This is a genomic window from Vibrio sp. Isolate34 (assembly GCF_022397915.1).
Taxonomy (GTDB): domain Bacteria; phylum Pseudomonadota; class Gammaproteobacteria; order Enterobacterales; family Vibrionaceae; genus Vibrio.
Map to the genome: position 1 here is coordinate 115,343 of NZ_JAKEUO010000009.1, position 57,671 is coordinate 173,013.

The 57,671-nt window shown below is 44.2% G+C and carries 47 protein-coding genes, 5 pseudogenes and 1 riboswitch (2 of these 53 running past the window's edge); of the genes and pseudogenes, 30 read left to right on the forward strand and 22 right to left on the reverse strand.

Annotated elements, in window-relative coordinates:
* The 7 genes from atpA to L1D22_RS11870 all read right to left on the reverse strand — a co-directional run.
* Positions 1–637, reverse strand: partial view of a F0F1 ATP synthase subunit alpha gene (gene atpA, locus L1D22_RS11840; RefSeq protein ID WP_017632739.1) — the 5' portion only. 905 nt of this gene lie to the left of the window's left edge; 637 of the gene's 1,542 nt are visible here — the first part of the coding sequence; its start codon is at positions 635–637; its stop codon lies off the left edge, out of view.
* Positions 638–646: 9 nt separating this feature from the next.
* Positions 647–1,195 (reverse strand): F0F1 ATP synthase subunit delta, encoded by a 549-nt coding sequence (locus L1D22_RS11845; RefSeq protein WP_017632740.1) that lies wholly within the window; start codon positions 1,193–1,195, stop codon positions 647–649.
* A gap of 11 nt (positions 1,196–1,206) precedes the next feature.
* Entirely contained in the window at positions 1,207–1,677 is a 471-nt protein-coding gene (locus L1D22_RS11850) for a F0F1 ATP synthase subunit B (RefSeq protein WP_017632741.1), read from the reverse strand.
* 55 nt (positions 1,678–1,732) lie between these two features.
* Positions 1,733–1,969, reverse strand: a complete 237-nt coding sequence (atpE, locus tag L1D22_RS11855) for a F0F1 ATP synthase subunit C (protein WP_004730405.1) — start codon at positions 1,967–1,969, stop codon at positions 1,733–1,735.
* Between the two features lie 46 nt (positions 1,970–2,015).
* Positions 2,016–2,786, reverse strand: coding sequence for a F0F1 ATP synthase subunit A (gene atpB, locus L1D22_RS11860; RefSeq protein ID WP_017632742.1), 771 nt, complete (start codon positions 2,784–2,786; stop codon positions 2,016–2,018).
* Position 2,787: 1 nt separating this feature from the next.
* A complete protein-coding gene (locus L1D22_RS11865) occupies positions 2,788–3,189 on the reverse strand; it encodes an ATP synthase subunit I (RefSeq protein ID WP_239829928.1) in 402 nt (133 codons plus the stop codon).
* A gap of 813 nt (positions 3,190–4,002) precedes the next feature.
* On the reverse strand, positions 4,003–4,890 hold the full coding sequence (locus L1D22_RS11870) for a LysR family transcriptional regulator (protein ID WP_239829930.1): 888 nt from the start codon (positions 4,888–4,890) through the stop codon (positions 4,003–4,005).
* Between the two features lie 157 nt (positions 4,891–5,047).
* Here L1D22_RS11870 and L1D22_RS11875 point away from each other — a divergent pair, with 157 nt between their 5' ends.
* The 7 genes and pseudogenes from L1D22_RS11875 to L1D22_RS11905 all read left to right on the forward strand — a co-directional run bounded on the left by L1D22_RS11875 (position 5,048) and on the right by L1D22_RS11905 (position 14,650).
* The gene (locus L1D22_RS11875) at positions 5,048–5,446 is read left to right on the forward strand and encodes a RidA family protein (protein WP_004741170.1); all 399 of its coding nucleotides are present in this window, start codon (positions 5,048–5,050) and stop codon (positions 5,444–5,446) included.
* A gap of 199 nt (positions 5,447–5,645) precedes the next feature.
* Positions 5,646–7,106 (forward strand): aldehyde dehydrogenase family protein, encoded by a 1,461-nt coding sequence (locus tag L1D22_RS11880; protein ID WP_239829999.1) that lies wholly within the window; start codon positions 5,646–5,648, stop codon positions 7,104–7,106.
* Between the two features lie 218 nt (positions 7,107–7,324).
* Positions 7,325–8,320, forward strand: coding sequence for a membrane dipeptidase (locus tag L1D22_RS11885; protein ID WP_239829931.1), 996 nt, complete (start codon positions 7,325–7,327; stop codon positions 8,318–8,320).
* A gap of 230 nt (positions 8,321–8,550) precedes the next feature.
* Positions 8,551–10,158 (forward strand): BCCT family transporter, encoded by a 1,608-nt coding sequence (locus L1D22_RS11890; protein WP_239829932.1) that lies wholly within the window; start codon positions 8,551–8,553, stop codon positions 10,156–10,158.
* 262 nt (positions 10,159–10,420) lie between these two features.
* Positions 10,421–12,225, forward strand: a pseudogene (locus L1D22_RS11895) (hypothetical protein).
* Positions 12,222–12,959: a DUF3726 domain-containing protein gene (locus tag L1D22_RS11900; RefSeq protein WP_239829933.1), complete on the forward strand. Its 738-nt coding sequence runs from the start codon at positions 12,222–12,224 to the stop codon at positions 12,957–12,959. The pseudogene L1D22_RS11895 and the gene L1D22_RS11900 overlap by 4 nt, the downstream one beginning before the upstream one ends.
* 398 nt (positions 12,960–13,357) lie before the next feature.
* The gene (locus L1D22_RS11905; protein ID WP_239829934.1) at positions 13,358–14,650 is read left to right on the forward strand and encodes an alpha/beta fold hydrolase; all 1,293 of its coding nucleotides are present in this window, start codon (positions 13,358–13,360) and stop codon (positions 14,648–14,650) included.
* A 171-nt stretch (positions 14,651–14,821) separates the two neighbouring features.
* Here the strand turns inward: L1D22_RS11905 and L1D22_RS11910 are convergent, their stop codons facing one another.
* From L1D22_RS11910 to L1D22_RS11935, 6 genes are all read right to left on the reverse strand, one after another.
* The gene (locus tag L1D22_RS11910; RefSeq protein ID WP_239829935.1) at positions 14,822–15,004 is read right to left on the reverse strand and encodes a hypothetical protein; all 183 of its coding nucleotides are present in this window, start codon (positions 15,002–15,004) and stop codon (positions 14,822–14,824) included.
* Positions 15,005–15,268: 264 nt separating this feature from the next.
* Positions 15,269–15,496: a PAS factor family protein gene (locus tag L1D22_RS11915; protein WP_004730426.1), complete on the reverse strand. Its 228-nt coding sequence runs from the start codon at positions 15,494–15,496 to the stop codon at positions 15,269–15,271.
* A gap of 267 nt (positions 15,497–15,763) precedes the next feature.
* On the reverse strand, positions 15,764–17,920 hold the full coding sequence (locus tag L1D22_RS11920) for a cytochrome c (protein WP_239829936.1): 2,157 nt from the start codon (positions 17,918–17,920) through the stop codon (positions 15,764–15,766).
* The gene (locus L1D22_RS11925; protein ID WP_239829937.1) at positions 17,917–18,531 is read right to left on the reverse strand and encodes a cbb3-type cytochrome c oxidase subunit II; all 615 of its coding nucleotides are present in this window, start codon (positions 18,529–18,531) and stop codon (positions 17,917–17,919) included. Before L1D22_RS11925 ends, L1D22_RS11920 begins: the two co-directional genes overlap by 4 nt.
* Positions 18,532–19,956: a cytochrome-c oxidase, cbb3-type subunit I gene (ccoN, locus tag L1D22_RS11930; protein ID WP_239829938.1), complete on the reverse strand. Its 1,425-nt coding sequence runs from the start codon at positions 19,954–19,956 to the stop codon at positions 18,532–18,534. It abuts the gene before it with no gap.
* A gap of 43 nt (positions 19,957–19,999) precedes the next feature.
* On the reverse strand, positions 20,000–20,386 hold the full coding sequence (locus tag L1D22_RS11935) for a cytochrome c (protein ID WP_239829939.1): 387 nt from the start codon (positions 20,384–20,386) through the stop codon (positions 20,000–20,002).
* Here L1D22_RS11935 and L1D22_RS11940 point away from each other — a divergent pair.
* From L1D22_RS11940 to L1D22_RS11950, 3 genes are all read left to right on the forward strand, one after another.
* On the forward strand, positions 20,319–20,654 hold the full coding sequence (locus L1D22_RS11940) for a hypothetical protein (RefSeq protein WP_239830000.1): 336 nt from the start codon (positions 20,319–20,321) through the stop codon (positions 20,652–20,654). The two genes, L1D22_RS11935 and L1D22_RS11940, sit on opposite strands and share 68 nt — an antisense overlap.
* 166 nt (positions 20,655–20,820) lie before the next feature.
* Positions 20,821–21,276, forward strand: a complete 456-nt coding sequence (locus L1D22_RS11945; protein ID WP_239829941.1) for a hypothetical protein — start codon at positions 20,821–20,823, stop codon at positions 21,274–21,276.
* Between the two features lie 9 nt (positions 21,277–21,285).
* Positions 21,286–22,311 (forward strand): GGDEF domain-containing protein, encoded by a 1,026-nt coding sequence (locus L1D22_RS11950; RefSeq protein WP_239829943.1) that lies wholly within the window; start codon positions 21,286–21,288, stop codon positions 22,309–22,311.
* Between the two features lie 268 nt (positions 22,312–22,579).
* Here the strand turns inward: L1D22_RS11950 and L1D22_RS11955 are convergent, their stop codons facing one another.
* Positions 22,580–25,015, reverse strand: a complete 2,436-nt coding sequence (locus tag L1D22_RS11955; RefSeq protein ID WP_239829944.1) for a bifunctional diguanylate cyclase/phosphodiesterase — start codon at positions 25,013–25,015, stop codon at positions 22,580–22,582.
* Positions 25,016–25,018: 3 nt separating this feature from the next.
* Positions 25,019–26,050 carry a spermidine/putrescine ABC transporter substrate-binding protein gene (locus tag L1D22_RS11960; protein ID WP_239829945.1) on the reverse strand — a complete coding sequence of 344 codons (1,032 nt, stop codon included), beginning with the start codon at positions 26,048–26,050 and terminating at the stop codon, positions 25,019–25,021.
* Positions 26,051–26,523: 473 nt separating this feature from the next.
* On the opposite strand from L1D22_RS11960, the gene L1D22_RS11965 reads away from it, so the two are divergent.
* The 4 genes from L1D22_RS11965 to L1D22_RS11980 all read left to right on the forward strand — a co-directional run bounded on the left by L1D22_RS11965 (position 26,524) and on the right by L1D22_RS11980 (position 29,272).
* A complete protein-coding gene (locus tag L1D22_RS11965) occupies positions 26,524–27,354 on the forward strand; it encodes a PhzF family phenazine biosynthesis protein (RefSeq protein WP_239829946.1) in 831 nt (276 codons plus the stop codon).
* A 103-nt stretch (positions 27,355–27,457) separates the two neighbouring features.
* Positions 27,458–27,961 (forward strand): YgjV family protein, encoded by a 504-nt coding sequence (locus tag L1D22_RS11970; protein ID WP_239829947.1) that lies wholly within the window; start codon positions 27,458–27,460, stop codon positions 27,959–27,961.
* A 55-nt stretch (positions 27,962–28,016) separates the two neighbouring features.
* Entirely contained in the window at positions 28,017–28,481 is a 465-nt protein-coding gene (locus L1D22_RS11975; protein ID WP_239829948.1) for a GNAT family N-acetyltransferase, read from the forward strand.
* Between the two features lie 494 nt (positions 28,482–28,975).
* A complete protein-coding gene (locus L1D22_RS11980) occupies positions 28,976–29,272 on the forward strand; it encodes a hypothetical protein (protein WP_239829949.1) in 297 nt (98 codons plus the stop codon).
* A 129-nt stretch (positions 29,273–29,401) separates the two neighbouring features.
* Here L1D22_RS11980 and L1D22_RS11985 read toward each other — a convergent pair whose 3' ends face one another.
* A complete protein-coding gene (locus tag L1D22_RS11985) occupies positions 29,402–29,899 on the reverse strand; it encodes a fasciclin domain-containing protein (protein ID WP_239829950.1) in 498 nt (165 codons plus the stop codon).
* Between the two features lie 203 nt (positions 29,900–30,102).
* On the opposite strand from L1D22_RS11985, the pseudogene L1D22_RS11990 reads away from it, so the two are divergent.
* From L1D22_RS11990 to L1D22_RS12000, 3 genes and pseudogenes are all read left to right on the forward strand, one after another.
* A pseudogene (locus tag L1D22_RS11990) lies at positions 30,103–31,086 on the forward strand (DUF2860 family protein).
* A 161-nt stretch (positions 31,087–31,247) separates the two neighbouring features.
* Positions 31,248–31,742, forward strand: a complete 495-nt coding sequence (locus L1D22_RS11995) for a GNAT family N-acetyltransferase (RefSeq protein WP_239829951.1) — start codon at positions 31,248–31,250, stop codon at positions 31,740–31,742.
* A gap of 67 nt (positions 31,743–31,809) precedes the next feature.
* Positions 31,810–31,909: riboswitch (purine riboswitch) on the forward strand.
* An 88-nt stretch (positions 31,910–31,997) separates the two neighbouring features.
* A complete protein-coding gene (locus tag L1D22_RS12000) occupies positions 31,998–33,011 on the forward strand; it encodes an adenosine deaminase (protein ID WP_239829953.1) in 1,014 nt (337 codons plus the stop codon).
* A gap of 195 nt (positions 33,012–33,206) precedes the next feature.
* Here L1D22_RS12000 and L1D22_RS12005 read toward each other — a convergent pair whose 3' ends face one another.
* Together L1D22_RS12005 and L1D22_RS12010 are read right to left on the reverse strand one after the other, a co-directional pair.
* Positions 33,207–33,860 (reverse strand): DUF2057 family protein, encoded by a 654-nt coding sequence (locus L1D22_RS12005; protein WP_239829954.1) that lies wholly within the window; start codon positions 33,858–33,860, stop codon positions 33,207–33,209.
* Positions 33,861–34,267: 407 nt separating this feature from the next.
* Positions 34,268–35,830: an arylsulfatase gene (locus L1D22_RS12010; protein ID WP_239829955.1), complete on the reverse strand. Its 1,563-nt coding sequence runs from the start codon at positions 35,828–35,830 to the stop codon at positions 34,268–34,270.
* Between the two features lie 345 nt (positions 35,831–36,175).
* Between L1D22_RS12010 and L1D22_RS12015 the strand changes: the two genes are divergently transcribed.
* Both L1D22_RS12015 and L1D22_RS12020 read left to right on the forward strand, forming a co-directional pair.
* Positions 36,176–37,723, forward strand: coding sequence for an arylsulfatase (locus tag L1D22_RS12015; RefSeq protein WP_239829957.1), 1,548 nt, complete (start codon positions 36,176–36,178; stop codon positions 37,721–37,723).
* A 208-nt stretch (positions 37,724–37,931) separates the two neighbouring features.
* Complete coding sequence (locus tag L1D22_RS12020; RefSeq protein ID WP_239829959.1) at positions 37,932–40,313, forward strand: tetratricopeptide repeat protein; 2,382 nt, start codon at positions 37,932–37,934, stop codon at positions 40,311–40,313.
* Here the strand turns inward: L1D22_RS12020 and L1D22_RS12025 are convergent.
* Positions 40,303–41,160, reverse strand: a complete 858-nt coding sequence (locus L1D22_RS12025) for a LysR family transcriptional regulator (protein WP_048663464.1) — start codon at positions 41,158–41,160, stop codon at positions 40,303–40,305. The two genes, L1D22_RS12020 and L1D22_RS12025, sit on opposite strands and share 11 nt — an antisense overlap.
* Positions 41,161–41,298: 138 nt before the next feature.
* Here L1D22_RS12025 and L1D22_RS12030 point away from each other — a divergent pair, with 138 nt between their 5' ends.
* From L1D22_RS12030 to yegS, 10 genes are all read left to right on the forward strand, one after another.
* On the forward strand, positions 41,299–42,816 hold the full coding sequence (locus L1D22_RS12030) for an arylsulfatase (RefSeq protein ID WP_239829961.1): 1,518 nt from the start codon (positions 41,299–41,301) through the stop codon (positions 42,814–42,816).
* Positions 42,817–42,898: 82 nt separating this feature from the next.
* Positions 42,899–44,218 carry an anaerobic sulfatase maturase gene (locus L1D22_RS12035; protein ID WP_239829963.1) on the forward strand — a complete coding sequence of 440 codons (1,320 nt, stop codon included), beginning with the start codon at positions 42,899–42,901 and terminating at the stop codon, positions 44,216–44,218.
* Positions 44,219–44,283: 65 nt separating this feature from the next.
* Positions 44,284–45,267 carry a MoxR family ATPase gene (locus L1D22_RS12040; protein WP_048663466.1) on the forward strand — a complete coding sequence of 328 codons (984 nt, stop codon included), beginning with the start codon at positions 44,284–44,286 and terminating at the stop codon, positions 45,265–45,267.
* 12 nt (positions 45,268–45,279) lie between these two features.
* A complete protein-coding gene (locus tag L1D22_RS12045; RefSeq protein WP_048660288.1) occupies positions 45,280–46,242 on the forward strand; it encodes a DUF58 domain-containing protein in 963 nt (320 codons plus the stop codon).
* Entirely contained in the window at positions 46,243–46,785 is a 543-nt protein-coding gene (locus L1D22_RS12050; protein ID WP_239829965.1) for a DUF4381 domain-containing protein, read from the forward strand. It begins immediately after the preceding gene.
* Positions 46,778–47,857, forward strand: coding sequence for a VWA domain-containing protein (locus tag L1D22_RS12055; RefSeq protein WP_239829967.1), 1,080 nt, complete (start codon positions 46,778–46,780; stop codon positions 47,855–47,857). The genes L1D22_RS12050 and L1D22_RS12055 overlap by 8 nt, the downstream gene beginning before the upstream one ends.
* Positions 47,850–49,598 (forward strand): VWA domain-containing protein, encoded by a 1,749-nt coding sequence (locus L1D22_RS12060; RefSeq protein ID WP_239829968.1) that lies wholly within the window; start codon positions 47,850–47,852, stop codon positions 49,596–49,598. The genes L1D22_RS12055 and L1D22_RS12060 overlap by 8 nt, the downstream gene beginning before the upstream one ends.
* Positions 49,595–50,974 (forward strand): BatD family protein, encoded by a 1,380-nt coding sequence (locus tag L1D22_RS12065; protein ID WP_239829969.1) that lies wholly within the window; start codon positions 49,595–49,597, stop codon positions 50,972–50,974. Before L1D22_RS12060 ends, L1D22_RS12065 begins: the two co-directional genes overlap by 4 nt.
* A gap of 78 nt (positions 50,975–51,052) precedes the next feature.
* Positions 51,053–51,958 carry a LysR family transcriptional regulator gene (locus L1D22_RS12070; RefSeq protein WP_239829970.1) on the forward strand — a complete coding sequence of 302 codons (906 nt, stop codon included), beginning with the start codon at positions 51,053–51,055 and terminating at the stop codon, positions 51,956–51,958.
* 18 nt (positions 51,959–51,976) lie between these two features.
* Positions 51,977–52,882: a lipid kinase YegS gene (yegS, locus tag L1D22_RS12075; protein ID WP_239829971.1), complete on the forward strand. Its 906-nt coding sequence runs from the start codon at positions 51,977–51,979 to the stop codon at positions 52,880–52,882.
* Positions 52,883–52,944: 62 nt separating this feature from the next.
* Here yegS and L1D22_RS12080 read toward each other — a convergent pair.
* Positions 52,945–55,409 (reverse strand): annotated as a pseudogene (locus L1D22_RS12080) (EAL domain-containing protein).
* Positions 55,406–55,819, reverse strand: a pseudogene (locus L1D22_RS12085) (sugar ABC transporter substrate-binding protein); the annotation flags it as partial. The pseudogenes L1D22_RS12080 and L1D22_RS12085, both read right to left, overlap by 4 nt.
* On the opposite strand from L1D22_RS12085, the pseudogene L1D22_RS12090 reads away from it, so the two are divergent.
* Positions 55,799–56,595: pseudogene (locus tag L1D22_RS12090) on the forward strand (ribose ABC transporter substrate-binding protein). The pseudogenes L1D22_RS12085 and L1D22_RS12090 sit on opposite strands and share 21 nt — an antisense overlap.
* A 120-nt stretch (positions 56,596–56,715) precedes the next feature.
* On the opposite strand, the gene L1D22_RS12095 reads toward L1D22_RS12090, so the two are convergent.
* Positions 56,716–57,671, reverse strand: the 3' portion of a protein-coding gene (locus L1D22_RS12095) for an alkaline phosphatase family protein (protein ID WP_239829972.1). It continues 727 nt past the right edge of the window; only the last 956 of its 1,683 coding nucleotides appear in the window; its start codon lies off the right edge, out of view — the gene reads right to left on this strand; its stop codon occupies positions 56,716–56,718.

The window sequence follows — 57,671 nt, forward strand, 5'->3', positions numbered from 1 at the left end:
CAAGTTTACGAACCACGTTAGCGATGGTTGACGCTTTTTGGCCAATCGCAACATAAACACATTTAATGCCAGAATCTTTTTGGTTGATGATGGCATCGATAGCGAGCGCTGTTTTACCTGTCTGACGGTCACCGATGATAAGTTCACGTTGACCACGACCGATAGGCACCATGGTGTCCACTGCTTTGTAGCCGGTTTGAATTGGCTGATCGACTGACTTACGCTCGATTACACCCGGTGCAATCACTTCTACTGGGTCAAGTCGGTCACAGCTTACTGGGCCTTTACCATCGATGGGTTCGCCTAGTGTGTTCACAACACGGCCAAGTAGGCCGTTACCTACTGGTACTTCCAAGATACGACCCGTACCTTTTACTTTCATACCTTCAGATAGGTCAGTGTAGGGGCCCATAACAACGGCGCCGACTGAGTGGGTATCTAGGTTAAGTGCGAGTGCATACTTGGCACCCGGTAGCTCAATCATCTCACCTTGCATCACATCCGCTAGGCCATTAATGGTGATGATACCGTCACGAACCGATACGATGGTGCCTTCATTGCGAGCTTCGGTGCTCACATTAAACTTCGCGATGCGATTTTTGATTAGATCGCTGATTTCATTAGAATTTAATTGCATAATTGTTACCTATCTCGCGTGAAGCTGATTAGCTAATCGGTTAATTGATGTATTTAAAGAACCATCGATAACGGTTTCACCCGCTTTGATAACAATCCCGCCAACCAGCGTGTCATCAATAACCTGTTCCATTTCAACTTGACGCTCTAATTTCTTCTCAAGTGCAGCCGTTAGGGAGATAACCTGATCTTGTGTAAGCAATTCTGAACTGGTGACAGTGACAGGAATTACACGTTCATGTTCGTCCTTTAGATCGCTGAACAAGTTAAACAGGTCTCTTATCACTGCAAGACGGCCATTCTCAGCCAAGACTCGAACAAGATTAATGACGTGGTCATCAACGAGCCCTTGGCAAATATGAATGAAGAGATTGGCCAGTTCTTCAGAGTCAGTGCGAGAACCTTCTGCTGAAGAGATCTGCTTAGCGATCGTTTCTTCTTCCGCTACCGTCACAAGAATCGACAGCATTGAGTGCCACTCTTGTAACTTGTTTTCACCTAAAGCAAAGTCGAACGATGCCTTGGCGTAGGGATGAGCAATATTGGTGTAATCTGACATATTGCCTCCGTTTAGAGTTCGCTAATCAATTGATCAACTAACGCTCGGTTCGTTTCAGAATCTAGGTTTTTGCTAATCAGTTTTTGTGCACTTTGAATAACAGCGTCTGCCATGTCCGCCTGAAGTTCACGGCGTAACTTTTGACGTTCGCCTTCGAGTTCAGCTCTACCTTGTTCTAAGATGCGTGCCTTTTCTTGCTCGGCTTCTTCGTGAGCTAAGCTGATGATTTCGTTACGGCGTTTTTTGCCTTGTTCAATCAGTTCAGTCACGTTTCTTTTTGCATCTTCGACGAGTTGTGCGCCATTCGATTTCGCTAGTTCTAGCTCTTTCGCAGCATTCTCTGAGTGGCGTAAACCATCAGCGATCTCTTTTTGGCGCTCGTCTAACATTGCGGTGAGAGGGGGCCATACATATTTCATGCACAGCCAAACAAAAATCACGAAGGATATTGCTTGTCCAAACATGCTTGCATTTAAGTTCATACCTTCCTCGCTAAATCTTGATTATTTACAAATCGATCTTTTCAAAGCTATTTAATTAAGCCACGGCAAAGATGATGTATAGACCGATACCAACACCGATCATCGGTACTGCATCCACAAGGCCCATCATGATGAAGAATTGAGTACGAAGCATTGGAGTAAGATCCGGTTGACGAGCAACACCTTCAAGGTATTTACCTGCTAAGTTACCAATACCAGATGCCGCACCCGCTGCACCTAAACCGATCAGTAATGCACCTGCTACATATAAAACTGCGCTTACGATATCCATTTGTATCTCCGATAAATAATTTGTTAGTTAATTTTTTAGTTATTAATTAATGGTGTTCTTCTGTTGCCATTGCTAAATAAACAACGGTCAGTACCATAAATATAAATGCTTGTAAGAATACGATTAATATGTGGAATAAAGCCCATGGAACACTCAGTGCCCATTGCATCCACCATGGCATTAATGCAATAAGGATGAATATCATCTCGCCTGCATACATGTTTCCGAATAATCGTAAGCCTAGTGATATTGGTTTTGAAATTAATGTAATTAATTCAAGAACAAAGTTAACAGGATATAAAAGAGGGTTATCAAATGGCTGAGTAGTAAGCTCTTTGATAAAGCCTTTCAAACCTTTATTTTTTAACGTATAGGTTAACAGTAAAATAAACACACCGAGTGCCATCGACATTGGGATATTTACGTCCGCTGTCGGTAGGTCTCTAAAGTGTTCAAGGCCGATTACTCGAGTTAACCCTGGTATTAAATCAATAGGTAATAAATCAACCGCATTCATTAACAACACCCAAACAAAAGTGGTTAATGCCAGTGGCCCTATTAATTTATCTTCCGCTTGAAAAATCTCTTTGACTAGGTTGTTAACAAAATCAAAGATGAGTTCGATAAAACATTGAAAACGACCTGGAACACCGCTGGTGCCTTTGGTCACAACATATCGAAACGCCCCAATGAACAGTAAACCTGTAATCCAAGATACCAACATCGAGTCAATGTTGAACGCCCAGAAACCATCACCAGTAGTTAAGAAGGTTAAGTGATGCTCTATGTATTCGTGAGCGGTAGTGACTTGATCCATACTACGCGTACTCCGATCTATTAGAGGCAGTAATAAATGGTGTTAAGAAGTACCCAATCATTGTGAAAATGTACGCGTATAGTATTACTGGGTTATCCAATTTGAAAAACTGGAATGCCAATATAAACATTAAGAACGTATAAGTTATTTTCACGACACGACTCATTTGCATTAAGTCACGTAGACTATAATTAGGATTCTTACGCACCTTTAGGCTTGCATATATAAATCCAAACAGCGGAGGTAGCATCGCAATCCCGATGCCCAAAGCTGAAGATTCCATATCTACTTTATTACCAAAAAACACTTCATATAAAACTACACCGATGGCTAATACTATTTGGCAGAGAACAACTCTTTTAGCGGCAACAAGGATGTCGCTACTTATCTCATTAAGCCTCATAATAAAACCCTATGTTAAACAGTGTAAGTTAATATAAAACACAGTTTAAGTTTAACTTGTTACTACATTTCACTTGTTAACAACATTTGATTTGCTTTTAAGAAAAACTCTTGCTGGTTTTATATCTCCCTGACGAAATGAAACGGACATAAACTAATTCGTTATCGTTTCGACAAAATATAAATTACGCCTAAAATTATGTGATCAAAACGACAAATATCGACATCAATAATTCCATTTTTGAAAGGCATGCTTTTCATTTATGAAACTAATAATTAAATAACTTTATTCATGAAAAATTTTTATACTTAATTTTCAGTGAAAAGAGACGCTGTTTATAAAAATTAAAGACGTTAATTTGGCAAGTTACGATCTTATCAATTAAGACTATTCAAACACTTAGCTTCATTTCTAAGCTAATTGTTTAACGCCATCCGACAAGGAGAGAAAGGCACTTTTAACCGGCGATACAGGTATTCGTTTGTTGAGTGATTTATCTATACGGCGTTCTCTATCTTAAAGTAATTATTTTTAAAAATAGTTTGTCACGATGTCATTTTTGACGCCTTTCAGGCGTTACAGAACGAATAAATCAGCGCTTAAGATGAATATTATGGGCGTAACTCAGCCCTAAACATGGATGTAAAGAGCTGAAGGGCTTGGAAAAATCTGAAGGTTAGGGCAAAAAGCCCTGAATATAAGGTCAAATTATTGGGATTAGAGGTGGAATTTATTGATGTGCTCTTATGTTAACGGTTCTGTTAGCGACTCTATTAACGGCTTTATAAGAGAGAGAACACAGTGACATTCCCTCTATTCCTCTTCTTCATAACTTAGGTACTGAATACACAAGTCGTGGAAGGCTTGAGCTTGTGGCGAAATCGTCCGATCAGACAATCTAAAAATACCGATCTGACGCTGTAACGGCGGGTCAATCAACGGAATCCACACCAAGCGGGTCTCATTGGTAGGGAAGGCCAGTTTAGGTAACGTGGTTACGCCTATCCCAAGTTCTAATACTGAAAACAGCGAGGTGATGTTCTCCACTGAATAGAGCGCTTGTTCGCTGAGCATTCGCGCAGGTGTTGGGTCAAGTAGGGTACACGTCCCGTTGCGAATGAATGGCTGTCTTAACAATGTTTGCCACTCGATTCCCTCTAACTGAGAAGCGATAGGGTTGTCTCTGAGGCAAACCACACCAATAGGATCGGACAACAACGGCGTGAAATCGATGCTCTCTTCTTCTAAATGGGAGCTGTTTCCGAGGGCAACATCCACTTCTCCAGAGAGTAACCTTGCCTCTACACCAGCCGCATTATCATCAATCAAGCTGACTTCTACATTCGGGTACTGTTCACAAAAGGCCCCTAACACACTAGGGATTAATTTTGCGGCGACCGATGGCACGCTCGCTATTCGAACTCTTCCTTGTTGCCCTGCCGCGGCTGCACGTAAGTCATTGTCTAATGCTTTGTAAACATTAAGGAACTGGATGATTTTTGGAAGGCATATTTCTCCGAAAGGTGTCAGCGTGGATTTGTTGCCCGTTTCAAACAGTGGTTGGCCGAGTATTTTTTCCAACTCTTTTATCGATGTAGAAAGTGCCGCTTGCGAGCGATTTGCTCGGTGAGATGCTGCTCGAAATCCGCCTTCTTCGACCACTAAAACAAAATGTTTTAACTGTTGTAGCTTAATACTCATGGCACTGATCCTTCTCTAGCCCTTGCTATATCTTACTTTTTGAAAGGTGATAGATTTTATTTATCAAATGCACAAAATTTACCGTTAGATTTATCAGTCGTCAAGGTGCAGTATTTAACCATCTTGAAACATAGCTGTTACAAAGTTGGATGGAATCGTGAACGCACAAACTAAAAAACACCCAGTAAAAACCGCTCTTTTTGCTTCAAAAGCACCACTAGAGTGGGCAATCGTAAATAACGGCACTCTATACACCGCGCAGATTCCAATTGATGAAACGGGCGCAGTCGTAGAGGGCGGTATCGAAGCGCAAACGCGTCAGACTTTTAACAACCTTGTTCATACGTTGGAGTGTGCAGGCGAATCGATGGATTCTGTGCTGCAAGTTCTGATTTACGTGACAGACCGTGAATACCTAAAAACAGTAAACAGCGTATACGGAGAATACTTCAATGCGCCTTATCCAAACCGTGCAGCGGTCGTCGTTGCAGGGTTAGCAAGAGAAGAGATGCTGGTCGAGTTCGTGGTTTATGCATCGGCGTCTCAACCTGAATAATTCGACTGTGAACTAAGGTTCTTTGCGGATCAAAACTCTTTTGAATTAAAGCGGTTTATTGATACAAGCGATCGGGTTCACTTTAGATACAAAATGTACGACTTATTTTAGCAATTAATTACCTGAATATTAACAGTTTATTAATTAACCAGATGGTTGCCAGACTCAACCGCAACCTAACCGTTACAAGGACAGAATGATGACTCAATTACAGAATGTTCAAGCAGAAAACGCACTTTACATTGGCGGCGAATGGCAAGCGGGTGTAAGTACCGTTGCGAACATTAACCCATCAGATATTTCTGAAAACATCGGTAACTTTGCGCAAGCAAGTGCTGAACAAGTTCAACAAGCGATTTCAGCGGCGAAGCACGCTCAACCAGAGTGGGAAAAAACGCCAATTGAACGCAAGCAAGCGGTACTTCAAGCGATTGGTGACGAGCTGATTGCACGTTGTGATGAACTAGGCACGCTTCTTTCTCGTGAAGAAGGTAAGCCTTTTGCTGAAGGTCGTGGTGAGATTTACCGTGCTGGTCAGTTCTTCCAATACTTCGCGGCTGAGGTGCTTCGTCAAATTGGCGACAACGCAGACTCAGTACGCCCTGGTGTTTCTGTTGAAGTGACTCGTGAAGCGGTAGGCGTTATCGGCATCATCTCTCCTTGGAATTTCCCGACAGCAACGGCTGCTTGGAAAATTGCTCCAGCACTGGCTTTCGGTAACAGCGTTATCTGGAAACCAGCAAACTTAACACCAGCAAGTGCGGTTGCACTTACTGAGATCATCCACCGCCAAGGTATCCCTGCAGGTACGTTTAACCTTGTACTAGGTAGCGGTTCAACGGTAGGTGATGCACTGATCAACTCTAAAGAAGTGAACGGTGTGAGCTTTACCGGTTCTGTTGATACGGGTCGTAAGGTTGCGGCTGCTACCGCACCAAACTTCGTTCGTTGCCAACTGGAAATGGGCAGTAAAAACGCACTTGTTATCGCAGACGATGCTGATATCCAAACTGCGGTTGATGCAACGATTGCCGGTTCATTCTCTGGTGCAGGTCAAAAATGTACTGCGTCTTCTCGCCTTGTGGTTATGGATAGCATTCACGACCAATACGTTGAAGCACTAATCAAACGTATGAGCGAGCTGAAAGTGGGTCACGCACTGGAAGAGGGCGTGTTCATGGGCCCTGTTGTGGACGGCAACCAATTGGAAGCAAACCTAGGTTGGGTTGAGAAAGCACGTCAAAGCGGCGGTGAGCTGGCATTTGGTGGTGAACGCTTGAACATGAAGCACGAAGGTTTCTACATGTCTCCAACGTTGTTCTTGAACACTAAGAACGATTGGGAAGTGAACCAAGAAGAAGTGTTCGCACCAATGGCAAGCGTGATTCGAGTGGCTGACTTGGACGAAGCGATTGCAACAACTAACGATACTCGCTTTGGCCTAACTGGCGGCATCATCACTCAAAGCCTACGTACGAGCGCACTGTTCAAGCAACAAGCTCAAACTGGTTGTGTGATGGTGAACCTACCAACCGCAGGTACGGATTACCACGTACCGTTTGGCGGTCGTAAAGAGTCTAGCTTCGGTCCTCGTGAGCAAGGTCAATACGCGAAAGAGTTCTACACAGTGGTTAAGACGGCTTACCAGCGTCCTTATTAATCCACTTTCTAAATAAGAATTGGATAGCTGAAGATATTAACTTCCTAGCTATCCAGCTATCCAGCTATCGAATTGGCCTGATTCACAGAGTCAGGCCAACATTCAAACCAAAGTAGCAAACGAACTTAGACAAGTGATTTAACCCATTTTTGAAAACATGTTATTTGAGCGTGTTTTCAAAACCGAGCTAGAACACTGAGCTTTCAATAGGAGTGGTTATGTACCAGCAACGGATTGTTATAGATGGATTGCAATACTGCAATTGGAACAGAGAATATTTCCAAACACTAAAGGCGAGCGGCATTACAGCAGTTCACGCTACCGCGGTTTATCACGAGACAGCTCGTGAAACCTTATCTCGCTTTGCAGAGTGGAACTTAAGATTCGAGCAGAATGCAGACCTTATCATGCCGATTCACTCAATGGCTGATGTTGAGACTGCAAAAGCGACCGGCAAAGTCGGTATTTTCCTAGGCGCTCAGAACTGTTCTCCAATCGATGATGAGATTGGTCTTATCGAAGTGATGCGTAAGCAAGGTCTTTTGATCATGCAGCTGACTTACAACAACCAGAGCTTATTGGCGACAGGTTGCTACGAGAAGAACGACACCGGTATTACGCGCTTTGGTAAACAAGCCATCGAAGAGATGAACCGAGTGGGCATGATCATCGATATGTCTCACAGTGCCGAGCGCTCAACACTTGAAGCAATTGATTTGTCTTCTCGTCCTATTTGTATCAGCCATGCGAACCCAACGTTTGCTCATGATGCACTTCGCAACAAATCAAACGATGTGATTAAAGCGCTAACTGCACGCGGTGGCTTAATCGGATTCAGCTTATACCCATTCCACCTACCAAACGGCAGCCAATGTACGTTGGAAGACTTCTGTCAGATGGTTGCGACCACTGCTGACATAGTTGGCGTCGAACACCTCGGTATTGGTAGTGACCTATGCTTAAACCAACCTCAAGCCGTTCTTGAATGGATGAGAAATGGTCGTTGGTCTAAAGCAATGGACTACGGCGAAGGCTCTGCGAACAACTCAGGTTGGCCAGATGCGTTGCCTTGGTTCTGTGGTAGTGCGGGTATGGAAAACATATATAACGGATTGATGCGTCATGGTTTCAGCGAGTCTGAAGCTGGGCAAGTCTTGGGAGAAAACTGGTTTAACTTCTTGAAAGATGGCTTAGAGCCTCAAACCAAGGGTTAACGGTTTCTCGTGAGCCATCATCGAATTAGCAGCCTTCTAACAAACGTTCAATAAGCAAGTGCTGCTTAAACCAATTTCACTATTCAAAAGGAACAACGGTCTATTTCGCAACGCGGTAACCCAAACATGGATTAGCCTGCCCAACACAAAAAACAATAGGGCAGGTGTTAAATACACCCTTGTAGTCATCATTCAAATGACAGCTGCAAAGAAACCTCTGGAGTCAGAGTATGTCTGATTTAACCAATAGCGTGAAATCTTCTAGCTTAAATGCGGGTCAAACACACACAACAATTAATGCAAAAAGCAACACAAACCAGTCTGAATCTACGTCAGACAAATTAGGGTTATCCAACCCGGCACTTTGGTACAGCGGCGGCTTTATCGCTCTGTTCGTGACACTTGCTTTATTTGACGGCGAGCTACTATCAAGCCTAGTCAACACGGGCTTTGCGTGGTCGGTAAAAGTATTCGGTCCTTACTGGCAAATGCTTCTTCTTCTGACCTTTCTTATTGGTCTTGGCCTAGCGGCAGGGCGAACAGGTAAGGTTATCCTTGGCGGCATCGCGAAACCTGAAATGGACGGCTTCCGTTGGATGGCGATTATCTTCTGTACGTTACTTGCAGGTGGCGGCGTATTTTGGGCTGCAGCAGAGCCGATTGCTCACTATGTTAGTCCACCGCCATTGTATGGTGCACAAGAAAACGCACAGCAAGGTGCAGTGAACGCTCTATCGCAATCTTTCATGCACTGGGGTTTCCTAGCATGGGCAATCGTCGGCAGCTTAACGTCTATTGTGGTTATGCATCTTCACTATGACAAAGGCTTACCGCTTAAACCTCGTATTTTGCTTTACCCAGTATTGGGCGAACGCGCACTGAAAGGTCATACAGGCGCTCTGATTGATGCGTGTTGTATTGTCGCTGTAGCGGCGGGCACCATTGGCCCTATTGGGTTCTTGGGCTTGCAAGTGAGCTATGCACTGAACGCACTGTTTGAGATTCCAGATGGCTTCACGACGCAGCTGATCATCATCTTATTCGCTATCGTTCTATACACATTATCGGCATTGAGCGGCCTTAACCGTGGAATGCAAATGCTAAGCCGTTACAACGTGATTCTTGCAATGGCATTGATGGTCTACATCCTGATCTTCGGCCCTACAAACTTTATCTTTAACGGCTACATTCAAGGTGTAGGCAGCATGATCGACAACTTCATCCCAATGGCGACATACCGTGGTGACGAGGGGTGGTTGAGCTGGTGGACCGTGTTCTTCTGGGGTTGGTTCTTAGGTTACGGCCCAATGATGGCAATCTTCATCGCACGTATCTCTCGCGGTCGTAGCATTCGCCAATTGGTTTCAACCATCAGCTTAGTGGCTCCGTTTGTTACTTGTTTCTGGTTCACGATTGTTGGTGGCTCTGGTCTTGCGTTCGAAATCGCAGATCCAGGCAGCGTAAGTAAAGCGTTTGAAGGCTTTAACTTACCAGGCGCTCTACTAGCAGTAACTCAGCAGCTTCCAATGCCGATGCTTATCTCTATTTTGTTCTTGATCTTAACCACGATTTTCATCGTAACGACTGGCGACTCAATGACTTACACCATCAGTGTTGTAATCAGTGGTGAGACAGAACCAAATGCAATCATCCGTACTTTCTGGGGCGTGATGATGGGCGTAACAGCGTTGATTCTGATTTCTCTAGGCTCCGGTGGTATTTCAGCGCTGCAATCCTTCATCGTAATTACAGCGGTTCCGGTGTCCTTAATCTTACTGCCATCGCTTTGGAATGCGCCTCAAATCGCAATCAAGATGGCGAAAGAGCAGGGTTTATAGAAGAGAAGAGTTTGTAAAAGAGCAGGTCTTTAAGAACTTGTGAGAAAACGCTCTCTAAAAATGAAAGAGAAACAAGGTATCAGCCTTTGAAATTAGGCTGATACCAGATTCCGAAAGGAAGAGAAAACCCGTACTGATGAAGATACATCGGATGGCAACTATTTAGGTGAAGAGACCTAGTCAGGACAAATAATAAGGGGCGAGTTCGCTTGCCTCAAAAAACGTGAAAGCTAACCAACATACTGTCGCAACAATGCTTCAAATGACAGCAACGATCGGTTCTGAATGGCTAGCAAAACCCTTATAACTACAAAGGTGGTGAGCAAAATGGATGCACATCGTTCTACCTACACTGAATCAGCACTACGTGACGCAACGGTCGTCATGGCACCGGAAAGACTGGGTGCTATGCACCAAACACGCATCAGCTTCGTAAGAACTCTGATTCGTAAAATGGCGCGACAGCAATGGAAAGTGACTAAGCATGAGTGGCAACTAGACGCTCAAGGTTTTGGTCATGCTATCTATAAGCTACAGACGCCAAACCATGTTTATCATTTGGTTGTGTTCTGCGATGAGATTGCAGACGACGAACGAAATGACCGTGTAATTGCTGAAAAGTGGGACGTAACATTTGCTTTGGTTCTTGGCGATGTGGATGTCGCTCTACTTGAGAGACTTCGTGCGAATGTACCGCTACAAGAAGCAGGTCGTAACCCTAACAATGTGCTTGTTCTAGCGCGTGCCAACAAAAGTGTGCGTGTGTTTGAACACATAGTGAGCCACTTGGCCGAAGGGGTTCAACCAACGCCAAAAGAGTTAGCGGAAGTAGGCTACATCCTGAGAACCACAGCGGTTTATGGTAATGGTAAATTTGGTATTGCTGACTTTAAAATCTTAGAAAAGAATCCAGATTTTAATCAATCGTTCAGTGCTCAAATGTGTGCTGTTTATATGCTTCGTGAGTTCAGCCTAGATTGGGTTCACTACCTAGCGGAGCAACAAGGTGGTGAACAAGCGATTACTTTGCACAGAGGCTTACAACGCTACCTAGGTGTGGGTAATGCCACAGGTTTAGGTATGGCGCCATATCTGATTAACCACCCAAGCATTGTCGATCAATGGATGACTACTCGTGAACATGCATTAGCTGACGTATTAGCTAATCATACGGATACGGCATTGATTGAGCCATTACGTACATTAGTTAAAAAAGCGATTTGTCATTTAGAACAAGTCGTTACCATCAATGAAAACCAGCAAGAGCTGAACAAAGCCGCTGTGGATGAGTTGAAACACGCAGAGCAATCGCTAGAAGAGTCTGTCAGCCAATGTGATACCTGGGCGCAGTTAGTTGAACAATCTAAGCACATGAGTATGGAAGCCCAAGAAATCCTTATCTCATGCTTGATGGAATTGTACCCAGAATTAGTGGACGCCCATCAAGAGCAAATGAATTGTAGCGAAACACTGTCGCTTCCTAGTGGCAAAAAGATTCAAGATCTGTTGGTTGTATTAGAAGAAAAGTACCGTTGGGCGATCACGACCGATTTTACCAAAGCAGAGAACAACTACTGGTTCTGGTATCGCTCTCAAGACAAAGAAGAGCCAAGACTCGGAGTGCGAGGCGAGGAGCTAGGTGAAGAGCGTGAACTGCCGTTGGATATAGGCCGTCAAGCTTACCGTTTGTACCATGCTTTATTGCAGTTTACGCCAGAGCTTTCATTGGCTGAATTCCTTGTTAAGCAGCCACAGCATCGTGCGATAGCTCGTCGTGTATGGACGCTAGGCAACAAAGCGATGGGCGACATTCAAATGAATGTGTTGCATCAAGATTCGCCACCAATGCACTTACTGCGCTGTAAGCTTGCCATGTTTGGCGCGACTAAGTTTGATCCTCGCTCAGACCGCTGGGTACGAGTGACGTTTTTCCAAGGTGCGCCACTGCTTGATGAAATTCATCAGGACGAATGGGTGTTCCCAGTCTTACCAAGTGAAGCGGAGCTCGCTGACTCTCAAAAAACGACTACACATATCAACGCTCAACATGGAGGTAAATCGTTATGATCGTTTCTCACAATGAACTGGTAGCGGCCGTAAATAAAGCCTTTCTGGGTATGCGTCGTACATGTGGTGAAGCCGATGTGATAGCGAACATGGTGGCAGATTTACAAATGGTGGGTTTGGATGGTGTTCGTCACTTTAACAATGCGAGCAACTTCATTGGGCTGGAAGACGATTGCCCAGTGGACATTCAAGTGCTTAGTGACAACACGGTTGAAGTGGACCTTCACAAGGCAAGTTTGGCGTGTCACCTTCCAGTGGTGATGGATTACGCGATTGAAAAAATGGTCGGCAAGAAGACGCTGAAAATTGAGCTCAACAACTGTCATAACCGCTGGCTAGCGTATAGCGAGCTTGTGAAACTTGCCGCGAAAGGCGTCGCGTGTACTGCACGTTGGGACAACGGCTCCAACCCTAAGAGCACTTTGTATGTGCTTAACCGTGGTTGCGTTGCACCAGAACTGTTTTTATCAGATTTGCCTCTGGCATCGGACGATCATATCCACAATATGACCATCGAGCTTTCCGTCCAGGATTTCGATATCGAACGTTTGTCAGATGGCTACCAAACACACATTGAATCGGAAGCGCTTTTTAAAACTCAAGAGAAGGCGTGGAACGAGGGCATTGAAGTTGACGATGGAGAGTGGGGCGCGTTGAAAGAAACGGCGACGGCTATCCTTGTTGAAAACAGCCAACGTTCGATTCAAGGTGCAGGTGAGCTAGAAGCTTCTTAACTTTACTTTATAAAGCTGTAAGTTATAGAAACTCAGTTTATAGATATTTAGCTTAAAGAAACCAAGCCTATAAAGCCTGAGCTTATTGAACCTATAAGCATCACCTACAACAGATAAAACCAAAGAGCTTAACGTATCCTCACCTCGTTAAGCTCTTTTTATTTGTGCCGCATTTTTATTCTTCCTCTCAATAGATCACACCTTAAACTCTCTGTTTTGACACAAGTTGTTACGCGTTGAAGGTAAATTAAGCAATTAGATGAAGCACCTTCACAATCATGTTAAACAAACGGTTTCTTTTACAAGCTACTATGCGTATCTTGCTAACTAAAGGTGCCAACGGGCGCCGTTTTTATTCGTACCGATGACATTAGAATCAGATAAAAAAGGAATGAAGCGTGCAAGCTAACTTTATTGATGGAACCACCCTGTATCGTCAGCACTCTTTTGAGTTGCCACTCGATTACCAAGCAAAAGATGGACAACAGATCCAAGTCTTCGCACGTGAGCTGGTTGATCTCGCTAAAGATGCGCAAGAGCTGCCGTGGTTGATCTACTTTCAAGGCGGCCCAGGTTTTCCTTCTCCACGTGTTAGCGGCCAATCAGGTTGGCTAAAGCGTGCATTGCAAAACTACCGTGTTCTGCTTCTTGACCAACGTGGTACAGGCAACAGCACGGTGATCAGCCATGAAACCTTAGCTCATTTGTCTCCTGAACAACAAGCTGAATATCTGACGCACTTCAGGGCCGACAACATTGTTCGTGATGCCGAAGCGATTCGTGAGCAATTTGGTGTTAAGCAGTGGTCGACGATTGGCCAGAGCTTTGGTGGCTTCTGCACTCTGAGCTACTTGTCGCTGTTCCCACAAAGCCTACAGCGCTGTTATGTCACGGGCGGTATTCCTTCTATCGAACGTGAAGCTGACGATGTGTATCGTGCGACCTACAAGCGTGTAGAAGACAAAAACAAAGCCTTCTTTGCTCAGTTCCCGCAAGCGCAAGCTATGTGTCGTGAGATCTCTGATTACCTACTGAACAACGACGTGAGACTGCCAAATGGTCAGGTGTTTACGGTTGAACAGTTCCAGTTGATTGGTATTAACCTTGGCGGCGGTGAAGCAACCCTTCCTATGTACTTCACATTAGAGAGTGCGTTTGTTGAAGTGAACGGTAACAAACAGCTGAGCTACAGCTTCCTAAACCAAATGCAGCAAGAGCAGGGCTACCTAACAAACCCTATCTACGCGATTCTACATGAATCGATTTACTGCCAAGGTACAGCGTCTAACTGGTCGGCACATCGCGTGCGTGAGCAGTACCCGCACTTCAACTACCAATCGGGCAATGAGTTCTGGTTTACTGGCGAAATGGTTTATCCATGGATGTTCGACCAACTAGAAACGCTGAAGCCACTGCGTGAAGCAGCGAACAGGTTGGCTGAAAAATCGGACTGGGGCACTTTGTACAACGCAGAGCAGTTGAGCAAGAATACAGTGCCAATGGCGTGTGCAGTTTACGCCGATGACATGTACGTTGAGTTGGATTACAGCCGTGAAACATTGGCGAACATTCCAAACTCGAAAGCGTGGATCACCAATGAATATGAACACAATGGTTTGCGAGTGGACGGCGAGAGAATTGTCGATAAATTGATGACGATGGTTGAAGCATTGGAAAATCTGCCAAAGTAATCAAGCTATTGTGTTAGAAGCAAAATACGTTAGAAGCTTTCTACTTTAGAAACGATCTAGGTTAGAAATAAGATACGCCAGAAACAAGAAAACGCTGCATCCGTGCAGCGTTTTTTTTATGTCATCGAACTATTCGATTTAAGGAACTAGGAGGGGTAGCCCTTGAAGCCATTAAGGTTGGATGACGATATCTTGATTCTCAGTGGTCGATAAGTTGGCGCGGTTCTGTTCGATAAGCTGGGCCGCATAAGAGGGAGTCACAGCTTGAATTTCGCCTTTTGAACGAATCGTTAGTGCTTCCCACGCATGGTCACGATATTTGCCTGTCTGTGTATATTCAATAAGTACTCTCATGATTCTTCCATCCGATGTGTGGTTAACGTGCTACTAACATTAGCGCCATTATTGAGGTTACACACCTGTTAAAAATGGAACATAAGATTAACCAAATGAGAATGCGAGCAACTTGAAAATTGCAGCGACTTGCACTTATCGTAAAGAGTCATGCTTATCGAAAACAGCTGCATTTATCGTTAATATTCGTACTTGTCGTAAATAGCTCGCACAAAAAAACGCTGCACAATGGCAGCGTTAAAATGGAGATAGGTTGAAGCTAGATTAGCTGTTTTCTAAACCAACAATCTTGCGTGCAGACATGACTGCACTATCCAAATCGGTCAATCTACCAGCACTCGCTGGACCAAGAACGGATGAATACAAAGCCAACTGCTTCTCAAATGATAAATCTAATTGGTTATATAGATTTTGGCGGATTTGAGCGTGTTGCTGTGGCTTTGCGCTCGACAGGCCTTCCAACGTATCGTAGATGAGTGTAGTTGTATCCATATCTGTCCTTCGTACATCTTTGAAAAATTTTGCACATTATGCACTTGGTGTCATCTTTGTTCTGCGAGATTGATCGCATTATGTGCAGATCTGCTTAATTGTGTAATCAGTTAGTTATCATTGTGTTGTACGGCAAAGCATCGAAAATTCGCGTTTGGGCAAAAGAAAAGGAGACACAGTGGTCTCCTTCTGGCTTGTTAGGCAAAGATAAAAGTTACGAGCTGATCGCTGCTTGTTGAGCCAATCGGCTACGCACAGCTACAGCGCCTATCGTATGTTAATGTTCTTATCTCGATTTTCGTACATTTCAGGTGTGGTGTGTAATCCACCCGCATAACCTGCCGCTTCAAGTGTTTCTCTTACCTCTCGAACATGCTCTGCGGTTACCGGCTCTTGCCTGTCACCAAGGTGCAATCGCACGAAGGTGATCAACTCAGCCAGTCTCTGATCCGATAAGACATCTTCAAAGCTTGCCATTGGCATGAAGTTTCTATCCTTGTCGAGATAGGTCGGTTGTAGACCGCGCACCGTTACCGCAATGGTGTTGAATGGATCACTGTGCATGATGATGCCGTTATTCAACAAAGTAGGGGCGATAGGATCGCGTCCTTTACCGTCGTCTCCATGACAGGCTCCACAGGTTTGGCGATAGGTGGTGTAGATTTCAGCCGCATAAGACTCTTCATCAAACCCTTTAGGCTGCAAAGGTACGGCATCGCTGCTAATGGTGTTGTTGATGTCACCGCTTAGCAAGTAGTAGGACATCGACTCGATATCTTCACGTGTCATCAAACTCAGACTGTTTTTCACTACATCTGCCATCCCTGCAAAAGCGGTACCTTTATCTGAGTGACCTGTGTGTAAGAAGTCGGTGAGTGTTGCTTCATCCCAACCATCGATATAAAGCTCATTGGCTGTGATATCAGGCGCATTCCAACCATCAATCAAGTTACCTTGGAAAATACGTTCTGGTATCAGAGCTTGGGCAATATTTCGTGGTGTGTGACACTCAGAACAGTGACCAAGTCCTGCGACCCAATATTTGCCTTGTTGCCATTTCTCAACGTTGTCGATCTTGTCTTTGAGTTCCTCTGGCACTTCATAATCAATAGGGTCGGTATCCATAAAAACGATATTCCAGCCAAGCAAACCTAAGCGAATGTTGGATGGAAACATCATACTGTTGTCGTCATTACGACGAGGGACCGCGGTAATCGACTGCATGTATTCCCACAAGTCGACCATGTCTTGGTCAGTCAGATATTGATAAGAGGTGTAGGGCATTGCAGGGTACAAATAACCGTCCTTACCTTTACCATCGACTAGCGCGGCTCTGAAAGCATCAAAGTCATAGGTCCCAATACCCTCGGTAGTATGAGGCGTAATATTGGTTGAATACACGGTGCCGAAAGGGGTCACAAACGGCAAGCCGCCAGCGAAGGGTTCGCCACCTTCTGCACTATGACAAGCCACACAGTCACCGGCATACGCTAGGTATTCTCCACGCTCAACAGATGATGCTTTCAAACTCGCGAGCCTTTGTTGCTCCACTTCACCAGCGTGTCGGATGTAAGCCCCAAGTGCGAGTATCTCGTTTTCCGAAAGCTGTTTATCAAACGCAGGCATCAGGTTGTTCAAGCCTTTATTAATAGTATGTTGTATCTCTTCAATACTGCCGCCATGCAACCAAATATCGTCGGAAAGATCAGGGACGCCGATCGCCGGGTTCGCGATAGAACCATCGGCGTGACAAGACGAACAGTATTTTGCAAACAGCTCTTTGCCGACTTTGACTTTCACCTCTGGAACATCTGTATGGCGTTGATTGAGCGAGGCTAAGTAGTAAGAAACCTTAGCCACTTCATCGGGGCGCATGATTTCGCTCCAACCCGGCATCGCACCATTTCGCCCTTTGGCAATGGAATGGATCACAGCCTCATCGCTGCCGCCGTACAACCAATCTTGGTCAATAAGGTTAGGGAAGTGCTTCTGACCTTGTGCATTGTCTCGGTGACAAGCCGCGCAATGAGTTTGGAACAGGATCTGACCGCTATTAACGATCTCAGGAATGGCAGCTAATCCCTCTAACGTGGTTTCGCTAGTCTGTGCAAATTGTTCATTGAGAGTGGTGGATGGTGAGCTGAGCTTATCGTCGCTCTGCTCCCAATCGACCAAGCCTTCCCATTCACCAAGTCCAGGGTAGAGCACCAAGTAACCGGCAGAGAGCAAGAACGCGACCGCATAACTGACAAACAGCAGTTTAGGTGGTGGTGCGTCCTTCTCTTCAATGTCATCAAAGGTGCCAATGGTGTGGTCATGATCGGCTTGGTGATTGCTTCGCCAGTATTTAACGACAACCGATACCATCAGAACAAAGAATATTAAGGTTAATATTACCGCCCATAGATTCCAAAATGCACTCATTGTGATACCTCCTGTGACGTATCTTTACCAAGGCTTTGTAGATAACGGATCAGCGCTTCGCCTTTGGTTTTTCCTCTTACTTGCAGTCTGGCATCGCCAATTTCTTGGTCAGTATAAGGCACGCCTAACGTACGTAAGGCTTCCATTTTGGCGCTGATATCATCCCCAGTTAGAGTTTGCTCAAATAGCCACGGGTAAGAGGGCATGATAGAGGTAGGAACAACTCTGCGAGGGTTCACGAGGTGAATGACATGCCATTGGTCAGAATATTTTCGGCCTAAGTTTGTTAGGTCAGGCCCGGTACGTTTTGAACCCCACAAGTTAGGAAACTCATAAATGTCGTCTGCCTCTTTATTCGGGCGACCATTACGTTTCACTTCTGGTTCGAGAGGACGAACCATCTGAGTGTGGCAAACATGGCAGCCTTCACTGATGTATATGTCTCGCCCTGCTAACTCAATAGGTGTGAGCGGCATGGCTAAGCTGCCTTTGGCAATATCGTCTCCACGGACGATGCTTGGCACTACCCAAACCAATAAAGAGAAGGAGGCGACAACAACGGTCGTCAAAATCAAAATGACGATTGAGTGTGTAAAGTCTTTACTCATCATTTAAGCCCCCTCATTAACGGTGTGTTTAGCATCATGTACGGCGGGCATACGAACCGTTTTGTACAAGTTGAATGCCATTAAGAACAATCCAAGGACGAACAGCGCGCCACCAAAGAATCGTAAGAACAACCAAGGTGCTTTGAAGTCCATTGCCTCTACAAAACTGTAAATCAGTTCGCCATTTTCATTTTGAGCGAGCCACATATAACCTTCACCGATGCCCGCGACCCAAAGTGCTATCGCATAAAGAGCGACACCGGCATGAGCGAGCCAGAAGTGCCACTTAATCAGTCGTGGTGACCAAAGATCGGTTTGGCCCCACAAGCGTGGGATGAAGTAGTAAAAGACGGCTATCCCTGACATCCCAACCCACCCAAGTGCTGCAGAATGTACGTGACCGATAATCCATTCGGTGTTGTGTGCCACCATGTTGAACCAGCGAATGGCAAGCAGTGGGCCTTCAAATGTTGCCAAGCAGTAGTAAAGAATCGCTGAGAAGAAGAATAAAAGAATGTAATCGGACTTTAGCTTTTCTTTATTTTGCAGAAGGGTCATTGCGCTATTGAACGCACCGGCCCACGAAGGGAGCCAAAGGATCAGCGACATCACGATGCCGATATTTTGAATCCAGATGGGAACGGAAGAGTAAACGAGATGGTGTGTCCCGGCCCATGTGTAGAAGCCGACCAAGCCCCAGAAGTGGATCACAGACAAGCGGTACGAATAGATAGGTCTATCGGCTGCTTTGGGTATGAAATAGTAATTCATACCGATGATACCCGCGGTCAGTAGGAAACCGACGGCATTGTGTCCCCACCACCACTGAACAATCGCATCTTGAGCGCCTGCAAATACAGAGTAGGATTTCATCGCTAAAACTGGTATCGCAAGGTTGTTGACGATGAAAATCATGGCAACGACGATGATGAAAGCAGCAAAGAACCAGTTTGCCACGAAGATATGACTGACCCTCCGCTTTGCAAGCGTGCCAAAGAACAACACTGCATAAAGCACCCAAACCAGCACAATCATCAAGTCGATTGGCCATTCAAGCTCTGCATACTCTTTTGAGGTTGTGTGGCCTGCGGGGAGCGAAATGACTGCAAGTAAAAGAATGAATTGCCAGCCCCAAAATACCATCCATGAAAGGCTTTTGTTGAATAGGTCACAATGGCCCGTTCGCTGGGCTATGTACAAAGAAGTACCCATTAAAATATTCACGACGAAGCCGTATATCACACCAGAGGTATGTAGCGGGCGCAGTCGACCAAATTGGAAATATTGGGAATCGAAGTTTAAGACTGGCCAATATAATTGCGCGGCGAGAATCACGCCGATGATCATACCTACAATCGCCCACACTAAGGATGCGACGATGAAGTACTTCACGACCTTAATGCTGTATTGCGTTGTCACTTGTTCCATAACAAGGCTCCTTGCCTAGAGGTTTTGAACCGCTGACTGAATTTTATTCGCTGACTTCGTTTGAATCGCCGAGCGAGCTTGAGTCATTGCCCAGCATTGAATAGAAATAGGAAATATCACGGATACCTTGGTCTGAAAGCGTGTCGGCCTGCTGCTGCATGAGTATCGCCAAGCCACTGGTTCTTTCACGTGTCTGATAATCTTTCAGTGAAGAGATCAGGTATCCCACCTTTTGACCGCGAAGGTTCGGGTAGGGGTCTTGTGTTGAGATACCATCAACGCCATGACAAGTCATACACACCTTAGCTTTCTGTTTACCCAATTCGAATTGCTCTTTGTTAACTTCGGCAGAAACAGGAAACATGACCAGCGTCATTACTAAGGTAGAAAGTGCCGTCATGGGGTTAAATCTTCGCTTATTTAAACTCATTATCGATTCCCTTGATTGTGAAGTGAGTAAACCTTTCTTAGAGCGCAACGTATGTAAGCTGGTGGACTTCAAAACGATGAATACTAGTTTAAAAGGCGCTCAAAACTGCTTACGTTCGATTAAAGGTTATGCAGCGGCAGGCATTCTCGCTACTTACAGACTCATTTTTATTGTCAATTTTATTGGTCACTACGTATTCATAGGAGGAATTGGATTAATCAAGGTGTTTAAAAACGGAGATTTTTACGGCATAAATGTTAACCAATGAATATTTGGGAAGAAACATAGGTTGTTTTCATGCTGGATTACAAGGTTAAAACGTTATTTTAACTGGACTGAGTTGCATGAATTAAAAATTAGGTAATGTCTAAGCAAGTCAAATGGCTAATATGGACTAGACTCAAGTTAGTGACCTTTTTAAAACGGAGTTAAAAATGAGAACTGCACTTCTTTTGATATTTTCATTCTGTTCATTTTCTATTTTTGCTGCGTCAGAATTAACGGTATTCGACCATTTAGGGCAAAAGCATGAGTTCAGCCGAGAGCAATTGTTGTCGCTCCCTCAACAAGAAATTTCCACCACCTTACCTTGGGTAGATGGAGAATCTGTGTATAGCGGGGTCACGTTACTCGCGGTACTTGAAAGCATGGATTTACCTGTGTCAGCTCAGGTCACGTTTGTCGCGTTGAACGATTATAAAGTTGTAGTGCCAAAGGAAGGTTTTTATGACTATCAGCCTATTATTGCGATAAAGCAAAATGGTGAGTTTATGTCGGTGAGAGACAAGGGACCTTATTGGTTGATCTACCCATTGTCGACTCGCCCAGACATTGATAACACGGACTTTCATGCCAAGATGATCTGGCAGATACGCGATATCTACTTGTAGAGGCTCATTATGAAAAAACTGCTGCCATTAGCTGTGATTAAAACCACTGTGTTGAGTTTGGCGGTGATTGTTTTAACCGTTAATATCTATAGTGTTACGCGGATTAATGATATTAATAAGAGTTTTTCTAGTAGTCAAAATGAAGTGACTTGGTTTGTCTTTCAGCTCGTCAAAGAGTACGCCAATTTCTTGATGGTTACTCGGTCAGACACGATTGACTATGACGAATTGTGGTTGGCCTACGATATTACCTGGAGTCGTTTTGATATTTTAATTAATAGTACTGAGTCATCTGATTTTATTCGCTCAGCAAACTTTAGACCTTATTTTACGGCTGAGTTTGACAAATTTAAGTCGTTAGAGTCCTCAATTAAACTGGTTAAGCAAGGTAAGTTGCCTCAAGGTTCTCTGCAAAAAAAAATAGAGATTTGTTACAACACCTTGGTTGATTTTATTAACGAAAAATTTCGCCTACAGAGTCCTGTAATTGAAGATAACACCTCTATGGTCGACAAGTGGGTCTTGGTGAACTATGTCAGCAGTATTTTTCTGATGTTGCTGCTGATGATGACTGGTGTAATTTTCTATGTCGATTCTTCTACTAAAAGAAAACTCTATTCTACGGATTTCATTACGGGTTTCCGTAACCGTGTTTCTCTGATGAAATTTGTTAAGAGCAATTACCCCAAAGATAACAATTTTGATTTGTATTTCGTTCGAATCAGAAATCTGAGTGAAATCAACCAAAAGTATGGACCTGAATATGGCGATCTGGTAGTGAGTTCCACGGCAAAATCTCTTACATCAAAAATTCCAGACAGTACGATTTCTTTTCGTAGTAGTGGTAGTCAGTTTTTATTCTTTGTCCCAGAACATTTGTATGAAAGCGACGAAATTCAAGACCAATTTAATGACGTGTTGAGTGATTACATTTCTGCGGGTAATTTGGAACTCATGATCGACGCAGTAGTAAGGCATAAGAAAAACATTAGCTCTAAAGACATGTTGGAGCTAGTCACTACCATGCAAGGTTAAAGCTTGTATTCACGAGCTTTACTCACGCAGCTCATTTCGCTTCTTGTTCACCCTAATGTCAGTGTTAAGCCCTGATATTTTACGCTTCTACCCGTCTAGCTGTCCTAGCTACAATTCGGTCTATCGCTTATGGTGTGTTTTCCTAATGACTTTAATATCTTGTGACCTTAATACCTTATGATTGGATGTGTACTAGTAGAAGAGTGGATGTGTATTAGTTGAAGAGTGGATGGAGAACGCTGAAGGCTAGAAGAAGAAAACCACGAGCTTATTTATTTTGGTTTAGAGCCACAATTCGTTCGTCAGAATCACCGTCACTTGATGGTGTTGCCTGCTCTAAAATCGCCTGTGGGGTGTGCTCTCGAATGAACTCAATAAACTGGATATAGGTTAGCGGTTTACTGAATAAGTAACCTTGTATGAGGTTACAGTTGGCTTTCCTTAAGTACTGATATTGCTCTATAGATTCCACACCTTCTCCAACGACTTGGGTACCACAGGAATGGCCTAAGTTAACCATGGAATCGACCATCCTACGGTCGGCCTTATCTTTGGTTATGTTATCGATAAAGCTCTTATCAATTTTAAGCTCGTCAACGGGATAATGAAGCAATTGGTTGAACGCGGAGTATCCGGTACCAAAGTCATCCAGTGATACCTTTAAGCCCAAGCTTCTTATACTTTCGATGGTCTGGACTGTAAGCTTGGTACTCTTCACATAACTGGTCTCAGTTATCTCGATAATGATGTTACCAGCCGGTACTTGATATCGCTCGAGCACCTTACGAATGTTGTCGGCGAAGTTACGATTGTAAAGCTCCATTGCCGATACATTAATTGATAGAGTGCCTTTGTATTTATAGATCTCTGAAAGTTCTTTATAGCTTTTAATGGCAGTGTTGATTACCCACATGTCGATCTTTGATATTAAGTTGCTCTTCTCTGCTACTGGGATGAACTCGTCCGGTCCTGCGTTAATATTAGTAAGAGTAGGGCAGCGAATGAGACACTCGACACCGTCGACTTCAAGTGTTTTGGCATCAAAAATTGGCATAAAGCGCAACTCGAAGTTGTCGCTTTCACAACACTCCAACAGTCTTTTTTCAATCACATCATGTCGCTCTAGAGTATGCAATAACTCTTCTCCATACACGATGCGGCTTTCTCCATCACTGTGAGCCTTGGCGTTAACCAACATCGCATCAATACATCGGTGCCAAATCTGTTCAAATTTAGGAGTATCGACAGGCAGTACGCCTGTGGCGATAGAGAGCCTAAAACCGTAGTAATCGAGGAAGGTAGTACCGGTGAGCACATTATTGATGTTCTCAATCTCATCGTTGATGGATTGATTAGGGCCTATTTCCAATATGGCAATAAACTGGTTGCCACCAAGCCTTGCTAAAGAATAATCACTCCAACTAAAGCCCAACGTTGATTGCTGGTTTTGTAATGTCTCTCTGAGCGCTTTGGCCAAACTTATCAGGACGTTATCACCGACTTTGGCACCATAAAGGTCATTAATTTTTCGAAAGTCGATGATGTCCCAACAGACTAAATAACAGTTTGGGTTCATCGAACTTTTTAAACGGACATCAAGGTGTCGAATGAATGAGCGTCGGTTGGCAAGCTTGGTCAATTGGTCAAATTCGGCTTCAAACTTTAATTCAGTCAGTGAGTCGATGTAGGCGTTTTTAAGGCCATCAATTTCGCTTTGTCCTGATGAACGTTTGAAATATCGAAGTTTGAGTCCACCAATGGAGATTTCATGCAAAAGATCTTTGAGTGGACGAACCAATTGGTAGCGGACGACCAGGTGTACGATCAACATAATAATGAAAAGGGTCGAAAAGTAGCCAAGAAAGGTTTGTTGAATTATGCGAGTCTTTTCTTGATCGAACTTCTGCTCGCGGATATTAACTTTAGCAAGGAGGTTGCGACTGGCCATTTGAACTTTAATTCTGTCGTTCTCATGTTCAAATGACTCGATGACAAATTGTTTGCTTTCAATGTGTTTTGCGTCGGTTGATGGCTCAATCAATAGCTGCATGTTGTCGTTATCATTGTATGCGTTCAACAAGCTAGATAATTGTTTTAATGGTCCATCGGCAATCAAGATGTATCGGTTCAGGCTGCCGTTTGCGCGTTTGTCTTGTGGAAGTAGATAGGGATCGATAGCAGCCACATAAGCATATCGGAGTTCACCACTTATGGATACATAAGAGAAGCCTTGCTGAGATAACTCGTCTTGATTTACTAATGCCGTATACACATCAAACACACGCTCATAAATGGTATCTGGGATTTTTAGCCCCTCGAAAGGGTCAGCGCGTAACGTAGAAAGTGTTAAGTTGAAGTCGGGATCGATGATGTAAATATTACGCTGCCCAAACTGATTGACGTTACTTTGATTCAACGCTTGAAGGACTCTTTTTTCTAACAAAGATAAAGTGGTGTAATCACTTGGGGTTTGAATATAGCGTAAGAACTGGAGGGAAGAACTGATGTCTTTTGCCAGTAAAGATAACCCCAATTGTTCGTATTCCGCTGCAACCAGAGCAGAATTTACGTCAGATTGTACTTCATCTAAATACATACGCTTAACATGGTTAGAGGCAAAGTTGTATGTGACTAGCCCTGCTATTGTGAAAACGAATATCAGCGTGGGTATGAGTACGAAATAGAGCTTCTTTAATACTGGCATTTACTATCTCAAACTATCAACGATACGGTTACGAATTTGAATGCTGTTGGGTTCTAGCATTTGGTATAGGTAGCTTCGTTCTATTACCTCTTGGCTAGGAAAAAGCTCAGGATCATTTTGGTACTCTTGAGAGGTTAGTGCTTTTGCCTTGGAATTAGGCGTAGCAAACCCCGAATCCATTGCATTTTTTGCTGCAATATCAGGTTGTGATAAAAAGGATAGAATGGTGGTTGCTTGCTGAGATAACTCCCCGTTGTTGATTGCGGCAATACACTCTAACCATATCGTTGTGCCTTCTTCTGGAACAATGTAAGCCCAATCCGGATTAGGATCTACATCGTTTAATACATAGCTATCACCCGCGTAACCGTAGGCAATATCAATGTTGGCTAGTTTTTCGGGATGATGGATGTAATCAACAACATATTCATTGCTTTCGAGGTGAGGCTTCTGTTCCTGCAGTGTTTTATAAGCAATTCTCAGTTCTTGTTCATTGTTGGTAAAAGGATTGAATTGATTGACCAGTAAAGCTGTGCTGACCAAATCAGTTGGTTCATAATACATACTGATTCGGCCACTATTTTTTATATCGGGCACGAGTATGTCATTCCAAGAGCTCGGTGTTTCTATTTTGTCGCTTCGGTAAAGAATACCAGAGGTACCCCAAGCGTAAGGGATGCCATACTCGCCGCACCCATCGACCCATCTCGAGTCAAAGTTACTTGCGAGGGATTCTTGTAAATCACTCAGGTCGTGAAACAGGCCCTGCTTGGCTAATGCTTTTAGCTTCATACTTTCTATAACAACCAGTTCAAATGCGCTACGACGTTCGCTCAATAACACTTCGTCTCGAATGGATTCATCAGAAAAGTATTGCTGCTTCAAAGTAATACCGTATGCGTCGCTCAGTGTGGTAATGACACTTTCAGATAAGAATTCATCCCAGTTATAAAGGTAAATATCATGCTGCTGGCTAAAAGCAAAACCAGAAAAAAAGGATGATGATGCGAGAATTGAAACGTAATAAGCCTTCACTGACGGATTCCTTTCGCACGGTGTTTAATAAAATCGTAGCCCAAAATTTGCAACATGTTTCAAATTTACGCCTCTTATTTTAGTACAACCTAATGCATTGCATGTGAGTCCTTAAGTTTGAAACTGAACGTTACAAGCGAAAAAAGGCATGGTCTCATACATATCTATTTAAAATTAATGGCTTAGAAAATAACTGTCATAGTGTTGTAATTAAAATGTCACAGTATGTGGGCGTATTCATCACATTTTGCTTAGGGCTAGCGTTAAGAAAGGTGGGAGAGCGACTTTGTTCTCATGCTTCGTGTTCTTTTTTCTGTGAAAGGAGCTAGATTATTCTTTGTTTATCATTTTGTTACTTCTTGAATAAGTATCGACAAAGTTATCGTTAATTACTTGTAGCACAGAGTGATTGTGCTTATTGTTGTCTGCAATATCTGTTCATTGTTTAAGTTATGTCGGCATCAGGAGTCATTGTGGGTTTAGAGATATATCAAGTGGATTCGTTTACAAATCAAGCATTTAAAGGGAGCCCTGCCGGTGTTTGTATCTCCCAAGAGCCTTTGGATGAGTCGTTAATGTTTTCAATCGCTGAAGAGATGGCGGTATCCGAAACGGCTTTTCTTTCGCTTAATAGCATGACGCTTAAATGGTTCACTCCCGAAGTCGAGGTGAAGCTGTGTGGGCACGGCACCTTAGCGACTGTCCATGTAATGAAAGAACAAGGCTTGGTAAAAACAGGTGACATGGTAGCGTTTAACACCTTATCTGGAGAGTTATCTGCCACCGTTGGTGAATCGTCAATTGAGCTTGATTTCCCTAGTACCCAATTATCTTCGAACCAGCTATCTTCGAATCAGCTATCTTCGAATTCTGAACTCAACCTCGCATTGTTAGAGCACCTTGGGCTATCACTGGATCAAGTGGTTTCGTTTAGAGAGTTTGATTCTAAACAGCTGATTGAAGTAACTGACGAAAACGTGTTGTTGGCTCTTGCACCCAACTTTGATGCCTTGAAAGGTATGAAGGGGCGAGGTGTTGTCGTGACGGCATTGTCGTCGAATTCTGAACTTGACTTTGTTTCTCGTTACTTTGCACCTTGGGTGGGCGTCAATGAGGATCCGGTTACTGGCTCGGCGCATTGCGCACTCACGCTGCATTGGGCAGATAAGTTAAATAAATGCAGTTTCAGTGCCTATCAGGCATCACGTCGTGGCGGGTACATGTCGACCGAATTATTGGATAATGGGCGCATAAAGCTGATTGGCTCTGCTACAACTGTGATCAGTGGTGTGTTAAAAGTTTAAGGCGTTATTGGCTGTATCTGTTTGAGCTCATCAAGCGAGTTCGTTCGATTATTGATGATTGAATTAAACGGCTAGGGCGTAAGTTATTATTGAAGGAATCACTGTGTCAGCGTTTTATCTATCTCAAGTCTTAGTCGCCATTGCTATTTGCTTCGATCTTCTGTCATTCCAGTTCAAAGAAAGGAAGAAAATCGTCACGTGTTTGTTCTTTGCAGGCGTGCTTATTTCAAGCCACTTTATTTTATTAGAGCAGTGGACGGCGGCAAGCTTAATGACGATTGCCACGATTCGTTATTTGACGAGTGTGTTCTCTACTTCGTCCAAGTTTAAGTATTTGTTCTGTTCGATGTCTGTAGTTGCGACAGCAGTCACGTACTCTGGGCTGACCAGCATATTGAGTTGTTTTGCCTCTGTGTTTCAAACCTTTGCTGCGTTTAATAAGGATGACCGTCGATTAAGAGAGCTAATGATCATCGGAACTAGCTTTTGGTTGGTCCATAACTACCTGGTTGGCTCTCCAACGGCGGTGCTGATGGAAGCGCTGTTTATTTGCAGTAACTTGGTCGGCTATTACCGTTTTTACTTCAAAAAGAATGCCATCGCTTAGAGTTTTAGTCTTGATGGCTAAACCCAAAACACTAAAGACATGAGAGGAGTATGTCGTGGTTAGAATTAGAAATTACCAACCTAGTGATAGCAAAGCGCTATGGGAGATCTATTTTCATACCGTCCGTAATATTAACGTTCGCGATTACTCTCAAGAACAAGTAGAGGCTTGGGCGCCAAGTGACTTTGCTTCGGAACTGTGGGAAAAATGTCTTCGTCGTATACAGCCCTTTGTGGCCGAATTAGACGGGCGCGTTGTTGGGTATACTGACCTTCAACCAAGTGGGTTAATTGACCATTTTTTCTGTCATCACGAATATCAAGGTAAAGGCGTAGGAAGAGCTTTGATGGAGCACGTATTTTCAGTCGGCAGAGTGCGTGGTGTTTCTCGATACTTCTCAGAGGTGAGTATTACCGCCAGACCTTTCTATGAGCATCTTGGCTTCAAGATTGTGAACGAACAAGAAGTCGATATGCGAGGCGTAAAACTGACGAATTACGTGATGGAGAAAGTGACCTAGTAGCCTGAGCTAACCATCAATAGCGTCGGCGATTTCGAGTTACGTGCATCTTTATTGGTCTAATCTAAACTAATAAGACTACATGGAGTGTGGCTCATGAATATTGTACTTAGTAATAAAATCCTCGTTTTAATTTCCTCTCTCTCATTGGCGGCAGGGATATTGGCTTTGAAGTTCGGCTTCGAAGGGTTATTCCCGATCTTTGTCGTCGTTATTTCTTTCTTTTCTGTCGTTATCAATCTGTATTTACTGTGTATCAGTCGAGAAGGCAAAGATGTCTCCGATTCCTATCAATAAGCTAATACAGCTCGTCCCGAAGCATTAACCAAAGGGTTTGAAAAACATAAGAAATAATCGACATGAATGACCGGATTTTATTTCTTATGATTCTCAAATTTGCGACATTTGTTGGTGGCTTTTTTTACCATGTTCTTAAGAATTTTTCCAGGTTGCATATAGTATGCAGGCTGATTTAGTTTAATTGAGGAATCCAAGTGGGAATAGAAGCTTTGGCGTTTGTAATGGACGCTTTAATCACGGCATGTTGTATGTACGTTGCCTCGAAAATGTCTTTTGTTGTTGCCGATTTTAAATCCCTTCTGACCATCGCTGTTATCGTTGCTTTAGTGTCGTTGATTCCAACTGTAGGGTGGGTTTTAGGGTTGATCCTTTTCGTATTCCTTCTCGGGAAGGCAACGCACGCGAGTATTGGTGACTGTATTTGGGTAGTGGTGTTTACCAAGGTCGTGTCGATGGCGGCTTTTTTGATATTCGGACGTTTGTTTGTCTAGTTGTACATGCAAAAGAAAGTTCGCCTTCTTTGATGACGAAACTCAGTTAGCTCTAAACACGAAAAGGGTGTGAACCAGTCACACCCTTTAAAGAATTTTTGAAGGCTTATTACTCACTTTAACCATTGATTATTTTGGTAATAGTACCGCATCAATCACATGGATGACGCCGTTGCTTGCTTCAACGTCTGGCATCACGACTTTGGCTTTGTTAATCATCACACTGCCATGATCAATCCCTACCATTACAGCTTCACCTTGGACTGTGACTGCACTGTTCAGTTTCATTACTTCAGCCGCCATAATTTTCCCAGGTACGACATGATAAGTCAGCACTGCGACTAACTTGTCTTTATTCTCTGGTTTCAACAGCATATCGACCGTTCCCTTTGGCAATGCAGCAAATGCCTCATCGGTTGGGGCGAATACGGTAAATGGTCCGTCGCCTTTCAATGTATCCACTAAGCCTGCTGCTTTTACCGCCGCGACTAAGGTTGTGAACGAGCCATTTTCTGCAGCCACATCAACGATGTCTTTCTTCATACCATGATGATCCGCATGAGCAAAAGCTGTGAAAAGAAGCGATGCAAATAGTACTGACAGAGTCTTGCTTAAATAATTAAACATATTGTAGTCCTTTGAGTTTGTCCGTGATTTCCGAGAGGTATTACGAAAGCTTTAAAGCGATAGATCAATTTATTGCACCCTCGTAACGCTTATTTCAACAACCAGAGTCATCAGATGGATAAAAAGTCCATGTTAAATGCTTGTTGTAATTCCATTTTGGTACTTATAGTTACTGGGTGGTTATTCAAATAGCGGATGTGAATATGAGATTTGTTTTACCAGTTGTGTTTTCGGCAGTTGCTTCAATGCCTGCTTATAGTGGCCTTGCCCCAAGTGAAGGTTTCAACGGTAACTTCAGTGTTTTGGTCGGTTCCTATTCAGACAGTAGTAACCTGAGTACCGAGCAAGACTCGAATTAAACAAGCAATAACATGGAAGGAGACAGCGAAAACCAAGGGTTACTTGGCTTTCTCGGAATCGTTCAATACACCTTTGGTGAATCTCTAACTCACCAAGTGTATGCCGGTACTACCCGAGAGGATATCGCGACAGGTACCATTGCGTTTGAGATCGGTTACCGACATCAACTGTCTGGTGGCACTATATTAGATGTCTCTGTGTTGCCGACACTTATCTCTGGTAAGGCTTGGTCGGATCCTTACGCCGTTGGTGTCAATCGCAACGAAACCGATGTGAAAGGTAATGTAGGACGACTACGATTGAGCAACATTGGTGGAACTGCCTTCCAAACGGATTTCGCGATTGGCGAATCTGATGTTGATGACGAGTTATCAGGCACTCAATCCTTATCGGCACAAGACGCAGCGTTGTTAGATAGAGAAACAACCTATTTGTATGCCAAAGCAGGTTATCGCTTTATATTGCCAAACCAAGCAGGTATTTTCGTACCTTCTATGGTGTATTTCAGTTCAAATGCAGAAGGCGGCGCACTGATCTTTGACACCTACGGTATCGAATTAAATTACGCGAAGAGAATTGGTCGTCATGGTTTTGTTATCACATTAGATGCTAATGACCGACAGTATGATGAAGCGAATCCGATTTATGGAAAAGCTCGTGAAGAGAACGAATACGGCGGCTTCTTAGCGTATGAATTTGTCGGATTGATGGGTTATGAAGATTGGGCGTTTATCAGCTTACTTGGTCTAAGAACGATTGATTCCAATATCGACTTCTATAATTCTGAACAGGTACTTGCGAGCGTCGGTGTCGACTATAAGTTCTAAGGGTTAGCTATTCCGAAGCGTTGTATAACGCTAAGATTTCGTTGAGTTTATTATCTGTTTAATTATTTCGAGCACTTATAATCTTTAAGGTTGTAGGTGCTCGTTGCTATCCGTAGTATGAAAGTCGTTCAGTTAAAAAGATCAGATAGTAAGGAAGCGCTTTGGAAGTACAAATTAGACACCTAGAACTCACAGACAACCAAGATATTTTTGATATTTATCGTCATCCATCAGTATCAGAAAACACCTCACAAAAGCCTTTCCTCAGCTCTGATCAAGTGGAGCGACTGTTTGGTCACTCAGACCATTTCACTTTAGTCGCTGAAGTGTCAGGTAAAGTCGTTGGGCACATTACTTTATTTATGACGACCAAGGTTCGAGATAGACACTCTGCTGGCCTCGGGATTGCGATTCACCCAGACAACCACGGTCAAGGGGTAGGTAAGGCGTTAATGCAAGAAGCGATCAATCAGGCCGATAACTGGCTTAACCTCGTTAGGCTTGAGTTAGAGGTTCATGCAGATAATCACGGTGCGATTGCTTTATATGAAGGCGTCGGTTTTCAATTAGAAGGCACCAAAAGGCTGAGCACATTCAAAGGCGGCAAATACATTGATATGCTGCTGATGTCGAGAATCAGACCTGACTACCTTTGATCGCTAGCTAAATCGGTTTTTGCTATATTACTGAGTAATTGGTTAGTGAAATTCATAGTGAATTGTGTATAGTGGCAACCGTTTGCTTCGTATAACCCCAATGATATGGTTTGGGGGTCTCTACCAGCTCCCGAAAAGTGCTGATTACGAAGGGTTTAGATCACAATTGTGTTCTTACTCTTTGTAATGGCGTTCAAAAACATCCTGTCTATTATTTAGAGTAAGTGCACACCTAAAATCCATAGTAGGTTAAATATGAAAGCATTTATTCAAGGTCTTCCAAAAGTAGAACTGCATTTACACATTGAAGGCTCTCTCGAACCTGAGTTGCTTTTTCAACTTGCTCAACGCAACGGTATTGAACTGCCTTACTCATCTCCTGAGCAGTTAAGGCGCGCATACGAATTTGATGACTTGCAGTCGTTTCTCGATATTTATTATCAAGGTGCTGATGCGCTGCGTACCGAACAAGACTTCTATGACCTAACATGGGCTTACTTAGAGCGCTGTAAAGCCGATAACGTTATTCATACCGAAATCTTCTTTGATCCTCAGACACATACTGATCGTGGTATTGCATTCGACACGGTGATTAACGGTATTCACCATGCGCTTGAACAGGGTCAAAAAGAGCTTGGTATTACCTCTCAAATTATTGCCTGCTTCTTGCGTCACCTGTCTGAAGAGAGCGCCATTAAAACGTTCGCCGATGTGCTAAAACACAAAGACAAAATCATCGGTGTTGGATTAGATTCTTCAGAGCTAGGACACCCACCAGAGAAGTTTAAACGCGTATTCCAACAGGCTAAACAAGCGGGATTTTTGACTGTGGCTCATGCTGGTGAAGAAGGGCCAGCTCAAAACATCGTGGATGCGATTGAGATGCTGAGTGTGAGTCGTGTTGATCATGGTGTGCAGTGCATGACCGATGATGCTTTGATCGCCGAATTGATTGAGACCAAAATGCCGCTGACCGTGTGTCCATTATCTAACATCAAATTACGCGTATTTGATGTAATGGAAGACCACAACATTGTCGAACTGTTGAGAAAGGGCGTCGCTGTGACCATTAACTCTGATGATCCGGCTTACTTTGGTGGCTACATGTCGGATAACTTCAACGCAGTGAGCCAAGCTCATGAGATGACGCAGCAAGAGTTGGTGCAGTTTACTTTGAATGCCATCGAAGCGAGCTTTATTGAAGAGTCATTGAAGCAGCAATATCGAGATGCCGTTCAAGCGTATCTCATAAAAGCAGCTGAACTGTAGTTTGTTAGCTTTAATAGATGAGGTTTGCTAGTGCGTAGTTTATTAACAGATAGTTTATTAACAGGTAGCCTATTAACGGATAGCTTATTAATAGGTAGCTTGTAGCCTACGATATTTGCAATTCATCCCTCGCAAAAAATATAAACGACCAACCATTGCTGGTCGTTTTTCGTTTGAACAAGTGATAAATCGGATCTACTTGTTCACGTATTCTTTGAATTTCTGCTTGGTTTCAGCGTCAGCTTTCTCGTACCAGAAATAAAGCATTTCTTCTGCAGTATTCGATGCGTTAGCGTCGATTTTTGCTGGTAGCGTTACTGGTTGAACAACGGCCGCTGTAGCGCCTGCTGCTGTACCCATTGCTATAGCTGCAATGCCACCTTTCTTGTTGTACTCTTTCGCTTCTTGATGGTATTTACGACCAATCTGCATACCATCTTTCACTAGCTTGTCTTGCTTAACGCTGATTGAGTTTTGGTCTTCATCAACCAATTTCCAATCAAGGTTCTCAAAACCTTTCTTCGCTTCAGCGGTATTGCGGTATTTCGGCATATCGAACGTCAATGCGGCGTCCGTTGCGTTAAAAGTAGCAATGATCGCGTCGCTATCAACGAATTCGCGGTCGTTACCTTTATCAAAAGCCAGTTGATATTGGAATACGATCTGGTTCTGACCGTCTGGAACGGTTAGCGTTTTATGAGAAGAGAAAAGACTACCGTCAAGATCTGGCTTAGCTTCATTAACCGCTAAGACATCTACGTTAGAAGGAACTTCAATGGTTACGTCAGCTAACACGTGTGGTGCTGCGATAATTGTGGAAAGCAGCGCAATGGAGTGTAATGTTTTCATAGTCATACAGTTATTTAGGTGAGTTGTTCTACACTCGCATGCATAAAACAGTATTTCAAGTTACCTTGTCTCGATTTGGTAAAATTCACCGAAACTTAACGTAAGGCCAAATTTTGAAAGCGTAATTGGTGCTTATTCACGTAAACGATAAGGTTGTATGCGTTGTAACGAGCCTAGTTAATTCGATGCCTCACTTCTTGTCGTTTTAGATTGCTGGTGGTATTAGTGTTGAAGAGTTTAAGATGAATAGACAGAGGTTTGGATGAATTGACAGTCGTTTGGGGCTGACAGGGTAGGCTAGATAGTGAAGAGTTTAGGTGGAATCGGTAGGTTGAAGATACAGAAAAGCCGCGGTTACTGTATTCAGTCACCACGGCTTCGGTATTACATGTCTAGTCTAGAGGGGCTTATTTAGCTTGCGCTGCTGCCGCTTCTAGTCGCTGAAGTCTACCTTGCAGCATTAGAACATTCTGGTTGAAATTACCAGGGTTCAATACTTGGCTTTGCTGCATTGGGTAGCCAGGAATCGTTGACAAGAAAGATTGAACTTCATTGCCTACAGGTACAAATAGCCACATGTTGTCTGCCATCCAACGCATGTACATACCAGATTCGTGTGGTGCTTTTTCGAATGGGTCTGCGCGAAGGTGAACAATTGAAGGCCAGTTTGTTTGGAAGCGAACACCATCAGAAATGTTACCTTCCATGTGGGCAAACTGAACTTTAAAGTCGCCAGTACGAACTGCGTCTAGCTCAGCATTTGCAGAGAAGTACATCAGAGAGTCACGCGGGCCTTGCTCTTCTTTACCTTGGAAGAAAGGTAGGAAGTTGTGGCCATCTAAGTGAACACGCCAATTTTTACCATTATAACGAGCGCCTTTGTCAGAAGCCAGTTTATCAACCACTTTATCATCACCAGCGGCAGCAAGAAGTGTTGGGATCCAGTCTTTGTGGCTCATCATGTCATTGATTTTGGTACCCGGTTCAATAGTGCCCGGCCATCTAACAAGCTGTGGTACACGGAAGCCACCTTCCCAAGTTGTGCCCTTTTCGCCATGGAAGAAAGTCGCACCGCCATCAGGCCATGTTCCCGTCTCAGCGCCATTATCGGTCGAGTAGATAACGATGGTGTTGTCAGCGATTTTAAGCTCATCAAGTTTATCTAATAGAACACCAACATGGTCGTCATGTTCCATCATGCCGTCCGCATAGATACTCACACCAGAAACACCTTGGTATTTCTCTTGTAGACGAGTCCAAACGTGCATACGGGTGGTGTTGTGCCAAATGAAGAAAGGCTTGTCAGCTTTCACCGCTTTTTCCATGAACGCTAGAGATTCTTCTAGGAACTCTTCATCAGCGTGCTCCATACGCTTACGCGTCATAGGGCCCGTATCTTCAATCTTTCCATCAGCAGTCGATTTGATTACACCACGAGGCGCGTATTTAGCGCGGAACTCAGGGTCTTTAGGGTAGTAGTATGTTTCAGGCTCTTCTTCAGCATTTAGGTGGTAAAGGTTACCGAAAAATTCGTCAAAACCGTGTGCTGTTGGGAGGTGCTTATCTTGGTCACCCATGTGGTTCTTACCGAACTGAGCAGTCATGTAGCCCTGTTCTTTAAGAAGGTCAGCGATAGTTGGAGCCCAATCTGGGATGCCGTGATCAGAGCCTGGCATGCCGATAGTTAATAGACCCGTACGGAAAGGTTCTTGACCCGTTAGGAATGCAGCACGACCAGCAGTACACGATTGCTGACCGTAGTGGTCAGTAAATAGTGCGCCTTCGTTAGCAATACGGTCGATGTTAGGTGTTTCATAACCCATCATACCGTTGTTGTATGCACTGATGTTGAATACACCAATGTCATCACCCCAGATAGCAAGAATGTTTGGTTTTTCTGCTGCTGTTGCCGCTGAAGAAGCTGCTAATAAGCCAACACCTAATGCTAGTTTATTAATTTTAGTACCCATAAGGACTCCGATTCACTTTAAAGATTAATGCGTTAGAGCAACACATCGTTGGGCAAACCTTAATCTCTAAAATCGGTCGTGTCTTTTTATAGTGGTTATAACTAATTGTTATGGGGTTATTGTAACCTTTTGATTTTTAGGGTTTTGGTCTGTTTTGCTCTATTTACCCTCTAACGTCATGTGTGATCCTTATCATGTTTATATACGTAATTTCTATCGTGCAGTTGTGCGTGTCGCCGTTCAGAAAATGACAAATAGATTAATAGTTTAGCTAATCTCGCGATCGTTCAAAAAATGGACTATACGTTGTAGGGCAGGATGCAAATAACTAACGAAGAGGTTTCTATGATAGCGAAATATGGCGTCAAACGTCGATTAGCAATTTTGGGTACTGCGATGATGGCGGCTTCCACCACCACATTCGCGGCAGAAAAACCGAATATTCTCGTCATTTGGGGTGACGACATTGGTCAATCTAATGTCAGTGCGTACACCTTTGGCTTAATGGGGTATCAAACTCCGAACATTGATAGCATCGCCAAAGAAGGCATGATGTTTACAGATTACTACGCAGAGCAATCTTGTACCGCAGGTCGCTCTACGTTCATTACAGGTCAAAGTGTACTGAGAACAGGCTTAAGTAAAGTAGGCTTGCCGGGTGCCGATATTGGTCTTCAAGCAGAAGATGCAACCATTGCTGAACTGCTTAAACCTATGGGTTACATGACAGGTCAATTTGGTAAAAACCACCTTGGCGATAAAGATGAATTCCTTCCAACAGCGCATGGGTTTGACGAATTTTTTGGCAACCTTTATCACCTAAATGCTGAAGAAGAACCAGAAAATGAAGATTACCCAACCGACCCTGAGTTTCGTAAGAAATTTGGTCCGCGTGGTGTTATCAAATCATTTGCTGACGGCAAGATTGAAGATACGGGTCCATTAACACGTAAGCGTATGGAAACGGTCGATGAAGAAACGCTCGATGCCGCACTTGATTTCATGGATCGCGCTGTAAAAGCCGACAAACCATTCTTCGTTTGGTGGAACGCAACACGTATGCATTTCAGAACGCACGTGAAAGCGGACAGTAAGGGTGTGACAGGCGTTGGTAACTACGCTGATGGTATGGTGGAGCACGATCGCCACGTTGGACAATTACTGAAACAAGTCGACGAATTGGGTATCAAAGACAACACGATTGTTTTCTACTCAACGGATAATGGTCCACACATGAACTCTTGGCCTGATGCGGGTACAACACCGTTCCGTGGTGAGAAAAACACCAACTGGGAAGGTGCATACCGTGTACCAGCAATGGTTCGTTGGCCAGGTAAGATTGAACCAGGCAGTGTTTCTAACGAAATTATGCACCACATGGACTGGATGCCAACCTTCGTTGCAGCCGCTGGTGATGATCAAATCAAAGAGAAACTGCTAAAAGGTCATACGGCGGGTGACAAAACGTTTAAGGTTCACCTAGATGGTTATAACTTCCTTCCTTACCTAACAGGCGAAGAAGACAAGGGGCGTCGTCATGAGGTCTTCTACTTTACCGACGATGGTGATTTAGCGGCGCTTCGTTACAACCAATGGAAAGCGGTGTTCATGGAGCAGCGTGCAACGGGTACCATGCAGATTTGGTCAGAACCGTTCGTGACGTTACGTGTTCCTAAGCTGTTTAACCTGCGTATGGACCCATACGAAAATGCAGATATTACGTCGAACACATACTACGATTGGTTGTTAGAGCACGCTTATATGTTTGTTCCTGCTCAAGCGTATGTTGGCAAATTCTTAGAAACATTTGCTGAATACCCACCACGCCAAAAAGCAGCAAGCTTTAGCTTGGATCAGGTTATGGAAAAACTTCAAGAGAACCATAACAAGTAAGCTTTGGTTTATTGAAACTGATAGTTTAATGAAACTGGTAATACGAAAGAGCTCTTCGGAGCTCTTTTTTTATGCGCATATCGATGAGTAAGCACCAGTCGTGAATATGAGTCACAACAATCAAGCTCACTGCCACTAAATAATTGTAAATTAGTTGTTTTTGCGTCTACCTTATTAAGCATGAGGATGTATAAAAACAAGGAATGTTATGTCTGCATGGTTGTGCTTGCTAGTGAACGGATTGAAATACCAGCGAGTTGCAGTATTATCCGCAATGTTGTCTTTACCTATGTTGTCGATGCTTAGTTTCAATACGCATGCTAATGAACAAGCTTTATCCGTTGGATCGGAAACTTCGCATGCGAGCTCTCAAGCGACGTATATTGGTTCTGAAGCTTGTATCGACTGTCACAGCGCAGAAGTGGAAGCGTGGCAAGGTTCTCATCATGATATGGCGATGAAGCACGCCGACGATGAATCTGTGTTGGGCAACTTCGACGATCAAACAGTGACTCATAAAGGAAAGCCCAACCGTTTTTTTCGCAAAGGTGATGAGTTTTGGGTCAATATCGAAGGGCCAGACGGCCAATTCAAAGACTACAAAATCAGCTATACCTTCGCCTTTGAACCTCTACAACAGTACATGGTTGAGTTTGAAGACGGGCGCGTACAGTTGATTCCTTTCGCTTGGGATTCTCGCAGTGAGGGCGAAGGCGGCCAACGCTGGTTTCACCTCTATCCGGATACCACCAATACCGATGAGTTTTACTGGACCAACAGTGGCCAGAACTGGAACTTCATGTGTGCAGACTGCCACTCAACGAACCTAGAAAAGAACTACGACAGCGCAAGTAATACCTACAACACCACTTGGTCTGAGATTAATGTCGGTTGTGAGGCGTGTCATGGCCCTGCGAGTGAGCACGTTGAGCAAGCCCAGCAAACAAATAATCAGCAAGCCGCAGCCAAAGGTGGAAAAGATGTCCATGTCTCGGCGCATTACGGCTTTGACCGTGACTTGTCTAAATCGGTGAAAGAGTGGATCTATCAAGAGGGTAACTCAACCCTGCAACCAAAAGACATCATTCATACCAATCAAGTTCAGACTTGTGCTCAGTGCCACAGCCGACGCACACAGTTGAATGAAACAGGCGACCACGTTAATGGATCATTCTTTGATAAATATCGTCTGAGTCTGATTACCCCTGAGCTTTACCATAACGATGGTCAAATCTACGATGAAGATTACGTTTACGGATCTTTCTTACAATCAGTGATGGCAGAGAAAGGCGTCACTTGTACTAACTGTCACGATCCCCATACTGCAGAACTGAAAATTGCCGAAGAAGCCGTGTGTAGCCAGTGTCACATTGCCTCTGAATACACACCTGAAAAACACACATTTCATGAAGCAAATACTGAAGCTTCACAATGTACCACCTGCCACATGCCAGAAACGACGTACATGGAAGTCGATCCAAGGCGTGACCATAGCTGGCATATCCCACGTCCTGATATTAGCCAACATATTCAAACACCGAACGTGTGTACTAGCTGTCATGAAGACCAAACTGATCAATGGGCCGATCAACAAATCGGTAAATGGTTCCCAGATTCTAAGTATCGTAACCAACAACACTTTGCCGTTGCCTTTTATGCGGATTCAATAGGGCACAGAGGTGCAGAGGATGCGTTGGCATATTCGGCTCAGGATTCAAGTTTAAGCAATATCATTCGCGCTTCAAGCTTAGAGCGCTTGGGTGGTAATACGGGTAAGAATACGCTTATCTCATTGGCGAGAGCGGTGAAGCACGATGATGAAATGATCCGATTGGGTGTTGTGCAAGGCTCGTCTGGCTTTCCGTTTACTGATCGCTGGCAGATCCTAGAGCCATTATTGAAGGACACTGTATTGTCGATTCGTTCAGAAACTGCAGGTGCGCTAGTACGTTACTGGGGAGAAATGAACCCGCTGCAGAAAGACCAAATCAAGCCGGCACTGGAAGAGTACATAGAGATACAACAATTCAATGCAGACAGAGGGTTTGGCCGCACCAATTTAGGTAACGTTTACCGAGATTTAGGTCAGCACGCCAAAGCGATTGAGTTTTATCAAGGCGCGATCGAGATTGAACCTTACTTCGAGAACAGCTACGCCAACTTGGCTGATTTATATCGTGCACAGGGCGACGAGCCAAAAGCGTTAGCGACATTGAAACAAGGCATTCAAGCACAACCTAAATCGAGTGTGTTGCCATACAGCGCAGGGTTATCAATGCTGCGAGTTAAAGATTACAAACAAGCAACCAACTACCTAAAACAAGCGGCAGAAACCGCACAAACCGACCCGCAATATTGGTATGTGTACGGCTTGGCTTTAGAGAAGTCGGATGTACTTGCGGCAAGTAAGTCATTGCACAAGGCGTACCAATTCAGCCGTAATCCACAACACTTGTATGCGCAGTGTGAAATCTTAGCGCGAAATTACCAACAACCCGGTGTACCTAAAGCGTTTGAACAATGTGTTTCATCATTGAGCAAAGTAGCGCCACCGGAGGCAATAGCGCAATTAAAAGCCTCTATAAATTGATAGGTGTAGCGTGAGCAAATTCAAGTTGATTCTTGATTTGCTCTCGTAATTGCTGGTGGGCTGGATTTTTCTCATCTCGCTTATGATAAACAAACTTATACGGGATACGATCAACAGCAACAGGGCACTCAAGAACTTGTAACTTGAGTGTCTTACTCCACTTCATCGCAAACGAGCGAGCCACCACCCCTAAACAATCCCTTTGCGCTACATACATTGCCATTCCAGCAAGAGAAGAGGTAACGAGCTCTACATGCCGTTCTTGTAATGGTTCTTTTGCCAGTTGCTCGAAACCTGTGGTGTTATTCCATTTACCTGAAAAAATACAGTGACTCTCTTTGTAAAACTCATCTTTATTTAACGAACCTTGGATTCTAGGGTGGTCTTGGCGACAAATGATCATAGCAGGTTCGTCGTATGCATCTTCGATAACAAATGATGAATCTTTAGTAATGATGGTATCAATAATCAGGTCCATTTTTTGTTGGCGAATTTGCTCAAAAAGTACATATTTTTCTGGTGGTGATTCATGAAATGTCACGTTGCTTATGGGACTCAAGCTATGAAGCAAAGTCTCTGAACAGCCGACCTGAAAGGAGGTACGTTCACTGATTGCGTTATCGACAATGCTTACGGCTTGGCGAAATTGAGGTATTAACTGGTACGCCGTTGAAGTTGGCTGTATTCCGCGTCCTTTTTTAATGAATAGCTGTTTTCCTACCACTTGTTCTAACCGTTTTATCGAGGCGCTGACAGCGGGTTGCGTCAGACCTAAATAATTGGCTGCTTTGGTGTAAGAGTGGTATTCCGCGACGACTAAAAATGTCTGAATTAGATTTAGATCCATTCATCAACTCATAAACTAGATTTATACTTCAATGTATTTTAACTCTATTTATCCGTTTTTTAGCAAAGTTTATCGTAATTGAGTCTTGGTATTTTGATCCAAACCGAACTTTAGCCCTACGTTTTTATGGAGCCTATAATGCAAAAAAACGATAAAAAAACTCGCAAGAAACTTATTCTAAACGCCTGTACGCTCACACTTGGTGCAGCTTCAGTCACGGCCTATTCTGCAGAACAGCCCAATATCCTCGTCATATTTGGTGATGATGTAGGTTATTGGAATTTAAGTACATACAACGGTGGAATGTTGGCTTACAGCACTCCGAATATCGATAGCATCGCAAAAGACGGAGCTAAATTTACCAATTTCTATGCACAGCAAAGCTCTACGGCTGGGCGTTCTGCATTCATTACTGGCCAAATGCCGAAACGAACAGGCCTTACTAAAGTTGGGTTACCGGGGGCCAAAGAAGGGATTTCAGAGAAAGATCCTACTATTGCGACGTTATTGCGAGACCTAGGTTATGCAACAGGCCAGTTTGGCAAAAACCACCTAGGCGACCGAGATGCTCACTTGCCAACGAAACATGGTTTTGAAGAGTTCTTTGGTAACCTCTATCACTTGAATGCAGAGGAAGAGCCGGAGAATGATGATTATCCTCAAGACCCCGAATTCAAGAAGAAGTTTGGGCCTCGCGGCGTAATTCATTCTTATGCAGACGGCAAGGTAGAAGATACTGGGCCTTTGACACGTAAGCGCATGGAAACCATAGACGATGAATTTTTAGAAGCAGCAGAGCAGTTTATCGAGAAGCAAGTTAAAGCTGATAAACCGTTCTTCACTTGGTTTAATACCACTCGTATGCACAACTTTACTCACGTTCCTGAAGAGTACAAAGGTAAAACTGGTGCGGGCTTTTATGCTGATGGAGTGAAGCAGCACGATGACCAAATTGGTCATCTGTTGGATAAAGTCAAAGAGCTTGGAGTCGACGACAATACGATTGTTGTTTACACCACCGATAACGGGCCGATGATTAACCTATGGCCAGATGCTGGTATGACTCCATTCCGAAGTGAGAAAAATACGGGTTGGGAAGGCGGATTCCGTGTTCCTGCATTGATAAAGTGGCCAGAACAGATCGAAAAAGGCAGTACATTTAACGGCATCGTTTCTCTAGAAGATTTCCTACCAACGTTAGTTGCTGCTGCGGGCAACAGCAATGTGAAAGAAGAGTTGCTTGAAGGTAAGAAAGTCGGAGATATGACCTACAACGTTCACCTTGATGGGTATAACCAACTCCCTTATCTAACTGGAAAAACAGATGAGTCTGCACGCAACGAATTTGTCTATTGGAGCGACGACGGTGATTTACTCGCACTTCGTTATGGTAAGTACAAATATCACTTCGCTATTCAAGAAAATGAAACTGGATTAGATATTTGGAAAAAACCGTTCACTAAGCTTCGTGTTCCTCAATTTTACGACCTGAGCATTGACCCATTTGAACGTGGTGACACGGGAATGGGCTACGACCGCTGGATGTACGAACGTAGTTTCTTGGTCATGCCTGCGGTAGAAAAAGTGAAGCAGGTTATGGACACATTTGAAGATTACCCGCCGCGAATGGCTCCAGGTTCGTTCGTCCCTAAATAATTCACTTATTAACAGCGCCTTAATTCGTTCAAATAAGGTTATTAGGGCGCTGGTTCTTTATCTGCTTTCGAGATAGTTCTCTATGAAAAAACAAACCCACATCCACACGACTCAAATGGATCTGACGCCATTAAAGACCGCATTCGCAACCGACGGCAATAACCATGTCGATAGACGCTTTCATGTTATGGCCAAACCGGGTGGTGCAAAGTGCAATATAGATTGCCAATACTGTTTCTATTTGCATAAAGATGAATTGCTCAACCAGAGTAAACAGCCACAGATGGATGATGCGACACTTGAGGCATTTATAAAGAGTTATATCGAAAGCCACGATGGCGAAGAAGTGGTGTTTTCATGGCAAGGCGGAGAACCAACGTTATTGGGCTTGGGTTACTTTAAAAAGATCGTTGAACTCCAAAGAAAGTACGCGAAAACGGGAATGAGGATCGAAAACGATTTACAAACCAATGGACTATTGTTGAATAAAGATTGGTGTGAGTTTTTGGTCGAACATAGCTTTCTAGTGGGTCTTTCGATTGATGGCCCCGAATTTATTCATGATAAATACCGCAAGACACGAAGTGGAAAACCGACATTTAAACGTGTCATACAAGCCGTTAATCTGATGAAAGAATATAAGGTGCCTTTTAACGCGCTAGTCACCGTGAACCGTTTTAACTCGCAATATCCATTAGAAGTATATCGGTTTCTAACTCGAGAACTTGGCGTAACTTATATACAGTTTTCTCCGTGTGTTGAGTCTCGTTCTTTTGAGAAAATTGCTCCGCACTTTTGGAAAGAGAACATGCAACCTGAAGTTGGTTCAGAACTCGCTAAACCAGGACACTTAATGTCGGTCGTTACCGATTGGTCGGTTGATGCATCAGAGTGGGGGAAATTCCTTGTCGCAGTGTTCAATGAATGGGTAAACAACGATTTTGGCCGAGTATTAGTTAACTTGTTTGAAACCGCAGTGGCGCAAGTCATGGGAATGCCTGCGCAGTTGTGTGTGACGGCTGAATTCTGCGGAAAAGGTTTAGCGATTGAACATAATGGCGATGTGTTTAGTTGTGACCATTATGTGTATCCCGAATATCGACTAGCCAATATCAATGAGCGTCCACTAAATGAGATCGCTATTTCGACTCGTCAGTACAGTTTTGGTATGGCTAAAAAGTCGTCTCTCCCTCAATACTGTCTAAATTGTGACTATTTAAAGTACTGCTGGGGAGAATGTCCAAAAAATCGGCTACTTACAGCACCGAATGGTGAGTCTGGTCTAAACTATTTGTGTCCAGGGATAAAAATGTTCTTCGAACATGCATTGCCAATCTTAGTCGGTATATCGACGCTACTAAAGTCTTCTAACTCAAGTGAATATAGCCAATATAACCTTTAGTTATTACCTTCGACTTTATACTTAAACTTTAATGCTCAGGCTCCTGAAAATTGTATAGGTAGACTATGAACCATGCGCAACAAGCAATAAACCAACTGATTGAACAGACAGAGAAAAGTGTTATCGGTCAGAGTCACGTCGTTCGGGCTCTGGTAATCGGATTATTGACCAATGGCCATGTGCTTCTAGAAGGGCTTCCCGGCACAGCGAAAACACGTTCGGTCAAGTCTTTGGCGAATTTATTGAACACAAGCTTTGGCCGCATTCAGTTCACGCCTGACTTATTGCCATCAGATGTGACGGGCACCGAGGTGTATCAAGAACTGGATGGCAAGCCGCAACTGCATTTCCAACCGGGTCCTATTTTCAACAGCATTGTTCTAGCCGATGAAGTGAACCGTGCGCCTGCAAAGGTACAAGCAGCACTGCTTGAAGCGATGGCGGAAGGTACAATAACTGTAGGTGGTCAAACTCACATCCTTCCTGACTTGTTCATGGTCTTGGCGACTCAAAACCCAGTTGAACAAGAAGGTACGTATCCGCTACCTGAGGCGCAGATGGACCGTTTCATCATGAAAGTGACGGTCGATTATCCAGAAGACGATGCGGAACGCGACATTATTCGATTGGTGCGTAGCGAAGAGCTAGGCAGCGAAACGAGCTCAGAGCTAGTCACACCGCAACACATTGAACCTGAATTGGTACTTGAAGCGCGTCGTCAACTGCCTGAAATAGCGGTTTCTGATTTAGTCGAAAACTACATTGTTGCCTTGGTGATGGCGACACGTAAGCCAGAGCGTTACCCAGAATCGAATCTATCAAAGTGGATTGAAATTGGCTCAAGCCCACGTGCTTCAATCGCATTAGACAAATGTGCTCGCGCATATGCATGGTTACAAGGGCGTGACCATGTCACGTTAGATGATGTACGTGCGATGCTGCCTACGGTATTAGGTCATAGATTCTCACTCTCTTACGACGCATTGGCCGATGGTGTTGACCATCAAAGAGTGGTTGAAGAGCTGCTTGATAATGTTGAGATCGGATAATTAGGGGGCGTCATGGCGAAGCCTACACAAGCTCCCAAATCGCAAGGCCTTGACCCACGCTTATACTGTGATTATTCAAGGTTAGTGCGAATACAGGCTCAAGCTGAGTCGTTTTCTCTGTTGCCTCATCTAAAGGCTGGCAGTGTATTGTCGGGTCGACATAATTCTCTATTTCGTGGTCGTGGGTTGAACTTCGAAGAGTTGCGTCATTACCAACTGGGTGACGATATTCGCAATCTTGATTGGAAAGTCACCATGCGCACAGGTAAGCCTCATGTTCGCAGCTATACCGAAGAAAAAGACCGTAATGTGATGATCTGTGTCGATCAGCGCAGCTCGATGTTTTTTGCCTCTCAAAACACCATGAAATCCGTTGTGGCTGCCGAAGTTGCGGCATTGTGTGGATGGCGAGTGCTGAAAGATGGCGACCGTGTTGGCTTTGTTTTAGCTTCACATCAAAAACTCTTTCATACCAAAGCACAGCGCTCACAATCTGATTTGCTCGCTCAACTTAAACACCTAACCAAGGCGAATCAAAGTTTAGGTGTGAGTGTGAGTGACAGCGAGGGTGTCGGGTTCAGTCAATGGATTGAACTGATCAAGCGTATGAGGCTAAAACAATCGACCTTAATCTTTATTAGCGACTGGCGTGATTGCCAAGAACAACACCTTGATCGACTCAAGCAGCTACAGCAGCACAATGACATCCTTGCCATTATGGTGACCGATCCGTTAGAACAATCACTGCCTCATGATCTTGCTAGCGCGAACTGGGTGGTGGGCGATGGTCGTTTTCAGCTCAATCTTGATAGCCAATCTAAGGTTAACCTTGCGAGCGAGAGCCTTGCTCAAAAAGCGGCACTTCAAAAACAATCTCTTGCTAAATTAATGGCGATGAAAAACCTGCCTTATATCGAATTAGATACGTCGGGTGCTCATATTTCACAGCTTCAAAAGCTAGTAGGAGGGCGCTAAATGGCCGTTGAACATACGCCTCCTAGTACTTATATCCTTCGCGAACTGCGCGATGTAACGATTCCCGACAGCGTGAGCTGGTTTCCTCAAACGATCGGTTGGAAGATCCTTGGCGTTGCCTTGTTATTGGTCGCGTTCTATCTGGCTTATCGCTTGGCGTTAAGGTGGTGGAATAATCGTTATCGTAAAGAAGCACTTAAAGAGCTGATGGTATTGGATGCTCGAGACAAAAACTCAACCGAGCGAACCTTCAAGATACTCAAAGTGGTGCTTCGTTATCTAGACAGCGGTAATGCCAAGTTGTTTGGTCAAGCCTATGTAAACCGCTTGCACGCTTATCTTCCTGTTAACGCTGGCACGAGTACAAAGAGTAATGCTTTCTTTACCGATGAAGTCTCAGGACTGTGGATGCAAAGCTTAATCGACCCAAAGGTAAGTTTGACCTTTGAACAGCGTTTAGAGGTAATTCAAACCGCGATGATGTGGCTAAAACTTCATAAACCCGATGTACAAGCGACAACAGAGGGCCAAGATAATGTTTGATAGCTTATCTGCCAGCTTTGAGTTCGCACATCCATTGTGGTTTATCGCGTTACCATTGCCTTTGTTGGTCTACTTAGCTGTGCCTGCTTATCGCACTAAACAAATGGCCATTAAGGTGCCATTTTTCAGTGAGTTGGTAGAAGCAATAGGCGAGGCGCCATCTGAGGGCGCAAGCCAGTTAACACCAAGCTGGTGGCAACGCACCACATTGATTATTACTTGGGTATTAGTGGTTTGTGCGTTAGCTAAGCCAACCATCTTAGGTGAGCCACAAGTTCGTGAACAATTGGGCCGCGATGTCATGGTGGTGGTCGATTTGTCGGGCTCAATGGCTGAACAAGATTTTACGTCTAAACAAGGGGATAAAATCTCACGTTTAGATGCGACTAAAGAGGTGTTAGCTGACTTTGCTAAAACTCGAAAGGGTGACCGACTTGGTTTGATTCTGTTTGGTGATGCAGCATTTGTACAAACGCCATTTACGGCCGACCAAGATGTGTGGCTTGAGCTACTCAATCAAACGGACGTGGCAATGGCAGGGCAAAGCACAAATTTAGGTGATGCCATTGGCTTAGCGATTAAGGTGTTTGAACAGAGTGAGAAGCAGGGTGCTGCAGTCCAAGATTCAAGTATTGATGCCAAAGAAAAAGAGAAAGTAGTGATTGTGCTAACCGATGGCAATGACACTGGCAGCTTTGTTGAACCTATCGATGCGGCCAAAGTGGCTAAGGCGAAAGGTGTTCGTATTCACGTTATCGCCATAGGTGATCCGCAAACCGTCGGCGAGGTGGCTTTGGATATGGAAACTATCAACCGTGTGGCTCAAGAGTCTGGTGGTGAATCTTTTGAAGCGCTTAACCGCGATGAGCTGACTAAAGCTTATGCTCAAATTGGTGAGCTAGAGCCTCAGTTGTATGAGAGTACGACTTATCGTCCTAAACAGGGATTACACCATTACTTGATGGCCATTGTTGTTGTGATGTATTTGACTGCGTTTAGTTTCGCAACAATCCGCCGACGCTCGCTTTTGGCTTCTTCAATGAAAAATTTGAAAGGAGAGAACGATGCCTGATTCTCTCATGTTGCAACAGTTCTTTACTCAGTTTCACTTTATTCGACCATTGTGGTTGTTGGCCTTTATTCCGATGTTCTTCTTGCTATGGGTTCGTTGGAGAGAAGAGACTAAGCCAACGTGGAAAGACATTCTTCCTGCTCATTTACGCAATGCATTGACTATTGGGGAAACTGGCTGGCGCAAACAGTTACCACTAAAGCTATTAATGGTGATAGTGACGATTGCCATTATTATCTGTTCAGGCCCAACATGGCAGCGTGAAGCTTCGCCTTTTGGTGAAGACAAAGCCTCGATGTTAGTGGTACTCGATAACAGTGAGTCGATGCTGGCTAAAGACTTACCACCAAGTCGCTTGGAACGCTCTAAACAGAAAATTAGAGACTTACTCGCAGCACGCAAGGGCGGTAACACGGGTTTGGTTGTGTATGCAGGTAGCGCGCATGTCGCGATGCCTGTTACTCAAGACAGCAAGGTATTTGAACCGTTTCTGGCGGCTATCACCCCTGACATCATGCCAGTATCAGGTAAGTCTGCGGAGGAGGCATTGCCACTCATCAATCAACAATTGTCTGGTGAGCTAGGTTCGTCAGTGTTGTTGGTATCAGATGGCGTTAACCCAAGTACCATCAGGGCGTTCGAAACCTTCTTTAACGACAATCCATATCAGCTGCTCATTCTAGCGGCAGGAAATAGCAATGTGGTGAGTGACAGCCCTGTTGATCTCGATTCATTACGTAGCTTAGCGAGCAAGACGGGCGGAAGGCTGATCGAAGTGACCGTTGATAATTCTGATATCCAACAACTCAACAAAGCGGTTGAAAGAAACATGCAACTTAACGGTGAGTCTTCAATGCCTTGGAAAGACATGGGATACGGTCTTCTTATTCCTATGGCGATCATTATGTTGTTGTGGTTTAGAAAAGGGTGGTTGGTTCAGTGGTGTGTGGTTGGCGTTTTGATTATAGGCAGTGTGTATTCTCCGCACACTTTGGCGAAAACGGTCAGCTTAACCGCCGATAAACCCGTAGTTGAAGAGTCGCTGACGGTTTGGGATAAAACAGCCCAATGGTGGTGGGATTTATGGCTAACGCCTGATCAGCAAGGACAACGTTTATTGAATCAAAAGGAATACCTTGAAGCGGCAAAGCACTTTAAGGATCCAATGAGAAAGGGTGCAGCTTATTACTATGCTCGTGATTTTAAGTTAGCTCACAGTGCCTTTTTACAGACAAAAACCGATTATGGTTTGTATAACGCAGCAAGTGCTTTAGCTCGACAACGTGAATACCTTGCTGCGCGCGATTTACTCAAATCACTGAGTGAAAAGCCCGATCTGTCACCAGAACTGAAAGCCGATATAGAAAACAATTTAGCGGTGCTGAGTGGCATTATTGAAGAGGTTAATCGCACCAGTGAAAGCCAAGCATCTTCTTCGGTATCAGATGGGCTTGAGGAATCCATAGAATTAGCTGATGACCAACCACGTACGGGGGACGGCGCAGAAGAACAAACGGTAGCCGAAGTTATGTTGAAAGAAACACTTAACGCCAATGAGATTTTGGGTAGCCAAGAGCTTGCCGACAAGTGGTTGAAACGCGTAGAAGCCGATCCTAAGTTCTTCTTGAAATCGAAATTTCAAATTCAGTTAAGAGATTCTGCACCTTCGCTCGAACAGACATCGCAACAGGAGCCGTCGTCAAAACAAGAACAGGCGCCAAAACAGGAGCAAACACAATGAGTCGATATGATTTAGCTCTTGCAGCGCTTCAAACAAAGGCAGGGCGCTTAGAGTTATTTAAACTAACCAAGACCTTGCTTGTTTCGATGGTTCTGCTGTTTAGCGCTGCTTTTTCAACACTTGTTTCTGCGGCTGATATCTATGACCTGCAGCGGAGTGGTGATGTCGAATTAGTCGCTTGGGTAGGTGAAAAACCGAAGTCTGACGACAAAATTAAGCCTACGAAAGTTAGCGTCAATGAGCAAGTGATCCTGACCATTGAGGTGGCGACACCACGTTGGCTAACCGGGGGGACTCGAATTGGCAGCATCGAAATCCCGAATGTTATTGCTAAGCAGCGAAATCAACTCGCGACGAACTACACAGAGCGAGTAGGTGGGGCAACATGGTCACGCCAACGCTGGGAAGTGACGCTTTATCCGATGACTTCGGGCGAATTCGTGATTCCTACCGTGCCTGTTCGTATTAAAGTGTCAGCTCCTGATGGTTCAAACGTTGGTGGCACGCTTTATACGCAACCCATTAAGTTTGAAGCTTCATTACCTTCAGGTTTATTAAGTGATGAATCGCCTTGGTTTTCTGCAACAGATGTGGATGTTGAACAGCAATGGCAACGTTCGAATGAAAACTTGAAAGTTGGCGATGCGGTTACTCGTACCGTGACGATCAAAGCAAAAGACAGCTTGTCTGTGTTACTGCCAGATGTGCTGTCCAATGATTCGACTCAGCAATATCAAGCCTACCCACAGCCAAATCGTTTAGACGATACACAAGAACGTGGTAATTACCGTTCTAGCCGAGTGGAAGAAACGGTTTATGTGATTCAACAAGGTGGCGAGTTTACCTTGCCGGATTTCTCATTCCAATGGTGGGACAGCAAGAACCAACGTCTTGAAAGCGTGGTGATAAAAGGCGAAGTGTTTGAAGCAAAACACACACTCCAATCCTTTATCAAAGCTTACATGTCTGTCTTTATTAGCGTTGGTTTGGCTCTGGTGTTGTGTATTGCGTTGTGTGTTTCTTTGAAGCGTTATTACAAGAACCGACCAATACCGCGTTGGTTGATATTCCGTCGTTTGCTTAAGCAAGGTAATTGGTCTGCATTGAGAACCTTTATCTACCGTGAGTTACGAACTGAAACGACTGAGTTAGAACTGGGTAAAGCGCAACTTGGTAAATTGAATGGACAAAAACGTTGGGTGGAAGACAGCGAAGCACTTCAACAAGGGCGTGAAGATAAAAACGTATTTGCTCGTTTGTGGAGAGGGTTAGGCAACCTGCTTAGTGACCAATCAAACTCAAGCCATTCTCGTTCAATTTTCGCCCGCTTGAAAATCCCTAAAGCCTTGCCAGACTTAAAAGAGAGAACTAAGTAGCAAACTTTAGTTATTCGCATCGAACATCATCGGCAGGTTCTCTACTATAGGGGACCTGCTTCTTTAATATGGAACTGTATGAAAAGTACCGAACTCAATTTAATTCCTATATTTGTTGCTATCTATGAAGAGCAGAACTTATCTAGAGCTGCTAATCGCATGGATATAAGCCAACCGGCGGTGAGCAAGGCGCTTGCAAGGTTGAGAGATATCTATGACGAACCACTGTTTCACCGAACCACTTCAGGCGTAGAGCCGACCACATTTGCTATTGATATCTATCCTGCAATGGCCGCGGCACTTAAAAACTTTACGTCTACCTTATCCGCATCAAGAGACTTCGATCCTAAAACTTCAGGCCGCGTGTTTTCTATTGCCTGCGTCTCGGCGGCGAGCTATGAAATGATGCCAAGAGTGATGCAGCTAATCAGCCAGGTTGCCCCCGGTATAGCACTCGAAGTTCACCCTCTGTTTACGGAAGACTACGAGTCTGATTTAAGGCTCCAAAGACACGATGTGATCGTCGATATGACACCAAAAGGAAGAACCATGCTTAAGCATGAGGTGATTTCTACAGAGGAGTTGGTGGTGGTGTGCCGCAAAGACCATCCTGTCCTTGGCGATACTATCGACATGGAACAGTTCTTGTCACTTGAACATGTGGTTGTTTCTCGTTGGCATGCACGTAAAAGCTTATTGAGCTCTGAACACTATAGTGACCTAGAGAAACGCAGAATAGTCTATCGTGCTGCGGGGGTCGTTGAGATGCTACCTGTAATTGAAGGTTCTGATTACATCGGCGTGTTACCTATTTCATCGGTGCGTTGTTTCTCTGAAAAGTACAATGTCAGAACACTGCCACTGCCTTTCGAGTTAGAAGACCTCGATATGTGTATGATCTGGCATCCAAGTCGTACTAACGAACCGAGCCACAAGTGGTTGCGCGCTAAGATCAAAGCGGCAGCCAAAGACACATCAAGTTAGCTCCAAAAGGACATAACAATGGACAGTATTCGCGCGATTTTAAATGGAAAGAAAGCCAATATCCCCGAGTTAAGACAAGCAGTCTTTGCGGCAAGGGATAGGGATATCGACCTACAAGTGAGAGTTACTTGGGAATCGTCGGATATGTTTCGTTTAGTCAGTGAGGCGATATGCGATGGTGTGAAGCGACTGATTGTGGCTGGTGGTGATGGAACGGTAAATGAAGCGGTGAATGCGCTTAACCAGTTTCGTGCGAGCGAGAGGCCGCAGCTGGCGGTTATTCCAATGGGAACAGCGAATGACTTTGCTACCGCGACTGGAATCCCTAGTGATATTGCTCAGGCGTTTAGGCTTGCTTTAGAAGGGAAGGCATTCGGGGTCGACAGTGTTCGTGCTAATGATCGCTATTTCATGAACGTTGCTGCTGCCGGCTTTGGTGCGGAAGTGACGGCCGAAACGCCCGTTGAACTTAAAGACTTTCTTGGTGGCGGTGCATATACGCTAACAGGTGTGGTGAAAGCTTTAGGGTTTAAACCATACAGCGGTACCTTGACCATAGACAAAGGCACCTTTACTGGCGAAATCCTGGTCGGGGCGTTTTGTAATGGCCGCCTCGCGGGTGGTGGGCAAGAGCTTGCGCCCAATGCACTTATTGATGATGGTTTGATGGATCTGACTTTGGTCAAAGCCTTTGTAGCGTCTGACTTGCCAAAAGTCATCGAAGAGCTCAAACATCCTGCTGACGACGGTAAATACATTGTTCACACTCAAGCACGTTGGTTAGAGATAGATTTCCCGCAATCATTGCCGATTAACTTAGACGGCGAACCTTATCGTTCAAACCAGATTCGCTTTGAGGTTATGCCTTCGAGCATCAGTTTAGTGCTGCCTGATGATAGCCCTTGTCTGGTAAACAATCAGTAAGCCGCTTCAGTCAGGTAAACGGAGTGACCGACCGATAGGGTCATTTACTCCTTTAAGATTCGTTATGCCTCTTTTTGCGTTTGTTCTGAGTTGAGCAAGAAGTAAGACACCCAATCATCAGTCGGCAACGGCCTTGAGAAGAAGTAGCCTTGCGCGTATTTACAACCTATTTGGCGCAGAGTATTTAAGTGGTTCTGCGTTTCAAGCCCTTCAGCAATCACCGAGAAATTCAGTATTTGTGCCAACTTCAATACAGCACACGTGATCTCGTAGTCGACCTTAGATGAGTTAATGTCTTCAATAAAGCTTCGGTCGAGTTTGACGCAATCAGCAGGCAGATTCTTCAGCACCGACAATGAAGAATAGCCTGTACCAAAGTCATCAATCGCAATCTTATAGCCCTTCGAGTGAAGTACTTCAATGGTTCTTGAGCAGGTTTCGAAATCTCGTATCATGTCTCTTTCTGTGATTTCGAGAAGCAGCTGATGTGGCAGGCAATCCGTCTCATCCAGTATCACTTGCAGCTGCTCTGCGAGGTCAGTCATATAGAACATTCTTGCTGAGAAGTTGATAGAGAACATCACACCTTGTAGGTCGATACCTGAGCGTTGCCATTCAGTGATCAGCTTCGCCACTTTCTTAAATACCCATTTGTCGATGTCAATAATAAGGTCACTTTTTTCTGCGACTTCAAGAAAATCGATAGGTGGGAGCAACCCTAGTTTTGGGTGCCTCCAGCGAATTAGGGCCTCGGCACCGATGATGCCTTGCGAGTCTAAGTCGATTTTGGGTTGGAAGAACACTTCCAACTCGTCGTTAGTAACCGCTTTATGAAGTCCAATGTTAGTTTCAATTAGGTCGTTAACCTCATGGGTCATTTCGTCTGCGTAAACTCTGTATTGATCTCTGCCATTTCGCTTGGCGTGATACATAACGGTATCTGCATTTCGAATCAAGGTTTCACGATCCTCGCCATGAGTCGGGTATTCACACACCCCAATACTGGCTGAAACGAATATAGAGCTATCATCAATGTAGTAGGGCTTTCTCAATGCTTGGTTTAAGCCCTCGGCGATCTGTTCGCCTTCCTCTAACCCTATGTTCGAGTACACAACCAAGAATTCGTCTCCGCCCATTCGTGCAACAAAACCTTGTTCGCCGACGAAGTTATTCAGGATGTCAGAGACGTTAACCAGTAAGCTGTCACCGGGAGCATGACCTAACGAGTCATTGATTGTTTTGAACTCATCAATATCGAGATAAAACAGTAAAAAGGGCGCATTGTTCTCGCTCGAAAGCTTAATTTCTTTATCTAACTGTTTGGTGGCTAACAATCTATTCGCCAAGTTGGTCAACGGATCGTGGTGAGCAAGAAAGTCGAAGTTCTTCTTTTCTTCAGTGAGGTCGAGATAGGCCTCAGATAGCCTTGAAGCCATGTTGTTATAGGCTTTCTCTAAGTGAGACCACTCGTCACTTCTGCCCAAATTGATTGGGTTTTTGAGGCTATCGGATTCTAAACGGTCGAAACCATGTCATAGTGCATTGAGTGGTTGTCGAATGTGGTGTCTCACCACATGGTTAACAAGCAGCATCGATAAAACGAAAGCCGAAAAGCCATGATGATGGCGTTCAATCGAGATAAACCGATCTCTTCTTCAAGTTGGTCGGTTAGTTCTAGAGCTTGGTTCTGTACGCATGATTCGGTGTTCTCCACCATCTCCAACAAATCGCTTTGTGCTTCTAACAGCGAAGCCATTACCAACCAACGTTGTTCCAGATTAGCGCGAATTCGTTTTAAAGCGGCGTTGTATCGTTTTACGGTGCGGTGGATACGTTTCTTCTCTGCGATAACCGCAGCTGTTCCTATATCAACGTTTTCTAAGTGAAGTAAGAAGATATCGAGCTCTTTTTCTACCTCGATAAGCAACACTTTTTCTGTTTCTGGTGTGATACGGCTGTGAATATCACCCACCATTTTTCCAGAGGCGAGGAAGGACTCTCGCAACATGTTGATCAGGTCTAATTCATTGTTATAACGAATGAAGTTAGGTTGGTTTAAATGTTTAAGTTTACTGTCGGCTATCGCTAGTTCGAGTTGCTCGGCTAGTGTCGCGTCGATCTGGTTGGTCTGTTTTAGAATTCGGTTTAGAGCCAATGAACTGCCTAAGAAGCGGTGGAAGTTATCGATAAAGGCGTCGATCTTTTGTGAGAAGCCTTCATTGGTCGACAAGTCTCTCAAGCGTTGGAGCAGAAAATCCACGTTGAACGCTTCTTCAGACAAGGTGGTTTCACTGAACAGAAAGGTTTGCTCCAGCAACTTAACTCGAGAAGTTAATGTAAAAACGCGGCGGCTGATCTCAGAGTTGATAATCAAATCAGACACGTGCGTTGAGGTTTCAGTTTTGAGCGTCGACTCAACATAATACAAAGACCGAATCACCATGATCACCGCAAGGCTCACGATCAATAGTGAGAGCAAGTTCGACATGATGAGTCGCTGGGTGATGTTTATCTGACGTAATTTCATTGTGGCTTCCAAATTCTCAGATTCGCTTCACGGTAACCATTTTTAGGATCGTAGATGCCCTTGTCTGATTCGCTGAAGAGCTCTTCAACATTATCGGGTGTGACTAAATGAACAGGGGCAGAGTAACCGCTAGGAGGCATATGATTGAAGGCTCGGTTAAGCTCGTCGACAATCTGCCAACCTTGTAAATATAAGGGCTCAGGAACGGTTGCCAGTTGGAATTGTCCGTTATAGATTCTTTTATAGGCCGCTTTACTGCCATCACCTGCAGAGATGTTCTGCGGGATCATTTTTAGCTCTTCAAGACTCGACTCCAAAGAGGGGATCGCATAGTCGATATACAAGTCGTTGATGGCCAATATGTTAGTGATTTTATCGTCGTACTTGTTATTAAGGTCTTTCAGTGTTGCGAGCCGATTTCGTTGGCACCAATGTCGGTAGAGAAACCGGTCAGAATTGCCCTAATTTATCCAAGTGCAGATATTTCTGACTTTTGGACAAGAAATTACACCGCATTGAAGGAAAGGTTGATCGCTTTAGAGTTGCCATTCGAGATCAGCGAGTTTACTTCAAGACAAATTGAGCACTCTTTGCAGACTCAATACACGGATCAAGTGTTGAATGCTGACACACCTTATGACTTCGTGATTTTTGGTCCTTCTGAACTGGGAATACAAGCTGAGAACATTCAAAAGCTATCGGCTTCGACAGAATTCAAAACCTTTATTTGGGCATTCCACACACCCAATGAACAATGGACACATCAACCAGACAGTTGGTTTGACTTCTCAAGTGCAATGGGCGCGGTGCTGATGGGATTCGCTTAGTGCTGGGTAATTTCCCTGAGGTGACCATGGTTCACAATGCTAATACAGCAATGACTATGGGCGCGGTTGATGCGTTGAACCAAGCTGACATGCTGTCTGAAGTTTATGTCACGGGTTGGGGCGGCACAGCAATAGAGATCGAGAAGATTCGTTCTGATGAGTTAGATGCAACACCAATGCGCATGAGTGATGACCTTGGCGTAGCAACGGCTGAAGCGATTAAGTTTCACTTAGAAGAGAGAGAAGCCGAAGTCCCGTTGGTTTATTTAGGCCGTATCACCGTGGTGCACAATAAGATGGACGACGACCAACTGAATCAACTCACCAGAGAAGCGTTTCGTTACTCAGGTAAGAATTGAGCACGATTCAATCTATCCTACATGATGAAAAGAGCCGCTTATTCGTATGGAACGGGATAAGCGGCTCTTTTATGCTAGAGATTCTGCGAGCATGTTTGGCCCACAACCTAATAATTGTGGTTAGTCAGTAATCTCTTCTAACACTTGCCCAATCGAACCACTTGGTTGAGTAATGCCAAGTTTGTTCGAAAGCGTTGGTGCAATATCGTATGGTGTGATTGGGCGTGAAACCTTCTTAGCATCCACATCATAGCCAGCGAAAATCACCGGTACGTGCGTGTCGTATTTCCAAGGAGAACCATGAGTCGAGGCAATTTGTAGCCCTTCCATATCATTAATGTAGCTACGCGGTGCAAATACGACATAAACGTCACCAGAGCGCGCTGGGTGATAGTTGTTTTTAACCAGCTGCATGACGTGTGTATCAGGTACTCTGTTCTTAGCGATATCACTGCTTGATACAGCAAATGCAACGCCTTTCACTTTCGCGATCTCATCGGCAATGGCTTCTTGTACCTTAGCCAAGTCCAGTTTCTTCTCGGCGATTAAGTCGTGATTCAGATAGATATAAGGCTGAGCATACAAGCGAATTGCGTCTTTGGTTAACCCAAAATCATCTTTTAATCGTTTCTCTACACCACTCGATAGTAGGGCGTCTTTGTCGAAGTACTGAGCTTGACTGAAACCTAGCGCATTTGCCGCAGGCGACGCTTCTGGTACGCCATGGTCGGCGGACAAAACAATGAGTGTGTTTTCTAAACCTACTTGGTCATCGACGGTTTTTAAAAGTTTCGCAAGCGTCTTATCCAGGCGGATTAAGTTGTCTTCCGTTTCTAAGCTTTCTGGGCCGTATAGATGGACCACATAATCGTTCGATGAGAAGCTAACCGATAGGTAGTCGGTGGCATCGCCTTGCCCAAGCTTTTCTTGCATCAATAGTGTGCTGGCAAAGTTCTCTGTAATCTCATCACCAGCGGGGCTCACGGTCAACGTGGTGCTGTAATATTTATAACTCGCTGGGCCATAAGGGTGAGGGAAAGTCCTTTGGAAATCACCTAGCTTAACCTTGTAATCAG

What these genes read in the sequence shown, in the direction of transcription:
- L1D22_RS11845 (WP_017632740.1), bottom strand. Translation starts at nt 1,195, where the DNA reads ATGTCAGATTACACCAATATTGCTCATCCCTACGCCAAGGCATCGTTC.
- L1D22_RS11850 (WP_017632741.1), bottom strand. Translation starts at nt 1,677, where the DNA reads ATGAACTTAAATGCAAGCATGTTTGGACAAGCAATATCCTTCGTGATT.
- atpE (WP_004730405.1), bottom strand. Translation starts at nt 1,969, where the DNA reads ATGGATATCGTAAGCGCAGTTTTATATGTAGCAGGTGCATTACTGATC.
- atpB (WP_017632742.1), bottom strand. Translation starts at nt 2,786, where the DNA reads ATGGATCAAGTCACTACCGCTCACGAATACATAGAGCATCACTTAACC.
- L1D22_RS11865 (WP_239829928.1), bottom strand. Translation starts at nt 3,189, where the DNA reads ATGAGGCTTAATGAGATAAGTAGCGACATCCTTGTTGCCGCTAAAAGA.
- L1D22_RS11870 (WP_239829930.1), bottom strand. Translation starts at nt 4,890, where the DNA reads ATGAGTATTAAGCTACAACAGTTAAAACATTTTGTTTTAGTGGTCGAA.
- L1D22_RS11880 (WP_239829999.1), top strand. Translation starts at nt 5,646, where the DNA reads ATGACTCAATTACAGAATGTTCAAGCAGAAAACGCACTTTACATTGGC.
- L1D22_RS11885 (WP_239829931.1), top strand. Translation starts at nt 7,325, where the DNA reads ATGTACCAGCAACGGATTGTTATAGATGGATTGCAATACTGCAATTGG.
- L1D22_RS11890 (WP_239829932.1), top strand. Translation starts at nt 8,551, where the DNA reads ATGTCTGATTTAACCAATAGCGTGAAATCTTCTAGCTTAAATGCGGGT.
- L1D22_RS11900 (WP_239829933.1), top strand. Translation starts at nt 12,222, where the DNA reads ATGATCGTTTCTCACAATGAACTGGTAGCGGCCGTAAATAAAGCCTTT.
- L1D22_RS11910 (WP_239829935.1), bottom strand. Translation starts at nt 15,004, where the DNA reads ATGAGAGTACTTATTGAATATACACAGACAGGCAAATATCGTGACCAT.
- L1D22_RS11915 (WP_004730426.1), bottom strand. Translation starts at nt 15,496, where the DNA reads ATGGATACAACTACACTCATCTACGATACGTTGGAAGGCCTGTCGAGC.
- L1D22_RS11920 (WP_239829936.1), bottom strand. Translation starts at nt 17,920, where the DNA reads ATGAGTGCATTTTGGAATCTATGGGCGGTAATATTAACCTTAATATTC.
- L1D22_RS11925 (WP_239829937.1), bottom strand. Translation starts at nt 18,531, where the DNA reads ATGATGAGTAAAGACTTTACACACTCAATCGTCATTTTGATTTTGACG.
- ccoN (WP_239829938.1), bottom strand. Translation starts at nt 19,956, where the DNA reads ATGGAACAAGTGACAACGCAATACAGCATTAAGGTCGTGAAGTACTTC.
- L1D22_RS11940 (WP_239830000.1), top strand. Translation starts at nt 20,319, where the DNA reads ATGACCAGCGTCATTACTAAGGTAGAAAGTGCCGTCATGGGGTTAAAT.
- L1D22_RS11935 (WP_239829939.1), bottom strand. Translation starts at nt 20,386, where the DNA reads ATGAGTTTAAATAAGCGAAGATTTAACCCCATGACGGCACTTTCTACC.
- L1D22_RS11945 (WP_239829941.1), top strand. Translation starts at nt 20,821, where the DNA reads ATGAGAACTGCACTTCTTTTGATATTTTCATTCTGTTCATTTTCTATT.
- L1D22_RS11950 (WP_239829943.1), top strand. Translation starts at nt 21,286, where the DNA reads ATGAAAAAACTGCTGCCATTAGCTGTGATTAAAACCACTGTGTTGAGT.
- L1D22_RS11955 (WP_239829944.1), bottom strand. Translation starts at nt 25,015, where the DNA reads ATGCCAGTATTAAAGAAGCTCTATTTCGTACTCATACCCACGCTGATA.
- L1D22_RS11985 (WP_239829950.1), bottom strand. Translation starts at nt 29,899, where the DNA reads ATGTTTAATTATTTAAGCAAGACTCTGTCAGTACTATTTGCATCGCTT.
- L1D22_RS12000 (WP_239829953.1), top strand. Translation starts at nt 31,998, where the DNA reads ATGAAAGCATTTATTCAAGGTCTTCCAAAAGTAGAACTGCATTTACAC.
- L1D22_RS12005 (WP_239829954.1), bottom strand. Translation starts at nt 33,860, where the DNA reads ATGAAAACATTACACTCCATTGCGCTGCTTTCCACAATTATCGCAGCA.
- L1D22_RS12010 (WP_239829955.1), bottom strand. Translation starts at nt 35,830, where the DNA reads ATGGGTACTAAAATTAATAAACTAGCATTAGGTGTTGGCTTATTAGCA.
- L1D22_RS12015 (WP_239829957.1), top strand. Translation starts at nt 36,176, where the DNA reads ATGATAGCGAAATATGGCGTCAAACGTCGATTAGCAATTTTGGGTACT.
- L1D22_RS12020 (WP_239829959.1), top strand. Translation starts at nt 37,932, where the DNA reads ATGTCTGCATGGTTGTGCTTGCTAGTGAACGGATTGAAATACCAGCGA.
- L1D22_RS12025 (WP_048663464.1), bottom strand. Translation starts at nt 41,160, where the DNA reads ATGGATCTAAATCTAATTCAGACATTTTTAGTCGTCGCGGAATACCAC.
- L1D22_RS12030 (WP_239829961.1), top strand. Translation starts at nt 41,299, where the DNA reads ATGCAAAAAAACGATAAAAAAACTCGCAAGAAACTTATTCTAAACGCC.
- L1D22_RS12035 (WP_239829963.1), top strand. Translation starts at nt 42,899, where the DNA reads ATGAAAAAACAAACCCACATCCACACGACTCAAATGGATCTGACGCCA.
- L1D22_RS12040 (WP_048663466.1), top strand. Translation starts at nt 44,284, where the DNA reads ATGAACCATGCGCAACAAGCAATAAACCAACTGATTGAACAGACAGAG.
- L1D22_RS12045 (WP_048660288.1), top strand. Translation starts at nt 45,280, where the DNA reads ATGGCGAAGCCTACACAAGCTCCCAAATCGCAAGGCCTTGACCCACGC.
- L1D22_RS12050 (WP_239829965.1), top strand. Translation starts at nt 46,243, where the DNA reads ATGGCCGTTGAACATACGCCTCCTAGTACTTATATCCTTCGCGAACTG.
- L1D22_RS12055 (WP_239829967.1), top strand. Translation starts at nt 46,778, where the DNA reads ATGTTTGATAGCTTATCTGCCAGCTTTGAGTTCGCACATCCATTGTGG.
- L1D22_RS12060 (WP_239829968.1), top strand. Translation starts at nt 47,850, where the DNA reads ATGCCTGATTCTCTCATGTTGCAACAGTTCTTTACTCAGTTTCACTTT.
- L1D22_RS12065 (WP_239829969.1), top strand. Translation starts at nt 49,595, where the DNA reads ATGAGTCGATATGATTTAGCTCTTGCAGCGCTTCAAACAAAGGCAGGG.
- L1D22_RS12070 (WP_239829970.1), top strand. Translation starts at nt 51,053, where the DNA reads ATGAAAAGTACCGAACTCAATTTAATTCCTATATTTGTTGCTATCTAT.
- yegS (WP_239829971.1), top strand. Translation starts at nt 51,977, where the DNA reads ATGGACAGTATTCGCGCGATTTTAAATGGAAAGAAAGCCAATATCCCC.